This is a genomic window from Streptomyces sp. NPDC001848, assembly GCF_042891915.1.
Taxonomy (GTDB): Bacteria; Actinomycetota; Actinomycetes; order Streptomycetales; family Streptomycetaceae; genus Streptomyces.
Genome location: NZ_JBIATP010000009.1, coordinates 115,344 through 171,509 on the forward strand (window position 1 = coordinate 115,344; position 56,166 = coordinate 171,509).

The 56,166-nt window shown below is 71.2% G+C and carries 52 protein-coding genes, 3 tRNA genes and 1 pseudogene (2 of these 56 running past the window's edge); 31 read left to right on the forward strand and 25 right to left on the reverse strand.

Going from position 1 to position 56,166, the window contains the following annotated elements:
- The 4 genes from gyrA to ACFYZJ_RS19955 form a co-directional block, all read left to right on the forward strand.
- Nucleotides 1-396, forward strand: the final stretch of a protein-coding gene (gene gyrA / locus ACFYZJ_RS19940) for a DNA gyrase subunit A (protein ID WP_388569742.1). The gene continues 2,199 nt to the left of window position 1, outside the view; 396 of the gene's 2,595 nt are visible here — the last part of the coding sequence; its start codon lies off the left edge, out of view; it ends in the stop codon at nt 394-396.
- 18 nt (nt 397-414) lie between these two features.
- Nucleotides 415-1,128 (forward strand): DUF3566 domain-containing protein, encoded by a 714-nt coding sequence (locus tag ACFYZJ_RS19945; protein WP_388569744.1) that lies wholly within the window; start codon nt 415-417, stop codon nt 1,126-1,128.
- Nucleotides 1,129-1,251: 123 nt separating this feature from the next.
- A tRNA-Ile gene (locus tag ACFYZJ_RS19950) sits at nt 1,252-1,328 on the forward strand.
- Nucleotides 1,329-1,752: 424 nt separating this feature from the next.
- Nucleotides 1,753-2,427, forward strand: coding sequence for an LAETG motif-containing sortase-dependent surface protein (locus tag ACFYZJ_RS19955; protein WP_388569746.1), 675 nt, complete (start codon nt 1,753-1,755; stop codon nt 2,425-2,427).
- 132 nt (nt 2,428-2,559) lie between these two features.
- Here the strand turns inward: ACFYZJ_RS19955 and ACFYZJ_RS19960 are convergent, their stop codons facing one another.
- Nucleotides 2,560-2,994: a hypothetical protein gene (locus ACFYZJ_RS19960; protein ID WP_388569748.1), complete on the reverse strand. Its 435-nt coding sequence runs from the start codon at nt 2,992-2,994 to the stop codon at nt 2,560-2,562.
- A gap of 352 nt (nt 2,995-3,346) precedes the next feature.
- Entirely contained in the window at nt 3,347-7,357 is a 4,011-nt protein-coding gene (locus ACFYZJ_RS19965) for an AAA family ATPase (RefSeq protein ID WP_388569750.1), read from the reverse strand.
- A 507-nt stretch (nt 7,358-7,864) separates the two neighbouring features.
- On the opposite strand from ACFYZJ_RS19965, the gene ACFYZJ_RS19970 reads away from it, so the two are divergent.
- On the forward strand, nt 7,865-8,290 hold the full coding sequence (locus tag ACFYZJ_RS19970) for a hypothetical protein (RefSeq protein WP_388569752.1): 426 nt from the start codon (nt 7,865-7,867) through the stop codon (nt 8,288-8,290).
- Between the two features lie 177 nt (nt 8,291-8,467).
- Complete coding sequence (locus ACFYZJ_RS19975) at nt 8,468-9,400, forward strand: FkbM family methyltransferase (protein WP_388569755.1); 933 nt, start codon at nt 8,468-8,470, stop codon at nt 9,398-9,400.
- Nucleotides 9,401-9,510: 110 nt separating this feature from the next.
- Here the strand turns inward: ACFYZJ_RS19975 and ACFYZJ_RS19980 are convergent, their stop codons facing one another.
- The 3 genes from ACFYZJ_RS19980 to ACFYZJ_RS19990 all read right to left on the reverse strand — a co-directional run bounded on the left by ACFYZJ_RS19980 (nt 9,511) and on the right by ACFYZJ_RS19990 (nt 11,732).
- On the reverse strand, nt 9,511-10,278 hold the full coding sequence (locus ACFYZJ_RS19980; RefSeq protein WP_388569758.1) for a glycosyltransferase family 2 protein: 768 nt from the start codon (nt 10,276-10,278) through the stop codon (nt 9,511-9,513).
- Between the two features lie 8 nt (nt 10,279-10,286).
- The gene (locus ACFYZJ_RS19985; RefSeq protein WP_388569760.1) at nt 10,287-10,958 is read right to left on the reverse strand and encodes a GntR family transcriptional regulator; all 672 of its coding nucleotides are present in this window, start codon (nt 10,956-10,958) and stop codon (nt 10,287-10,289) included.
- Nucleotides 10,959-11,354: 396 nt separating this feature from the next.
- Nucleotides 11,355-11,732: a DUF6344 domain-containing protein gene (locus ACFYZJ_RS19990; protein WP_388569762.1), complete on the reverse strand. Its 378-nt coding sequence runs from the start codon at nt 11,730-11,732 to the stop codon at nt 11,355-11,357.
- A gap of 347 nt (nt 11,733-12,079) precedes the next feature.
- Here ACFYZJ_RS19990 and ACFYZJ_RS19995 point away from each other — a divergent pair, with 347 nt between their 5' ends.
- Nucleotides 12,080-12,208 (forward strand): DLW-39 family protein, encoded by a 129-nt coding sequence (locus ACFYZJ_RS19995; protein ID WP_003999697.1) that lies wholly within the window; start codon nt 12,080-12,082, stop codon nt 12,206-12,208.
- Nucleotides 12,209-12,381: 173 nt separating this feature from the next.
- Nucleotides 12,382-13,821 (forward strand): hypothetical protein, encoded by a 1,440-nt coding sequence (locus ACFYZJ_RS20000; protein WP_388569764.1) that lies wholly within the window; start codon nt 12,382-12,384, stop codon nt 13,819-13,821.
- Nucleotides 13,822-13,828: 7 nt separating this feature from the next.
- On the opposite strand, the gene ACFYZJ_RS20005 is transcribed toward ACFYZJ_RS20000, so the two are convergent.
- Together ACFYZJ_RS20005 and ACFYZJ_RS20010 are read right to left on the reverse strand one after the other, a co-directional pair.
- Entirely contained in the window at nt 13,829-15,529 is a 1,701-nt protein-coding gene (locus ACFYZJ_RS20005; protein WP_388569767.1) for a protein kinase, read from the reverse strand.
- A gap of 87 nt (nt 15,530-15,616) precedes the next feature.
- Nucleotides 15,617-16,165: a helix-turn-helix domain-containing protein gene (locus ACFYZJ_RS20010; RefSeq protein ID WP_388569771.1), complete on the reverse strand. Its 549-nt coding sequence runs from the start codon at nt 16,163-16,165 to the stop codon at nt 15,617-15,619.
- Nucleotides 16,166-16,345: 180 nt separating this feature from the next.
- On the opposite strand from ACFYZJ_RS20010, the gene ACFYZJ_RS20015 reads away from it, so the two are divergent.
- A tRNA-Ala gene (locus tag ACFYZJ_RS20015) sits at nt 16,346-16,418 on the forward strand.
- 686 nt (nt 16,419-17,104) lie between these two features.
- On the opposite strand, the gene ACFYZJ_RS20020 is transcribed toward ACFYZJ_RS20015, so the two are convergent.
- Nucleotides 17,105-17,794: a DUF5324 family protein gene (locus tag ACFYZJ_RS20020; protein ID WP_388569774.1), complete on the reverse strand. Its 690-nt coding sequence runs from the start codon at nt 17,792-17,794 to the stop codon at nt 17,105-17,107.
- Nucleotides 17,795-18,246: 452 nt separating this feature from the next.
- Here ACFYZJ_RS20020 and ACFYZJ_RS20025 point away from each other — a divergent pair, with 452 nt between their 5' ends.
- Together ACFYZJ_RS20025 and ACFYZJ_RS20030 are read left to right on the forward strand one after the other, a co-directional pair.
- Nucleotides 18,247-18,780, forward strand: coding sequence for a peptidylprolyl isomerase (locus tag ACFYZJ_RS20025; protein WP_388569776.1), 534 nt, complete (start codon nt 18,247-18,249; stop codon nt 18,778-18,780).
- 97 nt (nt 18,781-18,877) lie between these two features.
- A complete protein-coding gene (locus ACFYZJ_RS20030) occupies nt 18,878-19,789 on the forward strand; it encodes a rhomboid family intramembrane serine protease (RefSeq protein ID WP_388569778.1) in 912 nt (303 codons plus the stop codon).
- 327 nt (nt 19,790-20,116) lie between these two features.
- On the opposite strand, the gene crgA is transcribed toward ACFYZJ_RS20030, so the two are convergent.
- The gene (gene crgA, locus ACFYZJ_RS20035; protein WP_388569780.1) at nt 20,117-20,371 is read right to left on the reverse strand and encodes a cell division protein CrgA; all 255 of its coding nucleotides are present in this window, start codon (nt 20,369-20,371) and stop codon (nt 20,117-20,119) included.
- A gap of 140 nt (nt 20,372-20,511) precedes the next feature.
- Here crgA and ACFYZJ_RS20040 point away from each other — a divergent pair, with 140 nt between their 5' ends.
- The 6 genes from ACFYZJ_RS20040 to ACFYZJ_RS20065 are packed head-to-tail and all read left to right on the forward strand — an operon-like array spanning nt 20,512 to nt 24,842.
- A complete protein-coding gene (locus ACFYZJ_RS20040) occupies nt 20,512-21,315 on the forward strand; it encodes a DUF881 domain-containing protein (RefSeq protein ID WP_388569782.1) in 804 nt (267 codons plus the stop codon).
- Nucleotides 21,316-21,346: 31 nt separating this feature from the next.
- Entirely contained in the window at nt 21,347-22,033 is a 687-nt protein-coding gene (locus ACFYZJ_RS20045) for a class E sortase (RefSeq protein WP_388569785.1), read from the forward strand.
- A 52-nt stretch (nt 22,034-22,085) separates the two neighbouring features.
- The gene (locus ACFYZJ_RS20050) at nt 22,086-22,247 is read left to right on the forward strand and encodes a hypothetical protein (protein WP_388569788.1); all 162 of its coding nucleotides are present in this window, start codon (nt 22,086-22,088) and stop codon (nt 22,245-22,247) included.
- Nucleotides 22,244-22,882, forward strand: coding sequence for an aminodeoxychorismate/anthranilate synthase component II (locus ACFYZJ_RS20055; RefSeq protein ID WP_388569791.1), 639 nt, complete (start codon nt 22,244-22,246; stop codon nt 22,880-22,882). Before ACFYZJ_RS20050 ends, ACFYZJ_RS20055 begins: the two co-directional genes overlap by 4 nt.
- Complete coding sequence (locus ACFYZJ_RS20060; RefSeq protein WP_388569793.1) at nt 22,879-24,048, forward strand: class E sortase; 1,170 nt, start codon at nt 22,879-22,881, stop codon at nt 24,046-24,048. Before ACFYZJ_RS20055 ends, ACFYZJ_RS20060 begins: the two co-directional genes overlap by 4 nt.
- A gap of 50 nt (nt 24,049-24,098) precedes the next feature.
- Nucleotides 24,099-24,842, forward strand: a complete 744-nt coding sequence (locus tag ACFYZJ_RS20065) for a class E sortase (RefSeq protein WP_388569795.1) — start codon at nt 24,099-24,101, stop codon at nt 24,840-24,842.
- A gap of 111 nt (nt 24,843-24,953) precedes the next feature.
- Here the strand turns inward: ACFYZJ_RS20065 and pknB are convergent, their stop codons facing one another.
- The 6 genes from pknB to ACFYZJ_RS20095 form a co-directional block, all read right to left on the reverse strand.
- Complete coding sequence (pknB, locus tag ACFYZJ_RS20070; protein ID WP_388569798.1) at nt 24,954-26,930, reverse strand: Stk1 family PASTA domain-containing Ser/Thr kinase; 1,977 nt, start codon at nt 26,928-26,930, stop codon at nt 24,954-24,956.
- Between the two features lie 170 nt (nt 26,931-27,100).
- Nucleotides 27,101-28,588, reverse strand: a complete 1,488-nt coding sequence (locus tag ACFYZJ_RS20075) for a peptidoglycan D,D-transpeptidase FtsI family protein (RefSeq protein WP_388569801.1) — start codon at nt 28,586-28,588, stop codon at nt 27,101-27,103.
- A complete protein-coding gene (locus ACFYZJ_RS20080) occupies nt 28,585-30,021 on the reverse strand; it encodes an FtsW/RodA/SpoVE family cell cycle protein (RefSeq protein WP_388569804.1) in 1,437 nt (478 codons plus the stop codon). Before ACFYZJ_RS20080 ends, ACFYZJ_RS20075 begins: the two co-directional genes overlap by 4 nt.
- A 26-nt stretch (nt 30,022-30,047) precedes the next feature.
- Nucleotides 30,048-31,559: a Stp1/IreP family PP2C-type Ser/Thr phosphatase gene (locus tag ACFYZJ_RS20085; RefSeq protein WP_388569807.1), complete on the reverse strand. Its 1,512-nt coding sequence runs from the start codon at nt 31,557-31,559 to the stop codon at nt 30,048-30,050.
- 120 nt (nt 31,560-31,679) lie between these two features.
- Nucleotides 31,680-32,192: an FHA domain-containing protein gene (locus ACFYZJ_RS20090; protein WP_388569809.1), complete on the reverse strand. Its 513-nt coding sequence runs from the start codon at nt 32,190-32,192 to the stop codon at nt 31,680-31,682.
- Between the two features lie 10 nt (nt 32,193-32,202).
- Nucleotides 32,203-33,048: an FhaA domain-containing protein gene (locus ACFYZJ_RS20095; RefSeq protein ID WP_388569812.1), complete on the reverse strand. Its 846-nt coding sequence runs from the start codon at nt 33,046-33,048 to the stop codon at nt 32,203-32,205.
- Nucleotides 33,049-33,738: 690 nt separating this feature from the next.
- On the opposite strand from ACFYZJ_RS20095, the gene ACFYZJ_RS20100 reads away from it, so the two are divergent.
- Nucleotides 33,739-33,822, forward strand: a tRNA-Leu gene (locus ACFYZJ_RS20100).
- 414 nt (nt 33,823-34,236) lie between these two features.
- Here the strand turns inward: ACFYZJ_RS20100 and ACFYZJ_RS20105 are convergent.
- A pseudogene (locus ACFYZJ_RS20105) lies at nt 34,237-34,988 on the reverse strand (alpha/beta fold hydrolase); the annotation flags it as partial.
- Between the two features lie 42 nt (nt 34,989-35,030).
- Between ACFYZJ_RS20105 and ACFYZJ_RS20110 the strand changes: the two are divergent.
- Nucleotides 35,031-35,333 (forward strand): hypothetical protein, encoded by a 303-nt coding sequence (locus ACFYZJ_RS20110; protein WP_388569815.1) that lies wholly within the window; start codon nt 35,031-35,033, stop codon nt 35,331-35,333.
- A gap of 6 nt (nt 35,334-35,339) precedes the next feature.
- Here ACFYZJ_RS20110 and ACFYZJ_RS20115 read toward each other — a convergent pair whose 3' ends face one another.
- Nucleotides 35,340-36,329: a Dyp-type peroxidase gene (locus ACFYZJ_RS20115; RefSeq protein WP_388569818.1), complete on the reverse strand. Its 990-nt coding sequence runs from the start codon at nt 36,327-36,329 to the stop codon at nt 35,340-35,342.
- A 211-nt stretch (nt 36,330-36,540) separates the two neighbouring features.
- On the opposite strand from ACFYZJ_RS20115, the gene ACFYZJ_RS20120 reads away from it, so the two are divergent.
- The 3 genes from ACFYZJ_RS20120 (at nt 36,541) to ACFYZJ_RS20130 (ending at nt 39,377) form a co-directional block, all read left to right on the forward strand.
- Complete coding sequence (locus ACFYZJ_RS20120) at nt 36,541-37,971, forward strand: DUF2252 domain-containing protein (protein ID WP_388569820.1); 1,431 nt, start codon at nt 36,541-36,543, stop codon at nt 37,969-37,971.
- Nucleotides 37,972-38,083: 112 nt separating this feature from the next.
- Nucleotides 38,084-38,968 carry a hypothetical protein gene (locus ACFYZJ_RS20125; RefSeq protein WP_388569823.1) on the forward strand — a complete coding sequence of 295 codons (885 nt, stop codon included), beginning with the start codon at nt 38,084-38,086 and terminating at the stop codon, nt 38,966-38,968.
- 79 nt (nt 38,969-39,047) lie between these two features.
- Nucleotides 39,048-39,377 carry a rhodanese-like domain-containing protein gene (locus ACFYZJ_RS20130; protein ID WP_388570314.1) on the forward strand — a complete coding sequence of 110 codons (330 nt, stop codon included), beginning with the start codon at nt 39,048-39,050 and terminating at the stop codon, nt 39,375-39,377.
- 115 nt (nt 39,378-39,492) lie between these two features.
- Here the strand turns inward: ACFYZJ_RS20130 and ACFYZJ_RS20135 are convergent, their stop codons facing one another.
- From ACFYZJ_RS20135 to paaA, 6 genes are all read right to left on the reverse strand, one after another.
- Nucleotides 39,493-40,629, reverse strand: a complete 1,137-nt coding sequence (locus ACFYZJ_RS20135; protein WP_388569826.1) for an acyl-CoA dehydrogenase family protein — start codon at nt 40,627-40,629, stop codon at nt 39,493-39,495.
- 127 nt (nt 40,630-40,756) lie between these two features.
- Entirely contained in the window at nt 40,757-41,821 is a 1,065-nt protein-coding gene (locus ACFYZJ_RS20140) for a 2Fe-2S iron-sulfur cluster-binding protein (RefSeq protein WP_388569829.1), read from the reverse strand.
- Nucleotides 41,821-42,363, reverse strand: coding sequence for a 1,2-phenylacetyl-CoA epoxidase subunit PaaD (gene paaD / locus ACFYZJ_RS20145; protein WP_388569832.1), 543 nt, complete (start codon nt 42,361-42,363; stop codon nt 41,821-41,823). Before paaD ends, ACFYZJ_RS20140 begins: the two co-directional genes overlap by 1 nt.
- Nucleotides 42,357-43,076, reverse strand: coding sequence for a 1,2-phenylacetyl-CoA epoxidase subunit PaaC (gene paaC, locus ACFYZJ_RS20150; RefSeq protein WP_388569835.1), 720 nt, complete (start codon nt 43,074-43,076; stop codon nt 42,357-42,359). The genes paaD and paaC overlap by 7 nt, the downstream gene beginning before the upstream one ends.
- Nucleotides 43,073-43,360, reverse strand: a complete 288-nt coding sequence (gene paaB / locus ACFYZJ_RS20155) for a 1,2-phenylacetyl-CoA epoxidase subunit PaaB (RefSeq protein ID WP_037614825.1) — start codon at nt 43,358-43,360, stop codon at nt 43,073-43,075. The genes paaC and paaB overlap by 4 nt, the downstream gene beginning before the upstream one ends.
- On the reverse strand, nt 43,357-44,352 hold the full coding sequence (gene paaA / locus ACFYZJ_RS20160; protein ID WP_388569838.1) for a 1,2-phenylacetyl-CoA epoxidase subunit PaaA: 996 nt from the start codon (nt 44,350-44,352) through the stop codon (nt 43,357-43,359). Before paaA ends, paaB begins: the two co-directional genes overlap by 4 nt.
- A 298-nt stretch (nt 44,353-44,650) precedes the next feature.
- On the opposite strand from paaA, the gene ACFYZJ_RS20165 reads away from it, so the two are divergent.
- From ACFYZJ_RS20165 to ACFYZJ_RS20175, 3 genes are read left to right on the forward strand one after another with little or no spacing between them, the layout of a single operon-like run.
- Nucleotides 44,651-45,598 (forward strand): DUF5819 family protein, encoded by a 948-nt coding sequence (locus ACFYZJ_RS20165; RefSeq protein ID WP_388569840.1) that lies wholly within the window; start codon nt 44,651-44,653, stop codon nt 45,596-45,598.
- Nucleotides 45,598-46,821, forward strand: a complete 1,224-nt coding sequence (locus tag ACFYZJ_RS20170; RefSeq protein WP_388569843.1) for an HTTM domain-containing protein — start codon at nt 45,598-45,600, stop codon at nt 46,819-46,821. The genes ACFYZJ_RS20165 and ACFYZJ_RS20170 overlap by 1 nt, the downstream gene beginning before the upstream one ends.
- Before the next feature lie 21 nt (nt 46,822-46,842).
- The gene (locus ACFYZJ_RS20175; RefSeq protein ID WP_388569846.1) at nt 46,843-47,616 is read left to right on the forward strand and encodes a TrmH family RNA methyltransferase; all 774 of its coding nucleotides are present in this window, start codon (nt 46,843-46,845) and stop codon (nt 47,614-47,616) included.
- A gap of 7 nt (nt 47,617-47,623) precedes the next feature.
- Here the strand turns inward: ACFYZJ_RS20175 and paaN are convergent, their stop codons facing one another.
- A complete protein-coding gene (gene paaN, locus ACFYZJ_RS20180) occupies nt 47,624-49,315 on the reverse strand; it encodes a phenylacetic acid degradation protein PaaN (RefSeq protein ID WP_388569849.1) in 1,692 nt (563 codons plus the stop codon).
- Nucleotides 49,316-49,488: 173 nt separating this feature from the next.
- On the opposite strand from paaN, the gene ACFYZJ_RS20185 reads away from it, so the two are divergent.
- Together ACFYZJ_RS20185 and ACFYZJ_RS20190 are read left to right on the forward strand one after the other, a co-directional pair.
- Nucleotides 49,489-51,003, forward strand: coding sequence for a 3-hydroxyacyl-CoA dehydrogenase (locus ACFYZJ_RS20185; protein ID WP_388569853.1), 1,515 nt, complete (start codon nt 49,489-49,491; stop codon nt 51,001-51,003).
- Complete coding sequence (locus ACFYZJ_RS20190; protein ID WP_388569855.1) at nt 51,000-51,590, forward strand: TetR/AcrR family transcriptional regulator; 591 nt, start codon at nt 51,000-51,002, stop codon at nt 51,588-51,590. The genes ACFYZJ_RS20185 and ACFYZJ_RS20190 overlap by 4 nt, the downstream gene beginning before the upstream one ends.
- A gap of 31 nt (nt 51,591-51,621) precedes the next feature.
- On the opposite strand, the gene ACFYZJ_RS20195 is transcribed toward ACFYZJ_RS20190, so the two are convergent.
- A complete protein-coding gene (locus tag ACFYZJ_RS20195; RefSeq protein WP_388570316.1) occupies nt 51,622-52,107 on the reverse strand; it encodes an Lrp/AsnC family transcriptional regulator in 486 nt (161 codons plus the stop codon).
- A 189-nt stretch (nt 52,108-52,296) separates the two neighbouring features.
- Between ACFYZJ_RS20195 and pdhA the strand changes: the two genes are divergently transcribed.
- The 4 genes from pdhA to ACFYZJ_RS20215 all read left to right on the forward strand — a co-directional run.
- Complete coding sequence (pdhA, locus tag ACFYZJ_RS20200) at nt 52,297-53,442, forward strand: pyruvate dehydrogenase (acetyl-transferring) E1 component subunit alpha (protein ID WP_388569857.1); 1,146 nt, start codon at nt 52,297-52,299, stop codon at nt 53,440-53,442.
- Nucleotides 53,439-54,443 (forward strand): alpha-ketoacid dehydrogenase subunit beta, encoded by a 1,005-nt coding sequence (locus ACFYZJ_RS20205; RefSeq protein WP_388569860.1) that lies wholly within the window; start codon nt 53,439-53,441, stop codon nt 54,441-54,443. Before pdhA ends, ACFYZJ_RS20205 begins: the two co-directional genes overlap by 4 nt.
- Nucleotides 54,443-55,837, forward strand: coding sequence for a dihydrolipoamide acetyltransferase family protein (locus tag ACFYZJ_RS20210; protein WP_388569863.1), 1,395 nt, complete (start codon nt 54,443-54,445; stop codon nt 55,835-55,837). Before ACFYZJ_RS20205 ends, ACFYZJ_RS20210 begins: the two co-directional genes overlap by 1 nt.
- A gap of 128 nt (nt 55,838-55,965) precedes the next feature.
- Nucleotides 55,966-56,166 carry the start of an NTP transferase domain-containing protein gene (locus ACFYZJ_RS20215; RefSeq protein ID WP_388569865.1) on the forward strand. The gene runs 687 nt beyond the window's last position, so the window shows 201 of its 888 coding nt (coding positions 1-201); its start codon is at nt 55,966-55,968; its stop codon lies beyond the right edge, outside the window.

A 56,166-nucleotide genomic window follows, 5' to 3' on the forward strand; every position in this document is an offset into this window, starting at 1 on the left:
ACTGCCACCGACGGTGGGTACGCGAAGCGGACCGCCGTCGACGAGTACCGCGTCCAGGGCCGTGGCGGCCTCGGTATCAAGGCCGCCAAGATCGTCGAGGACCGTGGTGAGCTCGTCGGCGCGCTGGTGGTCGAGGAGACCGACGAGATCCTCGCCATCACGCTGTCAGGCGGTGTGATTCGTACGCGAGTCAATGAGATCAGGGAGACGGGCCGTGACACCATGGGCGTCCAACTGATCAACCTGGGCAAGCGCGATGCCGTGGTCGGTATCGCACGTAACGCCGAGGCGGGACGCGAGGCGGAGGAAGTCGACGGCGACGTGGCCGTGGACGAGACCGCGGAGGGTGCCGCGACCACCGGCACGGACGAGGGTGAGGCGCCCTCGGCCGAGTAGCACGAGGAGTGAGTCAGCGTGAGCGGAGCCACGGGCGCCGGATCGACCGGTACGGACACGGACGGCGGCGGCCGTGGCTCCGCCGCGGAAGCGACAGATCCGCACACGACGAATCTGAAGGCGATCAAGCCGCCCGCGACCGACTCGCCCTCGTCCGACCCGCAGCAGCAGAAGGCCGGCGCCGCCCCGGCCGCCCCCAGCGGGGCGCAGCCCGCGCCGGGCGCACAGCCGCCGTCCCCCCTGCCCTCGGAGCGCCGGCCGCAGCAGCCCGCGGGCCCGTACCACCCGCCGCAGGCCTACGAGCCGGGGGTCCCGTCCGGCGCCGTACGTCGCCCCCGCACCGGGGCGCGCACCATGCCCCGCACCCGCAAGGCACGTCTGCGCGTGGCCAAGGCCGACCCGTGGTCGGTGATGAAGGTCAGCTTCCTGCTCTCCATCGCGCTCGGCATCTGCACGATCGTCGCCGCGGCGGTGCTGTGGATGGTCATGGACGCGATGGGCGTCTTCTCCACGGTCGGCGGCACGATCTCGGAGGCCACCGGCTCGAACGAGTCGAACGGCTTCGACCTGCAGTCCTTCCTGTCCCTGCCGAACGTCCTGATGTTCACCGCGATCATCGCGGTCATCGACGTCATCCTGGCGACGGCCCTCGCGACGCTCGGCGCCTTCATCTACAACCTGTCGGCCGGCTTCGTGGGCGGCATCGAACTGACGCTGGCCGAGGACGAGTAGACACCACCGTTCGCGCCCTCGCGGAGGCTCGGCAGCGGGTCCCGGGTATCGATTTTGGGACTTCCCACCTGGTGCGCTAATCTTCAGGGGTCAGCGCGACGGAGAAACACCGCAGAGCGCGGCGGGGCTATAGCTCAGTTGGTTAGAGCGCATCCCTGATAAGGATGAGGCCACAGGTTCAAATCCTGTTAGCCCCACCAGCGAGAAGACCCCCGGTCCACCAGGGCCGGGGGTCTTTTGACATCACCGGCTGACACCAACGGCCCGGAGCCGCGTCAGAGTCGAGCAGACACGGCCCCTGCCCGCTCCACGGTGTGTGGGGCGACGGCGTACGGGACCGACCGGCCCACGGCGTCCCCAGGAATCCGCCGGCACCCGTCCACCCCACCTCGTCCCGTCCACCGCCGGCGCAGGCAAAACCCCAGCACCGAGTGAGCCGGGCGGTGGCGCCGACCGCACGTCTCTCACGGCCGGGGCAGGTGTGTTGAGAGATCGCCAGGGTGCGATGATGAGCCGCTCCGATCGGGCTTGCGGCCCCTCGGAGCCGTCCGCGGGTGTGCGCCCGCGGCAAACGGGTGCGCGGATCCGGGCACCCTTCGTGGAACGTTCCCTGGGGAGGGTCCCGTGACATTCAAGCGTGCCGTCACCGTTGCCGCCGCGACCGCAACAGCTGCCGTACTCCTGGCCTCCGGAAGCGCCTACGCGTGCAGCATCAGCGACTTCACCGCGAAGGCGACATGCGACACCAGCACGGGCGAGGCCCGGGCCGCCATCACGGTCACGGACAAGGATGCCTCCGGCACGCCCGCGGACATCTCCGTGCGGATGCGGATGGCGGTTGGTTTCGACGGCCAGACCGTCGGCACCGGGCACATCGAGCACCCCACCGCGGCAGGGGTGAGCACGACGATCCTGGTGCCGTGGATGCAGGGCTACCAGTGGAACATCTGGGTGACGGCGGGCAACATCCACGAAGAGCTGTTGACGAACCTGCCGATCTCCCCGGACGCCCCCTGCGTGGCCACCTCCTCCCACCCCTCCAGCACCCCGACCGGCCCGGCCCCCTCGGCATCGCCGACCGCCACCGCGACGCCGACCTCTTCGGCCGCCGCGCCCGCGACCTCGACGTCCCCGGTCCCCTCGACGTCAGCGTCCTCGCCGGCTGCGGGCACCGGACTCGCCGAGACCGGAGGCGGCAGTGGCACCACTCTCGTCGGCGGATCGGCCGCCGTGGTGATCACGGCCGGCGCAGGCGTGCTGTTCGCGGTGCGACGCCGTAAGGCAGCCGCACGGCACTGACAGCCGATGGCCGGCGGCCCCGCACCGCACGGAGGACCCGGAGTCCTCGGCCTTCTCTTCCGTAGCGGCGGTGGTACGAGGCCACACGTTCACATACTGTTGGCCCAACCAGCGAGAAGACCCCCGGTCCCCCTAGGACCGGGGGTCTTCCGACACCCGCGGTCGGGGGCGCCGGCTCCGTGCGAAGAGCGGTACCGACAGCAGGAGCAGGGCTCCTTCGACGGCCAGGCTGAGCAGCCCCAGCGGTTCGGTCCAGTTGCCGATGTCGTCGCCGTAGTCGGGCAGTCCCGGACCCCTGGACAGGATGTAGCCCACCAGGGGGCCGAGGGCGACAGCGGCTGCCAGCAGCCATCCCGGCCGGACGAAGCCGATGAGGAGCAGCGCGGCGGCGACCACGGCCGCGATCTCCAGGACGTGGTAGGCGACGCCGATGTAGTACGGGTCCCTCGTCACCGTGATGCCGCCCTGATCCACGACATGGATGCCGGCCACCGCGAGGCACAGCAGAGCCCCCGCCCACCTGGCCACCCAGGCGGCCCCCGGCACCGGCGAAGTGTGGTGTGACATCCGAGGCGCCTCCCATCTGCCGGTTCGGCCCTGAACAGGGGCACGCCGGACCTGTCTCAGGTCCCAGCCTCGGCGGACGGCTGCTCGCCGTCGCCCCCGACGGTGCAGACGAGTGACAGGGAAGAGGTACCGCCGCGGGCGCCGCTCCTGCGGCCGGCATCGCTGATCGCCTCGGCCCGCTCATCCTTTCGAGGGCGGCGCCTCCGGTCCGCACGAGCGGCGTCGGGGCATGGAAGGGCCCGACCGCCGGCGACGGGGGATGCACCGGCGATCGGGCTATGGCCAAGGGTAACAAGGTCACTTGCGTGGCGGGGGCCGACTGCTCGACCCCGGGCAGGTGTTGTGATCCGGATCACTGCCGACCGCATGGAGGGTCGTAGGAGAGGCGGGGCAGGTACTCGTGCCACTTCTGCGGTGTCAGCACCCCCCGTGTGCTCCCGCAGATGCGGCGGATGGCCTCGTCGACGTCCAGGTTCCACAGCCGGACGGTGTCCGCGCCGCTCGACACCCCGAGCAGGTGGCTGCCGGGGCTGAAGGTGAGGAAGTTGCCGGTCTTGGCGTTGGGGCTCATCGACTGGCCGATGGGCGATGCCTTGGCCGGGTCGGTGACGTTCCACAGCCGTACGGTGTTGTCGTTGCCGCCGCTGGCCAGTGTGTGGCCGTCCGGGCTCAGGGTGAGCGACACGACCGCCTCCGTGTGGCCGGTGAGGGCGGCGCCCAGCCGGGTGGCGTGGAGCGGGTCGGTGACGTTCCACAGCCGGACCGTGTCGTCGTCGCTGCCGCTGGCGAGGGTGCGGCCGTCCGGGCTGTAGGCCAGCGTGTTGACGGGGCCCAGATGCCCGGTGAGCGGCGCGCCGAGGGACCTCGGGTGTCGGGGGTCGGTGACGTTCCACAGCCGCACGGTGCCGTCGGCGCTGCCGCTGGCGAGGGTGCGGCCGTCCGGGCTGTAGGCGAGGGCGTTGACGTAGCCGGTGTGGCCGGTGAGGGGCGCGCCCAGGCGGTGGGGGTGGGCCGGGTCGGTGATGTCCAGCAGCTGTATGGTCCGGTCGTCGTGATCGACGGCCAGTGTGTGCCCGTCAGGACTGAGTGCCAGCGCGTCGGCGCCCGCATACCGGGTCAGGAGCGGCACGGGCGGGCCGTAGGCGACGGGGTGGGCGGGATCGGCGACGTTCCACAGCTGGACGGTGTTGCGGGTTCCCGTCAGGATGACGAGGGTGCGGCCGTCGGGCGAGAACACCATCGACCGCAGGTCCCGCTCCCCGGTGGTGAAGGGCTCGCCCAGCGATAGGGGCCGCACCGGGTCCGTCACCTTCCACAGCCTGATCCGGCTGTCGCCGGCGGCCGTCGCGAGGACCTTCCCGTCCGGGCTGAACGCCCCGATCCGGCCGATCATGTCCGACCCCGGTATCGACCACAGCCGGACCTTGCTGTCGCCGCTGCCGGTGGCGAGGGTGTGCCCGTCGGGGCGGAAGCCGACGGCGTACATCTCGCCGCTGCTGCCCGCGAGGGGCTCGCCGACCTGCGAGGGATAGGCCGGGTTGCTGACGTTCCACAGGCTCGCCGTGCTGTCCGCGCTGCCCGCGGCGAGCAGGGACCCGTCCGGGCTGAAGGCGACGGACCACACCGGGCCGGTGTGGCCGATCAGCGGTTCGCCGAGGGAGCTCGGGTGTCGGGGGTCGGTGACGTTCCACAGCCGGACGGTGTCGTCAGAGCTGCCGCTGGCGAGGGTGCGGCCGTCCGGGCTGAAGGCCACGGAGTGCACGGTGTGGGTGTGTCCCCTCAGGGGCTCACCCAGGGAGTGCGGGCTGCGTGGGTCGGCGACGTTCCACAGCCGCACCGTGGCGTCGTCGCCGCCGGACGCCAGCGTCTTCCCGTCGGGGCTGAACGCGACGCACCGTACGGAATTGGTGTGGCCGGTCAGCGTGGTGAGCGAGACCGGGTGTCGGGGGTCGGTGACGTTCCACAGCCGTACGGTGTGATCCTCGTCGGCGGTGGCCAGGGTCCGCCCGTCCGGGCTGAAGGCGACCAGGAAGATCGTGCCGTCGTGGCCGGTCACGGGGGTGCCGAGGGAGCGTGGATGCCGCGGATCGGCCACGTCCCACAGCCGTACGGTGCCGTCGTCCCCGGCGGTGGCGAGCGTGTGCCCGTCCGGGCTGAAGACCGCACTGCTCACCCAGCTGGTGTGGCCGGTGAGGGGCTTGCCCAGGGGGCGGGGGTGCGTCGGGTCCGTGACGTTCCACAGCCGGACGGTCCGGTCGTAGCTGGCGGTGGCGAGGGTCCGCCCGTCCGGGCTGAACGAGGTGAGGTAGACGGCGCCGGTGTGGCCGAGCAGCGGCGTGGCCAGCGGCGCGTTCACGATGGAGATCAGCCGGCTGTTGGTGCCCGCGTCGTCCGGTCGCAGGCGGTGGGCGACCAGGTCGATCTGGGCGGACAGCGACGGATCCGTGTACTGCACGCGACCCGCCTCGGCGACCACCTGCTCGAACACCGCGTCGTCCCGCTGCTGCCACGCGATCACCGAGGAACCGACCGCCAGCAGGGCGAGGGCGAGCAGAGCCGCCACCGCACCCCTGCGGAGCCGGACGGTGCGCTTGCGCAGCCTGACCGAGGCGGCCAGGAACTCCACCGCACTGCGGGTCAGGAAGGTGTCACCGGCGGATTGCGCCCAGCTGTGGGCCTGTTCCAGACGGGAGCCCCGGTACAGCAGCGCGGCGTCGCGGTGCGAGTCCTCCCAGGCCCGGCCGTCCTCCTCCAGCCGCTGGCGCAGCAGGTTGCCGTTCCTGTCGTCGTCGATCCAGTCGCGCAGCCGTGGCCAGGCGTGGAGCAGCGCTTCATGGGTGATCTCCACCGTCTCCGCGTCGAGCGTCACCAGCCGGGCGCGGACGAGCGCTTCGAGCGATTCCTCCGTCTTGTCGGGGTCCGTCGACTCCTCCGCCAGTTGCCGTCGGGTCCCCCGCCTGCGGGTGGCCTGGGTGTCCTCGCCCAGCCGCACCAGCCTGAGCAGGAGCAGGCGCGCGGCCGTGCGGGCCGCCGGGTCGAGCCCCGACCAGGCCCGCTCGGCGGTCGCCGCCACGGCCCCCTGGATGCCGCCCGACGCGCGGTAGCCGGCCAGCGTCAGCCGGCCCGCCTTCCGCCGTTGCCAGGTGGCGAGCAGGGCGTGCGACAGCAGGGGCAGCACGCCCGCGTCGTGCGCCCCGCGCGGGCCGTCGACGCTCACCTCCCGCACGATGAGCTCCGCGAGCCCCGGTTCGAGTTCGAGCCCCACGGCCTTGGCCGGGCCGGACACCGCTTCCCGCAGCTCCGCGGTGGTCAGCGGTCCGAGCACCATGTGCCGGTGCTGCAGCGCGTCGGCCAGTTCCGGGTACCCGAGGCACTGCTCGTAGAAGTCGGCGCGTATGCCGAGAACCACGAGCACCGGGCCGAGGTCACCGGGAGCGGCGGGCGAGCACGCCGCGTGCAGGAGCCGGACGAACATGCGCCGATCCGCCTCGTCGGAGCAGAGAGTGAACGTCTCCTCGAACTGGTCCACGATGACGACCGGGCGGGCGGCGCAGGACGTCTCGCGCCGCACCCAGGCCGCGACGGCCTCCCGCACCGCCTGCTCGAAGCGCGCGGTGCCGGGCTCGTACGCCTCCGCTTCCCTCGCGGCGGACAGGACGGGGGCGAGGTCGGGGATCCGGTGGGTCAGCTCAGCGAGGGGGTCGCCGCCCGGAACGAGCTGCACCACGGCCCGTTCCTGGCCGCCGCGCAGCGCGGGCACCAGGCCGGCGTTCAGCAGGGACGACTTCCCCGCTCCCGAGGCGCCCACGAGCATGACCAGGCCGCCGGTCCGCTCGGCCGCCCCGAGCTGGTCGACGAGGGCGGCCGTGCACCGCTCGCGGCCGAAGAACCACCGGGCGTCCTCCTGGCGGTAGGGAGCCAGCCCCCGGTACGGGCAGACGCCGGCGGGGACGGCCGGGGCGTCGGCGGGCGAACGCTCCTCCTCTTCCGATTCCTCATCGGACGCCGGGGGGCGGTCGCCGACCGGGTCGGCGACCGCGCGCTCCCACAGAAGCTGCCACTGGGCCAGGTCGTACAGCCCGGGGGACACCGGCGCGGGCCGCGCGCGCCGCGCTTCGGGGATCAGCACGTGCAGCACCGCCGCGAGGGCGGTGAACTGGGCGGGCACGTTCCTGGCCCGCCGCCAGTCGCTGATCCGCTGCGCGGACACCCGCACGGGGCGCCCCCGCTCGTCGACCCGCTGGAGCCGGACGACCGCCTCGGCCACCCGTTTGAGGGGAGGGTTTCCGGCCTCCTTGTACAGCAGGGCGAGACGTTCCGCGAAGGCCGTGCGTGCTCCTGAGTCGGAACTCAAGGTCCCCACCCCTTACTTCCCCCGCACCTGACGTCCGGACCGGAAAACTCACCTTATACGGCTGACCTGCGGTTAAGTCCCCCGGACGGCAACGGAATCTCCTCGCCGGAGGCATCAAATGGCAGGATCGCGACGCGGGAACGAACCGGCCGCGCGGTGCCCGGACAGGCCACCGGGTCGGCGCTCGGCGAGACGACGTGCGAGACCGCATCGTCCCCGATGCGCCCAGCCTTTCCCCGACCGCGCGGGTACGGCTCGGCTCGACGCCACCACCCGGTTCGGCACCGGTCTCCACGAGGGGAGGGACCGGTGCCGAACGGTGGGGCGCGGAGAAGGCGGACCGGACCCGCTCCCACCCGAGGGTCACCCGCCGCCCGCCAGCGCCGTCGCACACCCCTGGATAGCTGACGGATCGTCAGTTATGGTCTGCTCTGCCGTGCCGTTTCCGAAAGGGTGGGTGCAGTGCAGACACGTCCCCAGAGTCCTCGGCCGCCGGGCACCCCACGGTGGGTCGCGATGTACCACCAGCCGTCCACGGGCTCCTGGCGGGTGGCGGCGGAGTCGCCCCACCGCTCTGCCGTGCTGTACGCGCTCGGTGAGATGACCCAGACCGTACGGGCGCGCGGGGACGACGTGACGGTCGCGCTGTGGGGCCCGAAGGACGGCGCCTGGCAGGTGTTCGACGCACCGCAGGGCAAGGCCGCCACGGCCTCGCTCCCGGGGCCTTCCGAGCCCCCGAACGAGCCGAGCAGGCTTGCCGAACGCATGGCCGACCGCCGCCACCAGGTCCTGATGGCCGGCCTGAGCAAGGCGGGTCTGTACGACCTCACACGGGAGGACACCGCGGCCCTCCAGGAACTTGTCGAGCGGCTCGACGAGCCCACGGTGCGCCGCGTCGCCCACTGGCTCGCCGCGTCCGGCGAAGAAGGGGCGTCCGTCTGACGGTTCTCGGCCGGCGCGCGCTGCCGGGCGATGCCGGGCGATGCCGGGCGCGTGACGCCGGGCGCAGCGGCCCGGACGCCCCAGGCCTCCTCGGCCCGCCCCCCCCGGGACCGTCGTCGCACGCGCGCGGAACGCTACGGTTGCCTCGACGCGGACGAGGAAAGAGAGGCGGACCGGATGAGCAGTGCCAGCAGTACCGTCGCGGAGGCCCTGGTCACCCTGGGCCGCCGGTACGTACGGGACGCTCCGGGCTCGCTCGGCAAGGCGCTTCTTTCCGCCCGCTTCCTCAACCCGCACCTGCGGGACCACCCGCGCCGACGGGTCGTCGAGACCCGCTTCGGTGCGCGGTTCGCGGTCGACACCCAGGATCTGATCCAGCGGTACCTGTACCTCTTCGGGGTGTGGGAGCCGCACATGACCCACTGGATCCAGCGCCGGCTGAAGCCGGGCGACGGCTTCATCGACGTCGGGGCCAACATCGGTGTCTTCAGCGTGCTGGCCTCACACCTCGTCGGCGACCAGGGACAGGTCGTCGCCATCGAGGCCTCCCCGGCGTTCCACCAGCGCTTGCTGCAGCAGGCCCGGCTGAACGGGTGCCGGAACGTCCGGGCCGTGAACGCCGCCGTCGCCGACGTCCCCACCACACTGACCTTCGTGCTCGCCAGCTCGCGCAACATGGGCGCGAACAGCATCGTCCCGTACGACGGGCCGGCCGAGTCCACCTTCGACATCGACGCCCTGCCGCTGCCGGAGCTGCTCGCTCCGCACGAGCTGGCGAACGCCCGTGTGATCAAGATAGATGTCGAGGGTGCGGAGGGCGGTGTCATCCGCGGACTGGCGCCCGTGCTGGACAAGCTCCGGCCGGACGCGGAGATCACCGTGGAGGTGACTCCCGAGCGCATGGCGCGACTCGGCGACCGTGCCGATGACCTGATGAGCACCATGGCCGCTGCCGGCTTCCACGCCTACCGGCTGCCCAACGACTACCGGGCCGAGAGCTACCCGCGAGCGCTGAGCGGGACGCCCGGCGTGGCGGTGCGCCTGCGGGGCCCGGTGGTCGAAGAGAGCGACCTGGTCTTCTCCCGGGTGGACGCGGCGACCCTGCCCTGACGCGACGCGGCCCGGCGCACGGGCCGGCGCGGCGCACGCGGCGTGGAGCACGGGCCGGTGCGGCGCACGCGGCATGGAGCACGGGTCGGCCCGGCAGACCGGGCCCGCGGTCAGGCGGTGCTCACGGCGCTCGGGTACCGCCAGCCGCAGGACGCCAACGCCCTGGCCCGCGCCTCCACGACCGCAACACGCCGCTCACGCTCGGCGGGATCGACATGCGAGGCCTGGCCGGTGGCCTGCCCCTGCCACTTCCGGTACAGCAGCCCCACCTCCCGGGAGAACCACCCCCGGCTCACGGCGTTCAGCGCGAGCAGCAGGCCGGTGTCCTCGGACGCCGGCAGTGCCATCCAGCCGCCCAGCGCCATCAGGAGATCGCGCCGGACACAGAGCGTCGCCGGGTGGACCTGGGCGCGGAAGTCGTTCGCCTTCCAGAAGTCGAGGACCGCGCCGCGTTCGACCGGCCCGTCCGCCGGATCGCCGGGGAAACCGGTCGTCGAGCCGTCGGGCAGGAGGTCCAGCGCACGGGACGTGGCCCAGCCGAGGGTGGGGTCCGCCTCGAGCGCGGCCAGGTCGCGGGCCAGGGTGCCCGGTGTGAGCTGGTCGTCGGCGTCCAGCACCTTCACGTACGCGCCGTCGGTGTGCGCCAGGGCGATCGTACGGGCGACTCCGGGTCCGCCGGGCCGGCCCTGACGGAAGGTCACGCGCTCGTCGTCCGGGACGTACGGGCGGACGTCGTCCGTCTCCCCGTCCTCCTGGATCACCCAGTGCCACTCCCAGCCCTCCGGAAGCCACTGTTCGCGCAGGGACTTGTACGCCTCCGGCAGGAACCGGGCCGACGGGGCGTGGACAGCGGTGACGACGATGACGCGCCGGCTCACGGCAGCGCTCACCACCTTTCCAGGGGAGTGACGAAGACCAGCTCCGTGCGGTCGCCGGGCAGTGTGACATCGGTGATGTCCACGACGCGGTCGTCGGTGTCGTACGAGGTCTTGTGGAGCAGGATCACCGGCGTGCCGGCCGGCAGCTGCAGCTCCTGCGCCTCCGCGGGCGTCGGCGCACGGGCGGTGAAACGCTCCTCGATGCGGTCCACCTCGATGCCTACCGTGTGGAGCTGGTGGTGCGTGCCGCCGGGCCAGGGCTCGTTGGAGGCGTCCAGCAGGTCGGGATTCCCCGCGACCAGGTCACGTACGAGGTAGGAGGTCACCAGGCTGAACGGGGCGGTCTCGGCCGCGCAGCGCGTCCGGTAGGTGCGCTGCAGCAGGACCGTGCCTTCCGGGACGCCGAATGCGTCCGCGAGGTCCTTGGGCGCCCTCGTCTCGCGGTATTTCGCGTCGAACACGAGCTGCCGGGATGCGAGCCCGGTGTCGTGCTCCGTGGCCCCGGTCCGCGCCCGCGTGGCCAGCGGCTGCCGGGCACGGTTCTTCTCCCACTGGTGCCGCCTGTTGTCACGCACCACGGGCGTCCGCGGACGCCGTACGAGGGTGCCGCGTCCGTGCTGCCTGTCGATCAGCTGGTCGTCCGCGATCAGCTCGTACGCCTTCGACACTGGTGCTCTCACCGATCCGTCGGGGGCCCTCCAGCCCAGCCTAGGACTCCGCACGAGGTCCTGACGACTCGGGACGGGCAGGGCTGGGTCAGCCCGAAGGCACCGAAGCCGGAACCCGAAGGCACCGAAGCCGCAAGACGAGTGCACGGCAGACGGCCCGGCACCTGGGAGCAGGTGCCGGGCCGTCTGCCGTCGGCGTGTACGCAAGTCGCCTTGTGCTGTGTGAGTCCTGCGGGGTCCCGGAGGGGGCCCGTGTGTGTCCCGGCTGGTCCTGCGGTGTTGGGGCCCGTGTGTGTCCCGGCTGGTCCTGCGGTGTCCCGCTGGGTGTCCGGGGGGTCCCGGCTGGTGTCTGTGGGGTGTCCCGGCTGTGGGGCGTCCCGGCTGTGTCTGGGGGTGCCCGCGGATCCGTCAGCTGCGCAGTCGCTCGGTCTCCTCGTGGAAGGGGCGTGGTGCCTCGTGGGGGTGGAGGGCGCGGTGGGCGAGGGGTGTGGTCGCTGCGGTGGCCATGGACGGGCGGTGGCGGCAGGAGGGGGAGGAGCCGTGGGCCTCGGCCCTGATGCGTTGTTTCATCGTGGGGGGCAGGGACTGTCCGCGGGCCCAGTGCCCGTACGCCGCCGGTACCGGCAGCGTCACCTGCGTGCCGGAGGTGCGCGCCGACTGCGGCTGTGGTACCGGCGCGGCGGCGGCCGTGGCGGCGGTCGTGGTGGCGAATCCCAGGGCGGCGCACAGTGCCAGGAAGGCGGAGACGACGGCGGTCCACAGCTTCATGACCTTGTTCCGGGCCATGACCCCTCACTTTCGGGTTGGGCGATTTGCGTACTTTCCTCATGATGTGTATGGGGGCTGTGAAGTGGTGGACCGACGCCCGTGCCGCGTCGATCTTCGGATGAACACCACCCGGATGGGCGCACGGGGTCGCACGGGGCCGAAAAGGACGGAAAGCGGTGGTGGAGGCCGTGAAGATCACACACCGTGAGGTCCGGTCACCCGCGGATCGTCAGCGGTGAACCCCGGTCGTACTGCGCTGCGCCGGGCCGGAGTTGAGCATCGGCTCAGGTCACCGATCGATATCGATCGGTGTGTATAGTCGGGCGCCAGAGGTCCCCTACGTCAAGGAAAGACGAGGTCGCGCGGTGAAGAAGCTTCTCCTGGTCGCACTGGCCGCCATCGGCGGGCTCCTCGTGTACCGCCAGATCCAGGCGGATCGCGCCGAGCAGGATCTGTGGACGGAGGCGACTGACTCCGTGCCCACGGGTTCGTGAGTTCCGACAGACGACAGTTCAGAGCAGACCCCGACCGCCGACGCGGTCGGGGTTTTGTGTTGCGGGGTGAGCATTTCGGCCGCTCTGTGTGATGCGTGGGTATTTCTGTGACCGTCGGGGCAGGATGGGCGACGGTCCGGTCCGGGGCGGCATATGGCCAGAGGGGGCACGGGATGGGGTGGCGGCGCACTCAAGCGCGGCGCGGAGTGCGGGGGCGCGGGCCTACGCAGGCGCACGCGGTGCTGGCCCTGTGCACGACGGCCACGCTCGCCGTCACCCTCGCGCTCCCCGCGCCAGCTGCCGAAGCCGCCGCAGATGCCTCAGCCGCCGCGGCCGCCCGGGCCGCCGACGGTACGCCCACTCCGTACGCCTTCGCGCCGGATGCCGTAACGGTCCAGGGCGCCCCCGGCACCACCGGCGCCGCACGCCTTGACGCCGGACGCACGTACCGCAGCACCCTGCCCGCGGCCGGCAAGCTCTACTACCGCCTGGATCTCGACGCCACCACCAGCGCCTACGTCTCCGCGACCGCTGTGCCCGGGGCCGGCGCCCAGGTCTCCGCCGCCGACGGTCTCCGGATCTCCGTCCAGGACGCCGACGGCACCATCTGCTCCTCCGATACCGCACACTTCGGCCCCACCCAGAGCCCGCACCCCGTCGCCGCGTGGGCCGCCCGCGAGACCGGGCCCGGCAGTTACGGATGCAAGGGCGCCGGTGTGTACTACGCGGTCGTGGAACGGCGCGACCTGTCCGGCTCCGCGACCGGCGCCTGGGACCTGGAGCTGGACTACGTCTCCGAACCCGCCCTGCGGCGGCCGGACGCCGCGACCACCACCCCGCCGGGCGCCTGGAACTCCGCGACCCCCGACCCCCTGCTGGGTGATCCGACCCGGCGCGCGGGCGGGGCCGGCTTCGCCACGGCGACCGCCCTCGGCCAGGGCGTCTGGCAGGACGCGATCAGGCCGGGGCAGACCCTCTTCTACAAGGTGCCCGTCGACTGGGGCCGGCAGCTCTCCGCCACCGCGGAGATGGGCAGTTCCCCCGACGTTTCCCCTGGCGGCTCGCCCGGCGGCGGCTACGTCGGCACCGCCCTGGCGATGGCGCTGTACAACCCCGTCCGCGCCCACGTCGACGACGCCACCACCGGGTACAACGGCGCACAGGCCTCCGCTGCCCTCACCCCGTTGCCGCCCGTCGCCTACGCCAACCGCCATGCCGCCGGCGACCGCACGAGCGGAATGCGGTTCGCGGGCTGGTACTACCTCGCCGTGCACCTCGCCGCACCCGTGGCGCAGCGCTTCGGGAACGGTCCCTTCGGGCTGACGCTGCGCGTGCGGGTGAGCGGGACGGCGATGGCACCTCCGGCGTACGCGGGGTGGTCCGCGCCACGCGATGCGTTCCGGGTGACGGCGGCCGACCGGCAGGAAGCCGCGGTGGGGACGCCCGGAGGCGGCAGGGGAGAAGGAACGGCAGCGGCCGGCCAGGACGGGGACTCGCGCACGATGACGCTGGTCGCGGTGGGCGGGATCGGCACCGGGACCGCCCTGGTCCTGGCGCTCGTGGTGTGGACGGTGGCCGCCCGGCGGCGGGCGCGGAGCCGATGGGCAGGGTGACCGCCGCTCAGATCCGCATCAGCGCCCAGAACCCGACGGCGTAGCACAGCAGCGCGACGAGCAGGACCGGCACGGCGACCTTCGCCGGCGGGCCGGGGCGCCGGGTGGACGCCGGCCCGTCGTCCGGAGCGGCCCGCTGCGGCTGCGTGGGGGCGTGCGGGGAGAGTACGGCGTGGGCCTGGAGGGGGTGCCGGCCGGCGACGGCCGGGGTCGCTGCGGGCGCCGTGGCGGCGGGTACGAGGGTGGGGTCGTGGTCCGGGGCAGGGCCTGGGGCCACGGCCACCGCGGGTGGTGACGGCGGCCGGGCGGGCGGGCGCGGCACCACGGGGACCGCCTCGCGCGGCAGCGGCGGCGGCAGATGGAAACTCCCGGTGTCCGACATGGCGCACGGTCCCGGAGGCGGCACCTGATCGGCCGTCGGCGCGGGGCCGGACGCCGGAGTGGGCCCTGTCGTCGGCGCGGGGCCGGACGTCGGAGTGGGCCCGGCGGTCGGCGCGGGGCCGGACGTCGGCTCCGGGGTGGTCGACGTGGCAGGACGTGGCGACGGCGTGGGATCCACCGTGGGTCTGGGCGGTACGACGACGGGGGCGGCCATCGGTCGTACGGCAGGAGGAGGCGGCCCGGGCGTCGCGATCCCCGAAACTCCGGCCCCGGCACCGGTTCTACCCGCACCGGTCGTCGGGGGTGCGGTGGTCGGCCGCGGTGGTATCGAACCGGTCGTCGGCCACGACGCCGACACCCCGCCCACCGACACCCCGCCCATCGACACCCCGCCCGTCGACACCCCGCCCCCCGGCCCCCGGACGGTCGCGGCATTCGCCCCCGCACGCACCGGTCCCTCGGGTCCGAACCCGGCCGGAAGCGGCCCGAGTTGGTCGAAGATCTCCACCTGCTCCTCGTCCGGCCCCGGCTCCGGCAGCAGCTCCACGGCCGCGGCAAGCGCCTTGCGCGCCCCGGTCGCCGTACGGAACCGCGCGGCCGGATCCGGCTGCACCAGGGACGCGACGACCTCCCAGAGCGGCCCCGGTACGCCCTGCGGCGCCCCCGGCGTCCCGTTGGCCGCGAAGTACTCGACCAGCGCCCTGGCGTCAGGCTTGGCACCCTGCAGCAGATACAGGGCGACCAGGCCCACCGCGAACAGGTCCGCAGGGAAGTCCGGCTCCGCACCCAGCAGTTGCTCCGGCGCCAGATAACCGGGCGTGCCCACCACGTAGTCGGTCTCCGTCAGCCGCGGCTCACCCAGCCGCATGGCGATGCCGAAATCCGACAGCCGCAGCCGGGGCCGGGCCGTCCCGGTGGCCTCCAGAAGGATGTTGGCGGGCTTGATGTCCCGGTGCACCACCCCCTCCGCGTGCACCGCCGCGAGCCCGGACAGCAACTGGTCCAGCAGGGTGCAGACGAACAGGGGCGGCAGCGGCCCGTAGTCCCCGACGAGGTGGACCAGCGAGCCACCGGCCACCAGGTCCATGGTGAACAGCACTTTGTCGTCGTCCGCCGCCCAGCTCGCGGGCGCCAGCACATGGGGGTGGTCGATACGCAGCGCCTGCTCGCGGACGAACCGGAGCAAAGAGTGGGCGTCCCTCTGCTGCAGCACCTTCGCGGCCACGTAACGGCGCCGTCGGTGGTCCCAGGCGCGCCAGACCGCACCGACTCCCCCGCGCCCAATGGGGTCGGCCAACTCGTACCGCCCGGCGAAGACCTCACCCATGGTCGTACGTCGCTCCCCCTCCCGAACGGCGACGAGGACCCCCGCGCACCCCCCGGCGCGAGAGTCCCCGGCGGCAAAGGCGTCGGCTCAGCTCTGGTGGGACTGGTAGTGGGCGACCGCGTCGGAGGTGCGGCCGGCGCCGTACACCCGGAGGAACTCTGCCAGTTCCGGGTGGGTCGGGGCGAGGGTGTCCGCCGCCTCGATGATGTCCCCGGCCGCCGCCACCGAGCGCAGCAGCGACTGGATCTCGCGGACCACCCGCTTGACCGTCGGCGCGCCCGAACTGCTCGTCGTCTGTGTGGTGTTGCTCAGCACCGAGCCCCCCTGGGACTTCTTGATCTCCTCCATGCGCTCGGTCGCCTCGGCCGCACTGACACTGCCGTCCGCCACCTGCGCCGCCAGCTCCTGCAGCAGCTGCACCCGCTGGACCACCGCCGGGTTGCCGATCTTGGCGCGCTGACCGCTCATCAGCTGCGACAGCATCGGAGCGGACAGTCCGAGAACCCCCGCGAGACGGGCCTGGTTGAGCCCGAGGTCCTCGATGAGCCTACGGAAGAGCGCCCCCAACGGCTCCCCGTACCAGTTCCGCTGCAGCTCCCGCGCTCTTGCGGTGGCTTCCTGCTGTGCGGCGTCCATTGCGTCTCCCCATCGCTTCCCCAAAAACCGCGGTTCGCTGTAGCGAACCACGACGAGCATCTTACGGAGAGTGGTCGTCCACGGGGACCCCCCATCTTTTTGTGAGATACCGGCCAGGACCCGGTACGCTGGTCCGCAGCGCCCGGCGGTCCGTGTTCCACCGGCCGGACGCCTCTTCTCGGGGCCTTAGCTCAGTTGGTAGAGCGCTGTCTTTGCATGGCAGATGTCAGGGGTTCGACTCCCCTAGGCTCCACACTCGAAACCGGTCGGACGCCGCCTCGCGGCGATCGGCCGGTTTTTTCGTGTGCCGTGAATCCGGTCACACACGAAATTTGCAGTAGTTGCAATCCATAGGGCGAACGATCGGTGGAGGACGGGCCTCTCGACCTCTCCACCCGAGGACCTGGCGGCCTGCGGCGCTCCGCCGGACCGAGCCGGCGGTCCCTCTACGACCTGGCAGGTCCCGACAGGCGTAACCGTGAGTGTGCTCAGAGTGAGCGAAGTCTCCACGGAACGTGCACACCAGAAGCGTTGCAAACGTCATCACGGAGGGAAGAGGCGAACGCCCGCCGTCTTCCTGGCGCCCGCCCGTCGTCTCGGCCCCGTCGTTCGCCCACCGGCTCGTCGTTCGCCAACCGGCTCGCCGGTCGCCCGGGGCCTGCCGTCGCCCCGGCGCCCGCCCGTCGTTCCGGCCTCCGTCCGTCGTCCCGGCCCCGCTGGTCGCCCCCGGCCTCCGCCCCCGCCGTCGCCCCGGCGCCCGCCCGTCGTTCCGGCCTCCGTCCGTCGTCCCGGCCCCGCTGGTCGCCCCCGGCCTCCGCCCCCGCCGTCGCCCGCGACGCCCGCCCGTCGTTCCACGTGAAACAACGCCGTGGGGCAGGGGAACCCTCACCTTCCCCTGCCCCACGGCGTGATGGCGGCCCCACAGCCGACCCGGCGGACTCAGCGGCGGTCGTCGCCGTCCGTGGAGTCCTCCTCGGCCTGCTTCGCCTCCACCTCCGGGTCCAGTGCGCTCGGACCGCTGCCGTCCACCGACGACAGCCGCTCGCTCTGCGGGACCTCGGTCGCGGCAGGCGGCTCGACCAGCCAGTCGGGGTTCGCCTGCTTGTCCCACCACTTCCAGGCGGCGAAGACGCCGCCCGCGGCGACTCCCAGCAGGGCCAGCCCCTTCACCAGACGGCCGGCCCTGGCCCGCCGCCGCTGCCGGCGCACCAGTTTCTCGATCTGCCGCGGCGAGATCTGACCGCGCAGCGCGGCCAGCGCCGCCGCACCGCGGGCCGCCGCCTCCTCCCGCACCGGACCGGCGGCGGCGACCGCCTGCTCGATCCTCGGACGGGAGTACTCGGCCGCCTGCCGGGCCGCCTTGCGCGTGCGGGCCGCCGCCTGGTCCACCGCCGGCGGCACATGCGCGCGGGCCTGCTCCAGCCGCGGGGCGAGATGGGCGTCGTACTGGACGCGGGCCTGCTCGGCGGCCTGCGACACCTTGGGCGCGAGTCGCACACGCGCCTCATGTGCGTAGTGCGCTGCCTTGTCCTTGGCCGTGTCGGCGTAGGGCGCCACCACTTCCGCGGCATGCAGCACGCTGTCCTTCGCCGAACCGGTCGCGGCGCGCACGCTGTCGATGCGGGTCACGGGGTTCCTCCTCCTCGGTGGCGTACGGTAATTCGACTTTCCAGCCTTTTACGGATCATGCCTGCCGAACAACACCCGGGCATGCGAGAAAGGGCATCCGGGTCATGCGGCCCCCAGCAGGCCACCCCGGTCCGCACCCGGGCGGACGACGAGAGACGATCACGCGCATCGGCCGATCACGTGCAAGAGCGGATGAATACGAAGTAACAGGAGCTTGTCCCCGACAATGCCACGGATCGTCCCGCCGCGCCCCCGAGACAGGGCGACTCGACCGGTTTTCCACACGCCCGCAGTCGCCGCCGGCCCCACGAGCCGCCCGTCCTCCGGGCACCCCGTCCCGGCCGCATCCCAGAAACCGGCGAACCGTGTTCGCCCGGACGTGGTCGCGGGACGACGCTGAGGCCGTAGCGTGCGAGGATCGGGGAGTCACAAAGGACAACGGAAGGCAGATCGTGGCTGAGCAGCTCTACGCCACCCTGAAGACCAACCACGGCGACATCCATGTCCGGCTCTTCCCGGACCACGCCCCCAAGACGGTCAAGAACTTCGTCGAACTCGCCAAGGGCGAGCGTGAGTGGACCCACCCCGCCACCGGCGAGAAGTCCACCAAGAAGCTCTACGACGGCACGGTCTTCCACCGGGTGATCAGCGGCTTCATGATCCAGGGCGGTGACCCCCTGGGCAACGGCACCGGCGGTCCCGGCTACCAGTTCGAGGACGAGTTCCACCCGGACCTCCGCTTCGACAAGCCCTACCTTCTGGCCATGGCCAACGCCGGCCCGGGCACCAACGGCTCGCAGTTCTTCATCACGGTCGCCCCGACGGCCTGGCTGAACCGCAAGCACACGATCTTCGGCGAGGTCACGGACGCGGCCAGCCAGAAGGTCGTGGACTCCATCGCCACCACCCAGACCAACCCGCGCACCGACCGCCCGGTCAACGACGCCGTCATCGAGTCGGTCGTCGTCGAGACCCGCGAGGGCTGACCCCACAGGGCACCCCGCACGAGGGAACAAATGCGCCCCGCCCATCCGTAGAAGGAGGGGCGGGGCACCCCCGTCGTACGGAGAAGTGAGGGACCCCATGGACCAGGCGCCAGGCAGCCCGCGCGGCCCGCAGAACCAGGGGCCGTCCGAGGCCCGGCAGCTGCCGGTCTGCTACCGGCACCCGGACCGCGAGACCGGCATCCGCTGCACCCGCTGCGAACGCCCCATCTGCCCGGAGTGCATGGTCAACGCCTCGGTGGGATTCCAGTGCCCCGAGTGCATCCGCACCGGTTCCGGCACGGGCCACGCCGCGGCCGCCTCCCGGCCGCGCACCATCGCCGGCGGCAGCGTCACCGCCGACCCGCGCCTCCTCACCAAGATCCTCATCGCGATCAACGTCGCGGTGTTCATCGCGGTGCACGTACGCCCGTCACTGCTGAACGACCTGGTCCTCCTCGGCGCCTGGCCGTCCAAGCCCCTCACACCCACCGAAGGCGTCGCGGGCGGCGAGTGGTATCGCCTTGTGACCTCGATGTTCACCCACCAGGAGATCTGGCACATCGCCTTCAACATGCTCAGCCTCTGGTGGCTCGGCGGACCTCTGGAGGCAGCCCTCGGCCGCCTCCGCTACCTCACGGTCTACTTCGTCTCCGGGCTGTCGGGCAGCGCCCTGGCCTATCTGCTGGCCTCCCCGACCACGGCCACGCTCGGTGCCTCCGGCGCCATCTTCGGCCTCTTCGGCGCCACCGCCGTCCTGATGCGCCGCCTCAACTACGACCTGCGGCCGATCATCGCCCTGCTGGTGATCAACCTGATCTTCACCTTCAACCCGGGGATGAACATCTCCTGGCAGGCCCATATCGGGGGCCTGGTCGCCGGCGTGATCAGCGGCTACGCCATGGTCCACGCCCCGCGCCGGCGGCGCGCCCTGGTGCAGTACGGGGTGTGCGCGCTGGTGCTGGCCGCCGTGGCCGTCATGACACTGCTGAGAACGGCTCAGCTCACCTGAGTGGCAGATGCGCACAGGCCGTAGCCCGGGGTTGTACCCAGCGTTGTCCACAGTCGATCAGGGATCTTGTGCATGCCGCCGGGAACGTATGTGCCCCCTGTCACCGACCGGAGTTTTCCCAGGTGAGACAGGGGGCGAACAGGTTTGCGGAGGCCGGTGATTCCGTCATACCGGCGTCAATGCCCGACGGGTTATCCACAGATCGTCGTTCTTTTTCCACTGACCAGCAAGGTTTGTGGACAGGGCTGTGGATAACTCGGTGTGTACCTGTGGGCAGAGCCGGTCGTGGACGGACGTGACGCCCTTACTTCCACTGGCGTGAGGACCCTACTTCCACTGCGTGGAGACGCCGAACCCGCCCGCGATGAACCCGAAGCCCACCACGATGTTCCAGTTGCGCAGCGCGTGGATCGGCAGCGATCCGTCGGTCACGTAGAAGACGACGATCCAGGCCAGCCCGATGAGGAACAGGGCCAGCATGACCGGTGCGACCCAGCCGCGGTTCTCCAGCCGGATGGCCTGGGCCTGCTTGGACGGCGGTGGCGTGTAGTCGGCCTTCTTGCGGATACGTGACTTCGGCACGAGGGTCTCTCCTGTCGATGCGCTGCGTCGCCGCGCAGGGAACTGGGGCTGGTTCCGGGGCAGCGTACAAGGGGACATGAGCGCTCCCCCGGGCGTCCGTTAGCGTAGTGCTTCCGTGGCGCCGAAGGAGATAAGGGTACGTGAGCGATACGGCCGACTCCCCCGTGACGGGTTCCGGTCCCCCGGATGTGGGGTCCCCGTCCGTCCGTACGCGCCGATTCCGGCCCGTACGGGTGCTCACCGTGGGCGTCTTCGCTCTCGCCGGTCTTCTGTTCATGACGAGCTTCAACACGGCCAAGGGCACCAACATCCGCACGGACACCTCGCTGCTGAAGCTCTCCGACCTCATCCACGAGCGCAGCCACAAGAACGCCCGGCTCGACGAGTCCGACGCCGCGCTGCGGGCCGCCGTGGAGGCCCTGGCCAAGCGCACCGGCGGCACCACGAGCAAGGCCGAGCAGGACCGGCTCGCGGCGCTGGAGAAGAGTGCCGGCACCCAGAAGCTCACCGGCAAGGGGGTCACGGTCACCCTCAACGACGCTCCGCCGAACGCCACCGCCAAGCTGCCCGGCTACCCGGAGCCGCAGCCCGACTACCTGGTGATCCACCAGCAGGACCTCCAGGCCGTGGTGAACGCGCTGTGGCAGGGCGGCGCCCAGGGCATCAGGGTCATGGACCAGCGTCTGATCTCGACCAGTGCCGTGCGCTGCGTCGGCAACACCCTGATCCTCCAGGGCCGCGTCTACTCGCCCCCCTACAAGATCACCGCGGTGGGGAACCCGGACAAGCTGCAGAAGGCGCTCGCCGCCTCGCCCGCGATCCAGAACTACATGGTGTATGTCAACGTCTACGGCCTCGGCTGGAAAGTCACCGAGGACGGGACGGTGACTCTTCCCGGCTACTCGGGCACAGTGGACCTGCACTACGCCAAGCCCGTGCAGTAGAGGCCCGCTGCCGCTGGGGGGATCCGTGCCGGTGCGCGTGATCGTCAGGACCGTCAGCGAACTGTGCGTCACCGTGGGTGCGCTCATCGTGCTGTTCGTGGTCTACGTGCTGTTCTGGACCGGGGTGCAGGCGGACGGCGCGATGGACGACCAGGTCGGCCAGTTGCAGAGACAGTGGGCGAAGCAGACGGTGCGCACGACCGCCGCGCCGACGAGCGCCGCGATCCCCGGCGGCCCGGGCCCGTACGTCGCGGGCCGGCCGTTCGCCGTCATGTACATCCCGCGGTTCGGTTTCACGTGGAACAAGCCCGTGCTCGAGGACACCGCCGTGGGCACGCTGAAGAAGGGCCTGGGCCACTACACGGGCACTGCTCAGCTGGGCCAGGTGGGCAATTTCGCGGTCGCCGGCCACCGGCGTACGTACGGCGATCCGTTCAAGGACTTCCCCAGGCTGCGGCCCGGTGACGCGGTGGTTCTCACCGACGGGGCCACCTGGTTCACGTATCGGATCGACAAAGGCCCTTACAAAACGGTGCCTTCCGACGTTGAAGTGATCGACCCTGTGCCCCGTACGTCGGGGTACACGCGTCCGGGTCGCTTTCTGACGCTGACGACGTGCGATCCCGAGTGGGGGCACAGTCACCGGCTGATCGTCTGGGCGCACCTGGATTCCACACAGCCTGTGGAGGCAGGGAAACCGGCGGCTCTGCGCCAGTAGTCTGGTGGCGTACGGCGTGAGTCTGGTGCCGTGGTGAGACGGAAGGGACGGCATGTACGGCTGGATCTGGCGGCATCTGCCGGGGAGCGTGTGGGTCAAGGCACTGATTTCCGTCGTGCTGGTCCTGGCCGTGGTGTACGTCCTGTTCCAGTACGTCTTCCCGTGGGCCGAACCGCTGCTGCCCTTCAACGATGTGACGGTGGACAACCAGTGAGTGCGCGCATTCTCGTCGTGGACAACTACGACAGCTTCGTCTTCAACCTGGTGCAGTACCTGTACCAGCTGGGCGCCGAGTGCGAGGTGCTGCGCAACGACGAGGTGTCGACGGCGCACGCTCAGGACGGTTTCGACGGCGTCCTGCTGTCCCCCGGACCGGGCACCCCCGAGGAGGCGGGCGTCTGCGTCGACATGGTCCGCCACTGCGCCGCGACCGGTGTCCCGGTCTTCGGGGTCTGCCTGGGCATGCAGTCGATGCAGGTGGCGTACGGCGGTGTCGTCGACCGGGCGCCGGAGCTGTTGCATGGCAAGACCTCGCTGGTGGAGCACGAGGGCAAGGGCGTCTTCGCGGGACTGCCGTCCCCCTTCACGGCGACCCGCTACCACTCCCTGGCCGCCGAACCGGCCACCGTCCCGGCCGAGCTGGAGGTCACGGCGCGTACCCACGACGGCATCATCATGGGCCTCAGGCACCGGGAGCTGCCGGTGGAGGGTGTGCAGTTCCACCCCGAGTCGGTGCTGACCGAGCACGGGCACCGCATGCTGGCCAACTGGCTGGTGGAGTGCGGTGACGAGGGGGCCGTGGCGAGGTCGGCGGGGCTCGCCCCGGTGGTGGGCAGGGCCACGGCGTGACCGCGCTGCGCCCCGAGCGCGAGACCGGCGCCAGCTATGGGGGCGCCGCGGAGCAAGGGTCCTCGTACGGGCAGCAGCCGTACGGGGACTTCGGCGTGTGGCAGGGGCAGGATCCGGGCCCTCAGTGGCAGGGCGCCGGGGAGTACGGGCAGCAGGTGCCGCAGCAGACGTACGAGTCCCAGCAGGGGTACGACGCGACGGCGGTGCTGCCGTCGTACGAGGAGGCGCGGCCGGCGCCGGCGTACGAGCAGCCCCTGCCGGTGGATGAGGAGACCGTCGCGCTGCGCGCCGTGGACGTGTCGCGGACGCGGCGGGTTGCGGAGCGCGCGGCCGAGGCCGCACCGGCGCCCGGTGGCCGTGCCGCGCGGCGCAAGGCGGCCCGGAGGCACGGGCGGCACGGTGGAGGCCCGCCGACGGCCGAGAAGCCCGCTGAGGGAGCTCCGGAAGCGCCGCGCTCCCGGGTGGAGGCGCGGCGGGCGGCGCGGGCGCAGAAGCCGGGTGCGGCGGTCGTGGTGAGCCGGGTCGTGGGCGAGCTGTTCATCACCACGGGTGTGGTGATGCTGCTGTTCGTGACGTACCAGCTGTGGTGGTCGAACGTGCGGGCGCACCAGGAGGCGGGCAGCGCCGCGCAGCACCTCCAGCAGGACTGGGCGAGCGGCAAGCGGGAGCCAGGGGTGTTCGCGCCGGGGCAGGGCTTCGCGATCCTGCACATCCCGAAGCTGGACGTGGTGGCGCCGATCGCGGAGGGCACCAGCAAGACGCAGGTGCTCGACAAGGGCATGGTCGGGCACTACGGGGAGGGCAGCCTGAAGACGGCGATGCCCAGCGACAAGACCGGAAACTTCGGGCTCGCGGGGCACCGGAACACGCATGGCGAGCCGTTCCGGTACATCAACCGTCTTCAGCCGGGTGACGCGATCGTGGTGGAGACGCAGGACGAGTACTACGTCTACAAGATGACGTCGATGCTGCCGGTGACGTCTCCGGCGAACACCAGTGTCCTGGACCCGATCCCGAAGGGCTCGGGCTTCACCGCGCCGGGCCGCTACATCACGCTGACCACGTGCACGCCGGAGTTCACCAGCAAGTACCGGCTGATCGTGTGGGGCAAGATGGTCGAGGAACGGCCGCGCAGCAAGGGCAAGCCGGACGCGCTCATTTCGTAGGCGCAGGGCACGTGGACGCACCTCCACGTAGAACAGACAGGGCAGATGCAGTGGGAGTGACCACCGACCAGGACGAGCGGACCGCCGCCTCCCCGTCGGCTCGGCGCGGTGGGCGTGGCCGGATCGCGCTGGCCGTGAGCGTCTTCGGCGAACTGCTGATCACGGCGGGCCTGGTGCTGGGTCTGTTCGTCGTCTACTCCCTGTGGTGGACGAACGTGATAGCGGACCGCAAGGCCGACCAGCGGGGCGACAAGGTGCGCGACCACTGGGCGGCCGAGAAGCACAGTGGTCCGGGCGCCCTGGACACGAAGGACGGCATCGGGTTCCTGCACGTGCCGGCGATGAAGAACGGCGAGGTGCTGGTCGAGAAGGGCACGTCGACGGACGTCCTGAACGATGGTGTGGCCGGCTACTACACGGACCCGGTGAAGGCGACGCTGCCGATGACGGGCAAGGCGGGCAACTTCGCGCTGGCCGCGCACCGGGACGGGCACGGGGCGAAGTTCCACAACATCGACAAGCTGAAGAAGGGCGACCCGATCGTCTTCGAGACGAAGGACGACTGGTACGTCTACAAGGTGTTCGCGATCCTGCCCGAGACGTCGAAGTACAACGTGAAGGTGCTGTCGGCGGTCCCGAAGGAGGCGGGCGTCAAGAAGCCGGGCCACTACATCACCCTGACGACGTGCACGCCTGTTTACACGTCGGAGTACCGGTACATCGTGTGGGGCGAACTGGTGCGGGTGGACAAGGTGGACAGTGAACGGACTCCGCCGAAGGAGCTGAAGGGCTGACCGAGGTCCTCTCAAGAGAGGATGTTGCGAAGAGAGGTTCCACGCGAGAGCCCCGGCACCTGCAGGTGCCGGGGCTCGGTCGTCGTGGTGGCCGGTGCGGGCCGGTCGGGCTCAGCCGCCGGTCAGTCCGCTGAAGAAGCCGCCGTTGTTGCCTCCGGCCGGCACCGTGGTCAGGGTGATCGTCTGGCTGTTCGGGTCGGCCGGGGTGTTGGGCTGTGGGTCCTGGGCGGTGACCCGGGCGTTGCCGTCTCGCGCGCCGTTGACCTGGATGCGGGTGAAGCCGTTCTGCTGCAGGATCTTCACCGCGTCGCTCAGCTTCTGGCCGAAGACGTTCGGGACCGGCTTCTGCTGGTTGGCCAGCTTGCCTATCTGGATGTCGACCTTCGTGCCCGCCTTTGCCTGGGTCAGCACCCCCGGGTTGGTCTGTATGACCTTGCCGACCTGGTTCGGGTCGGTGGTGTCGGTGTCGATGCAGTCGCCCGGCGTCAGGTTGCTCGCCTGCAGTTGCTTCTTGGCGTCGTCACAGGTCTGGTTCCGCACGTCCGGCACGGTCACGGTCTGCGGGGCCGCGGCAACCGTGAGGGTTATCTTCGTGCCCTTCTCCTGATCGGTGCCGCCCGCAGGGCTCTGGTCGGTGACGACGCCCGGAGTCTGGTCGGACTCCACCGTCTTCTGCTCGACCACGAATCCCTTGTCCTCGAGCTGGGACTTCGCCTTGTCGAACTGCAGTCCCCGCACATCCGGCACCGCCACCTTCGGCGCCCCGGTCGACACGACCAGCTTGACCGTGAAGCCCTTCTTGACCTCGGTGTTCGGGCTCGGGTCCTGGGAGCAGACGTTGCCCTTCTTCTGGTCCTCGCACGGCTTGTTCGAGATGGACAGCTTCAGGTCCGAGTTGTCGGCGAGTGTCTGCGCGTCCTTCTGGGACTGGCCGACGAAGTTCGGAGTCGGCACCGTGTCGTTGCCGACTCCGCCGTGGTTGCTGAAGATCCACTTGCCGATGAGGATCGCACCGACCAGGACCAGGATGCCGGCGACGACCAGAAGGATCGTGGAGGTGTTGGACTTCTTGGGCTGTCGGCGGCGGTCCGGGCGGTCGTCGTAGCCGTAGCCCCCCTCGTCCGGGTTCATCGGCGGCATCATCGTCGTCGCGCCGGCACCGTGGTCCGGGCGCAGGGCCGTCGTCGGCTGGTCGTCGGGGTAGCCGCCGTAGCCGACCGAGCCCATCGCCGCCGTCGCCGCGACCGGCTGACCGTCGAGGCACGCCTCGATGTCGGCGCGCATCTCGTCGGCGCTCTGGTAACGGTAGTCGGGGTCCTTGACCAGTGCCTTCAGGACGATCGCGTCCATCTCGGGCGTGATCTCGGGGTCGAAGACGCTCGGCGGCTGGGGCTCCTCGCGGACGTGCTGGTAGGCGACCGCGACCGGGGAGTCCCCGACGAAGGGCGGGCGGACCGTCAGCAGCTCGTAGAGCAGGCAGCCCGTCGAGTACAGGTCCGAACGCGAGTCGACCTGCTCGCCCTTCGCCTGCTCCGGTGAGAGGTACTGGGCGGTGCCGATGACCGCCGCGGTCTGCGTCATCGTCATGCCGGCGTCGCCCATGGCGCGGGCGATGCCGAAGTCCATCACCTTGACCTGGCCGTTGCGCGTCAGCATGACGTTCGCGGGCTTGATGTCGCGGTGGACGATGCCGTTGCGGTGGGCGTACTCCAGGCCCTGGAGGATGCCGATGGTCATCTCCATGGCGCGCTCCGGCAGCAGCTTGCGGCCGCTGTGAAGAAGCTCACGGAGTGTGGAGCCGTCGACGTACTCCATGACGATGTACGGGATCGAGACCCCGTCGATGTAGTCCTCGCCCGTGTCGTACACCGCGACGATCGCGGGATGGTTGAGCGAGGCGGCCGACTGGGCCTCCCGGCGGAACCGGGCCTGGAAGGAAGGGTCGCGCGCCAGGTCGGCGCGCAGCGTCTTCACCGCCACGGTGCGGCCGAGGCGGGTGTCGTGCGCGAGGTAGACCTCGGCCATGCCACCACGGCCGAGCACCTGGCCCAGCTCGTACCGGCCGCCGAGGCGACGCGGCTCTTCCATAGCTTCCTACCAGCCCTCTCCGTCGGTCCCGACCACACCCACGTGTGGTCCGGCGGTGTGCTGTCCGGGCATACGGTACCCGGCTCGCTCTGTGTGACCTGGCCACATCCGCCACCCGATACAGGACCGGTATCGCAACGTGCACCGATGTGAAGGCGACGTGACCGGGGTCACTTCTTGCTGTTGATGACCGCCTCCATGACGTCCTTCGCGATGGGGGCGGCGAGGCCGCCACCGGAGATGTCGTCACGGTTGGCCTTGTCGTCCTCGACCACCACGGCAACGGCGACGGGTGAGCTGCCGTCCTTGAGCTTGGCGAACGAGATGAACCAGGCGTACGGCTTCTCGCTGTTGTTCAGGCCGTGCTGGGCGGTACCGGTCTTGCCGCCCACGGTCACGTTCGGGATCTGCGCGTTGGTTCCGGTGCCCTTCTCGACCACGGTCTCCATCATCGACTGCAGGATCTGGGCGTTCTTCGACGTCAGCGGCTGGCTCAGTTCCTGCGGCTGGGTCTGGGTGATCACGTCCAGGCTGGGCGCCTGCAGCTTGTCCACCATGTACGGCTTCATCAGCTTGCCGTCGTTGGCGACGGCGGAGGCGACCATGGCCATCTGCAGCGGCGTCGCGGCGGTCTCGAACTGGCCGATGGAGCTGAGCGCGGTCTGCGGCCGGTCCATCTTCTCCGGGAAGGTGGAGGCGACCGAGCGCACCGGCGTGTACTGCTCGGAGTCGAAGCCGAACTTCTTCGCCTCCTCGAGCATCTTGTCCCGGCCGAGGTCGGCGCCGATCTTGCCGAAGACGGTGTTGCAGGAGTACTGCAGCGCGGCCCGCATGGTCGCGTTCTCGCAGGGGATGTTCCCCTCGTTCTTCAGCTCCGTCCTCGTGTCGGGGAGGGTGTAGGGCAGCGGGGACTTGGTCGGGTCGTCCGCGCTCGTGTACAGCCCGTTCTCCAGGGCCGCCGCCGCGGTGACCACCTTGAAGGTGGAGCCCGGCGGGTAGGTCTCGCGCAGCGCCCGGTTGAGCATCGGGTCGCTGGGGTCGTTCTTCTTCTGCAGCTGCTGCCAGGCATTGGAGTCCGTGGACAGCGAGTTGCCCGCGAACGTCGACGGGTCGTACGACGGGTAGGAGGCCAGCGCCAGGATCGCGCCGGTCTGCGGGTCGAGCGCCACGGCCGCGCCCTTGCCGCCGACCTTCTTCAGGCCGTCGTAGGCGGCCTTCTGCGCGGCCGCGTTGAGCGTGGTGACGACGTTGCCGCCCTGCTGCTGCTTGCCCGTCAACATGTTGAGGGTGTTGCGGAAGAACAGCCGGTCGTCGGTGCCGGTGAGGATGCCGTCCTCGATGGACTCCAGCTGCGTGGCACCGAAGGCCTGGGAGGCGTAGCCGGTGACCGGCGCCCACATGGCGCCGTCCTTGTAGGTGCGCTTGTACTTGAAGTCGTTGAGGCTGTTGGTGGGCGTTTCCTTGGACCCGGTGATGGGGTTGCCGTCGACGATGATGTCGCCGCGCGGCGTGGAGTACCGGGCGATCAGCACACGGCGGTTGTTGGGGTCGGTACGCAGGCTGTCGGCCTGGAGGTACTGGAGCCAGTTGTCGCGGACGAGCAGTGCGAGGACGAGGAGCCCGCAGAAGATCGCGATCCGGCGCAGGGGCTTGTTCACGGTCGGACCACCTGGGTCATCTCGGCGTCGGGGTTCGGAGCGGGGGTGGGGGCCGGGCGGCGCGCGGTGTCGCTGATGCGCAGCAGGATGCCGATCAGGGCCCAGTTGGCGATGACGGAGGAACCTCCGTAGGCCAGGAAGGGCATGGTCATACCGGTCAGCGGGATGAGCCCCATCACACCGCCGGCGACCACGAACACCTGCAGCGCGAACGCGCCGGACAGGCCGACGGCGAGCAGCTTGCCGAACGGGTCGCGGGCGGCGAGGGCGGTGCGCACGCCGCGCTCCACGATCAGGCCGTAGATCAGCAGGAGCGCCATGATGCCGGCCAGGCCCAGTTCCTCGCCGAAGGTGGCGAGGATGAAGTCGGAGTTGGCGGCGAACCGGATCAGGTCGGAGTGGCCCTGGCCGAGGCCGGTGCCGAGGGTGCCGCCGGAGCCGAACGCCCACAGAGCCTGCTGCAGCTGCTCGGAGTGGCCGATGACGCCCTGGCGGCTGAGCGTGTACTCCTTCATCGGGTCGAGCCAGGCCTGGACACGCGACTTCACGTGCGGCTCGATGCTCGCCACGCCGACGGCGCCGGCCGCGGACATCAGCAGACCGAAGACGATCCAGCTGGTCCGCTCGGTGGCGACGTACAGCATGACGACGAACATTCCGAAGAACAGCAGCGACGTACCGAGGTCGGTCTCGAAGACCAGGATGAGGATCGAGATCGCCCAGACGACGAGGATCGGTCCGAGGTCGCGGCCGCGCGGCAGGTACAGGCCCATGAAGCGGCGGCTTGCCAGGGCGAGCGCGTCGCGCTTCACCATCAGGTAGCCGGCGAAGAAGATCGCCAGGACGATCTTCGCGAACTCACCGGGCTGGATGGAGAAGCTGCCGACGTGGATCCAGATCTTCGCGCCGTAGATGTTGGCGCCCAGGCCGGGGACGAGCGGCAGGAGCAGCAGGACCAGCGCGGTGACCATGGAGATGTAGGTGTAGCGCTGCAGGACGCGGTGGTCCTTGAGGAAGATCAGCACGGCGACGAACAGTGCGATCCCCAGCGCCGTGTACATCAGCTGGCGGGGCGCCGCGTTGCCGGCCTGCTTGATGGACTGCAGCAGCTTGGACTGGTCGAGCCGCCAGATGACCACCAGGCCGAGGCCGTTGAGCAGGGTCGCCAACGGCAGCAGCAACGGGTCCGCGTACGGGGCGAACTTCCGTACGACGAGATGGCCGACGCCGGCCAGCAGACCGAGGCCGACGCCGTAGCTCAGCAGGCCGGGCGGCACCTTGTTGTTGATGGCGAGGCCCACGTTGGCGTAGGCGAACACCGGGATGACGACGGCGAACACCAGCAGCGCCACCTCGGTGTTGCGGCGGCTCGGTGTGCCGATCGCGCCGATCGTGGACGTGTGGTGCGTCGACGTGTTCGTACTGCTGCTCATGGTGTGACAGGGCCCCTCACGGCTGCTTACTGCTTACCGCACAGTGAGACGACCTTCTGCTCTTCCTCCGAGAGGCTGGGGCCGGGTGTGGGAGTGGGTGCGGTCTGGTTCTTGGACGCCGACGCCGAGGGGTTCGGTGTCGGCGTGGCCTTGGACGTCGGGGAGTTGCTCGCGGTTCCCTTGGTGCTGCCGGGCTTGGTGGGGTTCTTGGACTCCGTGGTGCTGCGTTCGGCTTCCTTCCGGCACGCCGACGCCTGCACGGCCAGCTCGGAGATCTTCGACCGGGCCGCCTGGAGACCGCCCTCGGCGATGGTCGCCTTGACCTGCTTCTGCTGGTAGGGCGGCAGGTACTTGAGTTCGATCTCCGGGTGGTCCTGCTCCACCTTGGACAGCGACACCCAGGCCAGGTCCTGGCTGATGCCGCGGTACAGCGCGACGTGCTCGCCGTTGGCGCCGACGTAGTACTGCGTCTGCGTCCACCGGTAGGCGCCGTAGCAGCCGCCGCCGACGACGGCGAGCGCGAGGGCCGTGTAGAGGGATCTCTTCAGCCACCTGCGGCCCTTCTTCGGCTTGACGAAGTCCTCGTCGGTGTAGTCGCCGAAGCTGCCCGCCGGGATGTACCCGGTGGTGTCGCCGCTGCCGGGCGGGCCGAACTCGCCCCCGCCGCCCTGCCCGGACCTGTGGCGCCCGAGGCCGGCGGCGCGGCCCGCGGGGGTCTGCATGATGCCGTTGTCGTGCAGGTGGTGCTGGTTCTCGGCGACCGCGCCCACCACGACCGGGGTGTCCGACAGGTGCCCGGCGAGGGTGTCCCCGGTGTCCAGGTCCAGCACGTCGGCCACGATGACGGTGATGTTGTCGGGGCCGCCGCCGCGCAGCGCCAGCTCGATCAGCGCCTGCACCGTCTCCTCGGGACCGTGGTAGCTGGCGAGGGTCTCCTCCAGCGTCTGGTGGGAGACCACCCCGGACAGCCCGTCGGAACAGATCAGGTACCGGTCGCCGGCGCGCACCTCGCGGATGGACAGGTCGGGCTCGACGTGGTCGCCGCTGCCCAGCGCCCGCATCAGCAGGGACCGCTGCGGGTGGGTGGTGGCCTCCTCCTCGGTGATGCGGCCCTCGTCGACGAGCCGCTGCACCCAGGTGTGGTCCTGGGTGATCTGTGTGAGGACGCCGTCCCGCAGCAGGTATGCCCGGGAGTCGCCGACGTGGACGAGACCGAGTCGCTGACCGGTCCACAGCAGCGCGGTGAGCGTGGTCCCCATGCCCTCGAGCTGGGGGTCCTCCTCGACCATGGCGCGCAGCTGGTCGTTGGCGCGCTGCACCGCGGTGCCGAGCGAGGTGAGGATGTCGGAGCCGGGGATGTCGTCGTCGAGCGCGACGATGGTGGAGATCACCTCGGAGGAGGCGACCTCGCCGGCGGCCTGGCCGCCCATCCCGTCGGCGATCGCGAGCAGGCGCGGACCGGCGTAACCGGAGTCCTCGTTGCCCTCGCGGATCATGCCTTTGTGCGATCCGGCGGCGAAGCGCAGTGACAGACTCATGCGCACCTCGCCCGTCGGCTCCGGGTACATCCGCACGGTGCCCACCCTCCGGTCGGGAGCGCGCCGGGGCCCTGGGTGGGGGCCGCCGCTGCGTGCTCGCTCCGCTCGCTCATTTTCGTACTACTTCCGCAGCTCGATGACGGTCTTGCCGATGCGGATCGGCGCGCCCAGCGGAATCGGTGTGGGGGACGTCAGCCGGGTCCGGTCGAGGTACGTGCCGTTGGTGGACCCGAGGTCCTCGACGATCCACTGGCCGTCGCGGTCGGGGTAGATCCTGGCGTGCCGGCTGGAGGCGTAGTCGTCGTCCAGCACGATGGTGCTGTCATGGGCGCGGCCGAGCGTGATGGTCTGGCCCTGGAGCGCGACCGTGGTCCCGGTCAGCGAGCCCTCGGAGACGACCAGCTTGGTGGGGGCCCCGCGGCGCTGGCGGCCGGCACCCGGCTGCTGGCGCTGCGGCGGCGGCGCGGCCTGGCGGGCGGTGGGCTGCGGCCGTCCGGCGTCCCGGCGCGCGCTGCGCTGGGTGACCCGTGTGCCGAACAGGTCGCTCCGGATGACCTGCACGGCCACGATCACGAACAGCCACAGTACGGCCAGGAAACCCAGCCGCATGACCGTGAGGGTCAGCTCTGACATTGCCCCCGCTTCACCCTTCGGCTTGCCTATAGATAACGGTGGTGCTGCCCACGACGATCCGCGAGCCGTCGCGGAGCGTAGCGCGGGTGGTGTGCTGCCCGTCCACCACGATGCCGTTGGTGGAGCCGAGATCCTGGATCGTCGAGGGCGTTCCGGTCCGGATCTCACAGTGCCGGCGGGAGACGCCGGGGTCGTCGATCCGCACGTCGGCGTCGGTGCTGCGCCCCAGTACCAGCGTCGGGCGGGAGATCTGATGGCGGGTGCCGTTGATCTCGATCCAGTAGCGGGTCCGCCCGCCGGACGCCGGGGCGCCACCGGGACGCTGGCCGGCGGGCTGCGGGTAGCCGTATCCGCCGGGGCGCGCGCCGGGCGGCGGCGCGGACGGCATGGGCGGAGCGCCCGCGGGCGCGGCGGAGGGCGGGTAGCCGTAACCGCCGGGGCGCGAGGAGGAGCCGCCCTGCGCGGGGGCCTGCTGGTCGGTGGAGGAGGCGAGCGTACGGCTGCGCACCCGGTACAGGCCGGTGTCGAGGTCGTCGGCCTTCTCCAGGTGGACCTTGATGGGGCCCATGAAGGTGTAGCGCTGCTGCTTGGCGTAGTCGCGCACCATGCCGGCGAGCTCGTCGCCGAGCTGGCCGGAGTAGGGGCTGAGGCGCTCGTAGTCCGGCGCGCTCAGCTCCACGATGAAGTCGTTGGGGACGACCGTACGGTCGCGGTTCCAGATGGTCGCGTTGTTGTCGCACTCACGCTGGAGCGCGCCGGCGATCTCCACAGGCTGGACCTCGGACTTGAAGACCTTGGCGAAGGTGCCGTTGACCAGACCTTCGAGCCGTTGCTCGAACTTCTTCAGGACTCCCATGGGGCACCTCCTCCGTCGTTGCCGTCCTGTGTACTGCTTACCTGGTACTGCTTACTGATCGTATCCACGCGCCGGAAAATCGGCTGGTTCCCCCCATCGGCCCTGTCGACGGGTGTCGACGCCTCCGGATTTCCCTCCGGACGGCCCCTTCGAACACCTCCCGGGCGTACTCCTTGACGTACTCCTCGGAGCGCTCCGCGGTGGTACTCCCGGCATGGATCGTAGAGGCGGCCGCAGACCAGTGTCCCGCACCCGGCTGTGGACCCCGTCAGTCTCCTGGGGAGAGGGGCTGGACCGGTACGAGGTTGATACGTGAACAGACTCACCTTGAGACGTTTTCGGGGCGGAGGGGCGGTAGGGGCGGCGGGGGGCTCGGCGATCGGAGGGTGTGGGGCGCCATGGCTGGAGAAGGGCGGAGGTGCCGTACGGGGGGCCGGGCTTTGGGGCTGGGCTGTGGGCGTGGGTGGCGCGTGTCGGGGTGCACGGTGGTGGGTGGCGGATGGTGGGTGGGGGCGTGGGGATGGGTCCGGGGGCGAGGCTCGGGGTAGTCGCTGGTCGGAAGGGGGTTCACGAGGCGGGGCCGGTGGCCCCGGGGGAAAGGGATGTGAACCCACCCTCTCCAGCGTGCTAGTGTTCTGGGTGTCGGAAGGCGCCGGGCCGAGAGGGCCGGAGCCGGAGGACACACCCAATGCGCGGGTGGCGGAATAGGCAGACGCGCTGGATTCAGGTTCCAGTGCCCGCAAGGGCGTGGGGGTTCAACTCCCCCCTCGCGCACAGAGAGATACCGACGAAACGGGTCTCTGCCGGTGACGGAAGTCACGGCAGGGGCCCGTTTCTCGTTGTGTTGGCGGTTGTGAGACATCGCACAACTTGGTCAGGACATACGGCGGAGCCCCGGCGCGTGAGCTATCTCACGTGTCGGGGCCTGTCTTTGGTGTGCTGGGGTGCCGGCGCCGTGGTCGTTCGCCTGCGAGAGCCAGGGCCCGATGGCGGACGTGCGGAACTTGATCAGGTCGTGATCACCGAGCCGATCACGACCTTGCACCCGTCCCCCCGGGCCCGCTCCGACGGGTTCGGACGCCTGTGACTGTCCCTCGGTGAGGGAGCAGCGACCTGTTCGCATCCGTGTTCGCATCCGCAGGACACGCGAGGCGGCGTATCGGCGTACGGTCGCGGTTGCCCCCTGTTCACCAGCTTGCTGACGGCCTCGGGCCGGTACACGCTGACGGCATGTGAAGCGTCGACCTCGACGCTGTGTGCTCCGGCGCGCTTGGCCATGAAGCGCTGGGCGGCGGGCGGGATGGCCTTGTCCTGGGTGGTGATGACATCCCACGAGGGGATCGTCTTCCAGGCCTCCTCGGTCGCCTTGTCATCCAGTGTGGAGGCGGCCACAGGCCGTTGGGTGACAGCCATGAGATCGGTTTGCGCCCGTGGCACGTCCGCCGCGAACTGGGCACGGAACTTGTCGGGCTTGATGTACAGGTCGGTTCCGGTGCCCCCGTTGTCGAGGGGGAAGGGAACCTTGATCAGAGCGGATGCGAGGGCGCTCCCGGGGAACGTGCCGGTGAGCTCACCCGCGCTTTCTCCCTTGGTTGGGATGAAGGCGGCGATGCAGACGAGTGCCTTGACGTTCGGGTCCTCGGCCGCGGCCTGGCTGATCACGGCGCCGGCGTAGGAGTGGCCGACCAGAACCACTGGACCGCTGATGGTCTTCAGGAGGGCGGCCAGGTAGGCGGAGTCGCTGTTCAGGCCGCGCAGCGGGTCCGCGGGAGCGAGCGAGCACCGGATAGCCGTCGCGCTGAAGGCGCTTGGTCACGCCGTTCCAACTGGACGCGTCGGCGAATGCGCCGTGCACGAGCACCACGGTCGGCTTCCCGTACGCGGGAAGGACTCGCCGGTCCCGCGGAGGGAACTGCACCGGCGGTGGCCGCCAAGGTCATCGTCGCCAGGCCGACGACGGAGGACGAGGACTTCTGCCGCTGGTGGGCCACACACGACGTGCAGCGCCGCACCCATGGGGCCAAGCACTCCACGGGGCCAAGCACTTCCACCACCCCCTGGTGGGCGACCTGCATCTCGGCTACGAGGCCCCGGCCGTCACCGGCGCCCGGAATCAGGTGCTCGGCATCTACACCGCGGAGCCCGGATCACCGTCCGCCGAGGCACTGAGGCTGCCGGCCGGCTGGACCGTCGAGCCCACCACACCAGCTCGGCGAGCTCGCCGCCCTGGTCGGCAGCAGCGGCGTCAGTGGCGGCACGCCGGGCGGGGGCGTTCGGGCGCGTGAGGTACCTCACGGCGCGCCCGCGCCGGGGCCCCTCGTGTCCGTCGCCCCGGGCGGGTCGGGCAGGTTGTCCAGGAAGTCGCCGGTGGGCACGTGGAACAGCGATCCGGTGACCGGTGTGGAGAAGTCCAGGATCCGGTCGTGGGCCGCCGGTGGTGCGCCCAGGAACATGCGCTCCAACATGGTCTCCAACACCGTCGGGGTGCGGGCGTACCCGATGAAGTAGGTCCCGAACTCGCCCTTGCCGACGCTGCCGAAGGGCATGTTGTCGCGCAGGATCTCGTGCTTTCTGCCGTCACGGTCGACGATCGTCGTCAGGGCGACATGCGAGTCGGCCGGTTTGACCTCGTCGTCGAGTTCGACATCGGACAGCTTCCGACGCCCGATCACCCTTTCCTGTGCCTCCACCGCAAGGGCGTTCCAGGCCCGCAGATCGTGGAGGTACTTCTGCACCATCACATAGCTTCCGCCGGCGAAGCAGGGGTCCTCGTCGCCGACCAGCACGGCCTCGCTCGCCGCCGGGCCCACCGGGTTCTCCGTCCCGTCGACGAAGCCGAGCAGGTCCCGCACGTCGAAGTACTTGAACCCATGCACCTCGTCGCACACCGTCACGGCACCACGCAGACGCTCCATGATTTCGCCGGCCAGCGCGAAGCACAGGTCCACGCGGGCGGCCCTGATGTGGAAGAGCAGATCACCCGGCGTCGACACCGCGCGGTGCACGGGCCCGGCCAGCTCACGGAAGGGATGCAGCTGCGCCGGACGCGGCCCGGAGAACAGACGGTCCCACACGTCGGATCCGACGCCCGTGACGCAGCTGAGCTTCCCGCTGGGCGAGGCACGGAAGCCGACGGCCCGCTGCAGCCCGTTCAGGTCGGACAGCAACCCGCGGACGACCGGTTCGCCTCCCGGGTCGACGGCCACCACCAGGAAGATCGCGGCCTCCGTCAACGGGGACAGCACCGACTGGGGAACGGGCTCCGGAGAGGACTGGGTCACGGGCCACACCCCCTTCCCAGGTCACGGGCGGGTTTTCACTCTAGGGCGGCCCCAAGGGGGGTGCCACCGGGCAGCGGACGGACGCCGGCGCCGGAGGTTTTCCACAGCCGCGCAGTTGTCCACAACCTCTGACACACCTCAGCAGCCGACCTGTACGGTCTCCGCAGTCGATGTTCACACAGCTGCATGGACAGCGGGGGAGGCGATCGATGTGACCGAGGTCGAGACCGGGACGGGGGCGGCGGAGCCGAGGCAGGCGGCCAGGATTTCGGCCGTGCGGGGCTTCGCACGATGGCCGGTCGAGGGCTCACCGAAGGAGGAGGGCAAGGCACTGCGTACACGGGTGCGCCGCCGCGCCCACGCCGAACTGGTGCTGGACGTCGACCGCCCGGACGCGGTCACCGCCGTGAAGGAGTCCAACCGCGGCCGCCTCCCCGAGCTCACGCCGATACGCGTCGGCCGGATGGCGGCCACACCGTTCGCGTTCCTGCGCGGCTCGGCGGGCCTCATGGCCCATGACCTCGCACGCACCCCGATGACCGGCATCCGTGCCCAGATCTGCGGCGACGCCCACGCGGCGAACTTCGGCCTGTACGGGGACGCCCGCGGCGGCCTGATCATCGACCTGAACGACTTCGACGAGACGGTGCTCGGGCCCTGGGAGTGGGACCTCAAGCGGCTCGCCGCCTCCCTCGTGCTCGCCGGCCGCGAGGCGGGGGCCGACGAGGACCGGTGCCGTCAGGCGGCGCAGGACGCGGTCGGCGCCTATCGGCGCACGATGCGCCTGCTGGCCAGACTCCCGGTCCTCGACGCCTGGAACGCGATCACGGACGAGGAACTGGTCTCCCACACGGACGCCCACGACCTGCTCGGCACGCTGGAACGGGTCTCCGAGAAGGCGCGGGCCAACACGAGCGGCCGGTTCGCGGCGAAGGCGACGGAGCAGGTCGAGGGCGGCGGCCGGCGCTTCGTGGACGCACCACCGGTGCTGCGCCGCATACCGGACGCGGAGGCCGAGTCGGTCGCGGCGTCGCTCGAGGAGTATCTGACGACGCTGCCCGAGGACCGGCACCCGCTCCTCGCCCGGTACGCGGTGCACGACGTGGCGTTCCGCCTCGTCGGCACGGGCAGCGTGGGCACCCGCTCCTATGTGGTGCTGCTCCTCGACCACCGGGGCGAACCGCTGATCCTCCAGGTCAAGGAGGCCCGCCCGTCGGCCCTGTTGCCCCACCTGGCCACGGCCGGCCATCCGGTGACGGAGGTGGAGCACGAGGGACGCCGGGTCGTCCAGGGGCAGAAGCGCATGCAGGTCGTCAGCGACATCCTGCTGGGCTGGACGACGGTCGACCAACGCCCTTACCAGGTACGGCAGTTCCGCAACCGCAAGGGCAGCGTCGACCCGGCGGCCCTGGCCGCCGACCAGATAGACGACTACGCCCGCATGACCGGGGCGCTGCTGGCCCGCGCCCACAGCCACAGCGCCGACCCGCGCCTGATAGCGGGCTACTGCGGCAAGAACGAGGAACTGGACGAGGCGATGGCCGCGTTCGCCGTGCAGTACGCGGACCGCACGGAGGCGGACCACGCGGAGCTGGTGGCGGCGGTGCGGAGCGGGCGGATCGCGGAGGAGGCTGGGGTTTGAGGGGGCGGGGAGGGAGGGGGAGGGGGAGGCCCCCAGAGGTGTCGGTCTGCCGCGCATCCCAACCTCACCGCACCAAGGCAGAGCTCCCCCGACCGTGTCTTACGCTGGTGCGGTGACGACGCCGGATGCCGAGCAGAGCGAGCCCCTGTCCGCTGCCGAGGAGCCGGTCGCCGAGGGCGGCGGCTCCGGTGAGGGGGCGGGTGCCGGGGCCGGGGGCGCCGGGGCGCGGCCCGAGGAGCGGCTGGAGCGGGCCGTGCGGGCCGCCGAGCAGGCGTTGATCGAGTACGAGATCGCCGTGGAGACCTTCCGCGTGGAGGTGGAGAACTTCTCCCGGTTGCACCACCAGAGGCTCGGCCCCATGTACGCGCGCCTGGAGGAGCTGGACGCGGAGATCGCGGAGGCGCGGGCCGCCCGCACCCGGGATCCGGAGGACATACGCCGCGCCCACGAGGCACGTGCCCGGGTCCTGCCGATGCCCGGTGTGGAGGAGCTGTTCCACGGCTGGATGGACTCGGAGGGACTGTACCCCGAGGCGCAGGCCATGCTGACGGACCAGCCCGTGCGGCCTCCGCAGCGTGTGCGCCCCAGCGAGGAGGCCCGCAAGCTGTACCGCGAGCTGGCCCGCAAGGCGCATCCCGACCTCGCCCAGGACGAGGACGAGCGCAAGCGGCGGGACGAGTTCATCGCCCGGGTCAACGTCGCCTACGCCCGTGGCGACGAGGCCCTGCTGCGGGAGCTGTCGGAGGAGTGGGCCGCGGGCCCCGTCCCCGAGGAGCGCCGGCCGAGCCGCAGTGAGGAGCTGTACGCCCGTCTGGAGTGGCTCTCCCAGCGCAAGGAACTGCTCACGCTGATGGCCCGGGAGCTGGAGGAGGGTGCGATCGGCTCGATGCTTCGGCTCGCCCCCGATGACCCCGACGGCCTCCTCGAGGAGATCGCGGAGCAGCTGCTGGCTCAGGTAGCGCAGAAGGAGGCCGAGCTGGAGGTGCTGCGCGGCTGAGCCGCCCGTGGACGTCCGTGGTGGCAGGCACGTCCGCTTCGGCGTCGGGTAGCGTCGGGGTATGCATTTCGGAGCTGGTGTGCCCACGGTCGGGGTCGCGGACCTCAAGGACGGTGACTTCCTGCTGGACGTCCGCGAGGACGACGAGTGGCAGGCGGGTCATGCCGAGGGGGCGCTGCACATCCCCCTCAGTGAGTTCGTCGCACGCTACGGAGAGTTCACGGAGGCGGCGCCGCAGGACGGCCGGGTCCATGTGATCTGCCGCTCGGGGGGTCGTTCGGCTCAGGTGGCGATGTATCTGGTCCAACAGGGCATCGACGCGGTGAACGTCGACGGCGGCATGCAGGTATGGGCCGCTGAGGGCCGCCCGGTAGTGGACGCCGAGGGTGAGCCCGGCGTCGTGCTCTAGTCCGGCCCAGGGGGTCGTGCTGTGGTGCGGACCGGAGGCGTCGTGTTCTGGTTGAGCCGGACATGTCGTGCCTCTGTCTGGTCCGGCCGGACGCTTTTCGAGCGGGGCGTTCGGCTCAGCCCAGTGGGTGCGTCGCCAGCAGGTCGCCGAGTGCTTCCTCGTGCGCGGCCGCCGGGCCGAGTGACAGCTCCAGGTGCTTTGCCCAGGCGTGGTAGCGGTGCAGGGGGTAGTCGGTGTCGGCGCCGAAGCCGCCGTGCAGATGCTGCGCGGTCTGCACCACCCGCCGTACGCCCTGCGAGGCCCAGATCTTCGCCACCGCGACGTCCCCGGCCGTCGGCAGCGCTCCCGCCGTGCCGGATGTGATCCGCCATGCGGCCTGCCAGAGTGTGGCCTCCATGGCGCGCAGGTCCATGTACCGGTCGGCGGCCTGCATGGCGACCGCCTGGAACGTGGCGATGGGGTGGCCGAACTGTTCCCGTTTGCCGGTGTACTCGCTGGTCATCCTCAGCGCAGCCTCGGCGAGGCCGAGCGCGAGCGCGCACGTGCCGGTGGTGAGCAGCAGGCGCAGCCGCTCCCAGGCACCCTCGACGTCGAGCAGGTACCGCCCGGCGATCCGTGCCGACTCCAGCCGCAGCTCGGCGAGCCGCTCCCCCGTCGTCGAGAGCTGTTCGGCCAGAACGACACCTTTGTGCGTGCGCGGCACCAGGGCGAGGACGGCGTGGCTGGAATCGTCGGTGTGGGCCGGTACGAGGACGGCGTCGGCGTTGTACGCCCACGGCACCGCCGTCTGTGTCCCGTCCAGGACCCAGTTGCCGCCGTCTTGCCGTGCCACCACCGCGAGTTCGGCCGGGTCGTGCCCGGTCCGGCCGTGTGCGGCGATGGTGAGGACCGTCTCTCCGCCCCCGGTTCCTGGCAGCAGTTCCTCCTTCAACTCGGTGCTGCCGTAGGTTTGTACGGCGACCGCCGCGATGGTGTTCTCCAGCAGTGGCACCCGTGCGAGCACCTTGGTCGACTCGCGCAGCACCAGGCAGAGGGCGATCGGGTCGAGACCGGCGCCGCCGTACTCCTCGTCCAGGAGCAGGCTGAGCAGGTCCGCGTCGGCGAGCCGCGCCCACAGTGCCCGGTCGAAGTCGTCGGCGACGGCGCCGGCGGTCAGCGCTGGGCTGGGTACTGCGTCCGGTGCGACTCCGGCGAACACGGCCCTCGCCGCCTCGGCCGCCGCCTGCTGCTCCTCGCTGAAGGTGAAGTCCACGGCCTGTCCTCCTGGCGGTTCCGCTGACCTGACGGTCCGTCAGGATAGGACAGGTTCTAGAAGAGGGGAACGGTTGGCGGTCAGGTCCTCCCCGGGAATGCTCAGCGAGCGGTTCGGCAGGGGACGCTCATCGGTCGAAGTCCAGTTCCACCGTCTCCGTGACCGGATGCGACTGGCACGCGAGCACATATCCGGCTTCCGTCTCCTCCGGCTCGAGCGCGAAGTTGCGGTCCATCCGTACCTCGCCCGAGACCAGGAAGGCCCGGCAGGTCCCGCACACCCCGCCCTTGCAGGCGTAGGGCGCGTCGGGCCGGTTGCGCAGCACCGTCTCCAGCAGCGACTCGCCGTCGTGGACCGGCCAGGTGCCGCCGCGTCCGTCGAGCCGCGCGGTCACCCTGCTGTGCGCGGGAGCCACGGTGGCCGGTGTGGTCACGGTCACGTCGTCCACGTGGAAGATCTCCTCGTGGATCCGCGTCCGGGGCACTCCCAGTCCGCGCAGTGCTCGCTCCGCCGACTGCACCAGCCCGAACGGACCGCACAGGAACCAGCCGGCGACCTCCTCGACCGGCAGCAGCGCCGGCAACAGCTGGTCGAGCCGCTCCCGGTCGAGCCGGCCGGACGGCAGCCCCGCCTGCTGTTCCTCCCGGGAGAGCACCGTGACCAGCTGGAACCGCTCGGGGTAGCGGTCCTTGAGGTCGGCGACCTCCTCCAGGAACATCGTCGAGGCCGTCGTGCGGTCGCTGCGTATGAGGCAGAAGCGCGCACCGGGTTCCCGCTTCAGGAGCGTCGTCACGATCGACAGCACGGGGGTGATGCCGCTGCCGCCCACCACCGCCGCGTACAGCCCGGGTGCCGGCTCCAGCGTGAACCGTCCCGCCGGTGTCATCACCTCCAGTTCGTCCCCGGCGGCGATCTCCTTGAGGGCGTAGGTGGAGAAGGCCCCGCCCTCGACCAGCCGCACCCCGACCCGCAGCGTGCGCGGGCCCTGTTCGTCCGGTGCCGGAGCGGGGGAGCAGATCGAGTACGTGCGCCGTATCTCCCTGCCGTCGACGGTGCGGCGCAGCGCGAGGTGCTGGCCGGGCGTGTGCCGGTACTCCTCGCGCAGTGCGGGCGGCACGGTGAAGGTCAGGGCCACGGAGTCGTCGGTGAGCCGCTCCACCGAGGCCACCGGGAGCAGGTGGAACCGGGCCATCACAACTCCTTGAAGTGGTCGAACGGCTCACGGCAGGCGAGGCAGCGGCGCAGTGCCTTGCACGCGGTGGACGAGAAACGGCTGAGCAGCTCGGTCTCGGCGGATCCGCAGAACGGGCAGCGTACGGGGGTGTCCGGCTCGGCGGAGCCGGTGACGGTGCGGGTCGGGCCCAGCTCGACGGGCACCGGACCCGACGGGTGCCGTCCGCGGACGCGCGGGGGCGCTATCCCGAACTCCCTCAGCTTTCGGCGGCCCTCCTCGGAGATGTCGTCCGTGGACCAGGCGGGGGTGAGGACCGTGCGTACGACGACCTCCCGCACGCCGTGCTCGCGCAGCACCCGCTCTATGTCCACGGACATGGCTTCGAGCGCGGGGCATCCCGTGTACGTCGGGGTGAGTTCGACCTCCACCGCGTCCGTGCCGCGTACATGGACGGACCGTAGAACGCCCAGCTCCTCCAGGGTGAGCACGGGCAGCTCGGGGTCGGGGACGGAGCCGGCGAGCCGGCGCAGTTCCTCTTCGAGGGCCGTGGCCGTCACCATGACGCCCCCGGGTGGCTGCGGTGCAGGTGCTGCATCTCGGCGAGCATCCGTCCGAACGGTTCGGTGTGCAGGCCCTGGCGTCCCGCGCCCGCCGTCCACGCCCCGGAACACGGTCCCTGAGGGACTTCGAGGGTGGCCCGGCGAAGGACGTCGCCGACCGAGTCCAGCCAGGCCTGTTCCATGCCGGTCCAGTCGACGTCCACCCCCTCCACCGGCTGGAACATCTCTCCCGTGTACCGCCACAGCGCCTCGCACGCGTGGCGCATCCGCTGATGGCTGACGTCCGTGCCGTCGCCGAGCCGCAGCGTCCACTGCTCGGCGTGGTCCTGGTGGTAGGCGACCTCCTTGACCGCCTTGGCCGCGAGTCCGGCGAACTGGCCGGTCCCGGAGGCGAGTTCGGTGTACAGCAGTCGCTGGTAGGTCGAGAAGTACAGCTGGCGGGCGATGGTGTGCGCGAAGTCGCCGTTGGGCTGCTCCACCAGCTGCAGGTTGCGGAAGGCGCGCTCCTCCCGCAGGTACGCCAGCTCGTCCTCGTCGCCCACCATGGACAGCAGCACCCGGGCCTGGCCCAGCAGGTCGAGGGCGATGTTGGCGAGGGCGACCTCCTCCTCCAGTACCGGTGCGTGGCCCGCCCACTCCCCCAGGCGGTGCGAGAGCACCAGGGCGTCGTCGCCGAGGGCCAGGGCGGCCGCGGTGTGCACGGTGACGGTCACAGGTGCTTCACCCCTTCCGGGATCTCGTAGAACGTCGGGTGCCGGTACGGCTTGTCGGCGGCCGGTTCGAAGAACGGGTCCTTCTCGTCCGGCGAGGACGCGGTGATCGCGGCGGAGGGCACCACCCAGATCGAGACGCCCTCGCCGCGCCGGGTGTACAGGTCGCGCGCGTTGCGCAGGGCGAGCTCGGCGTCCGGGGCGTGCAGGCTGCCGGCGTGGGTGTGCGAGAGCCCGCGGCGTGAGCGGACGAAGACCTCCCACAGGGGCCAGTCGGTGTTCGTCATGCGTGCTGCGCTCCCGTCCCGCCGTTGTGCTTCGCCGCGTACGCCGCGGCTGCCTCCCGTACCCAGGCCCCTTCCTCGTGGGCCTGCCTGCGCTGGGCCAGCCGCTGCTCGTTGCAGGGGCCGTTGCCCTTGAGGACCTCCCAGAACTCCGTCCAGTCGATGGGGCCGAAGTCGTGGTGCCCCCGCTCCTCGTTCCACCGCAGGTCCGGGTCGGGGAGGGTGAGGCCGAGGGCCTCGGCCTGAGGGACGCAGATGTCCACGAAGCGCTGGCGCAGCTCGTCGTTCGAGTGCCGCTTGATCCTCCACGCCATCGACTGCGCGGAGTGCGCCGACTCGTCGTCGGGCGGGCCGAACATCATCAGGGACGGCCACCACCAGCGGTTCACCGCGTCCTGCGCCATCGCGTGCTGTTCGGGTGTGCCTCGGCTGAGGGTCAGCAGCAGCTCGTAGCCCTGGCGCTGGTGGAAGGACTCCTCCTTGCAGATGCGGACCATCGCTCGGGCGTACGGCCCGTAGGAGCAGCGGCACAGGGGCACCTGGTTGGTGATCGCTGCGCCGTCCACCAGCCAGCCGATCGCGCCGACGTCCGCCCAGGTCAGCGTCGGGTAGTTGAAGATCGATGAATACTTCTGGCGGCCCGTGTGCAGCTTGTCGAGCAGTTCGTCGCGGCTGGTGCCGAGCGTTTCCGCCGCGCCGTACAGATACAGTCCGTGGCCCGCCTCGTCCTGCACCTTGGCCATCAGGATCGCCTTGCGGCGCAGTGAGGGAGCGCGCGTGATCCAGTTGGCCTCCGGCTGCATGCCGATGATCTCGGAGTGCGCGTGCTGGGCGATCTGCCGGACGAGGGTGGCGCGGTAGGCGTCCGGCATCCAGTCGCGTGGCTCGATGCGCTCGTCGCCGGCGACGGCTGCGTCGAACACGGCCTCGTACGCCGTCGCGTCCGTCTCTGTGCCGTCCGCGCGGGCCGTCCGGTGCGCTGCTGCTGTCGCCATGCGGTCCCCCTGACCACTCGCCGTCTCCCGACCGATCGTTCGGTCCGGTCGATTCAATGGTGAGGCGGAGCGCCGTAGGGTGTCAACCGCTGTGGACAACCCGCGGCGCCGGTCCGGCCGCTGTGCCCATCGGGCTGTGCGGGGCGGGCGGGGCTGAGTACCGTTCCGGGTGCGCATGCCGAGCGTGCTGCGAACGGGTGAGCCCGAGCCGCGCGGTCCGCCGCGGACACGGCAGGCGGTGGCCCGGCCTGCGGCAAGGGACGGCGGCACGGCAGGAAAGCTCGGGAGACGGGGCGGGATGGACGCGTACGACAAGGGGCCCGACGCCCGGCCGGATCGGCCGGGCGACTGCGCCGACCCGGTGTCCGCCCTGCCCGAGGGCGTCAGGACGGACATCGCCGGGGAGCCGGGGGAGCAGGGGGAACAGAGGGACGCGGGGGGTGCCCCTTCCGCAGAGACCGCCGCCTCGCCGGAATCAACCCGGCCGGAATCAACCTCGTCGGAATCCGCCTGGCCGAAGTCCGCCTCCCCGGAATCCCCCTCGCCGAAGTCCGCCTCCCCGGAATCCGCTTCCGAATCCACTGCGGCCCGCGCGCCCCGCACCGGCATAGCCGCCCTCTCGCTCCGCTACCAGGTCGCCGCCGCGCTCGCGCTCGCGGTCGTCGCCGTCGCTGCCTGTGTGCATCTCGGCATGGTGTTCCTGCACGTCGCGCCCCCGAACACGCTCACGAAGAAGCACGGCAAGGTGATCGACGACTGGATCTACCCGGAGTTCGAACAGAACTGGAAACTGTTCGCACCCAACCCGCTGCAGCAGAACATCGACGTCCAGGTCCGCGCCCAGGTCCGCACCGGGAACGGCGGGGAGCGGACGACCGGCTGGTACGACCTGTCCGCGCTCGACGGTGCCGCCATCCACGGCAATCTGCTGCCGAGCCACACCCAGCAGAACGAACTGCGTCGCGCCTGGGACTTCTACGCCGCCTCGCACGACGGCCAGAACCGCCCCGCGGGTCTGCGCGGTGCCCTGTCCGAGGACTATCTGCGCCGCGTGGTCGTGGTGCGCCTCGACCGGGAGCACGCGGCAGGCCGCGGCGAGACCCTCGAAAGCGTCCAGGTCCGCTCCCGCATCAGCGACGTGCCGCCGCCCAAGTGGAGCGACGAACAGGTGTCCGGCGCACCCGTATACCGACAGCTGCCCTGGTGGCCGCTTCCGGACGCTGAGCGGACGGGGGCGAGCGCCTGATGAACCGTGTCGCCCTGTCCGTCTCGCGCGGCATCGCCCGAGTCACCGACGCCGCCCTCGGCCCGTACCAGACCGCGGTCGTGCGCATCGGCTTCGCCGCCACCTGGCTGCTGTTCCTCCTGCGGGAGTTCCCCCACCGTCAGGAGATGTACGGACCCGACGGTCCGTGGAGCTGGGACCTGGCCCGGCAGCTCATCGCGGACAACCACGCCTTCACGATTCTCATGTGGTCCGGCAGCCGGGTCTGGTTCGAGGCCGTGTACGCCCTCGCGGTGCTGTCCAGCGCCCTGTTCCTGGTCGGCTGGCGCACCCGCGCGGTGTCCGTGCTGTTCATGGTGGGCGTGCTGTCGCTGGAGAACCGCAGCGTGTTCATGGGCGACGGCGGTGACAACGTCATTCATCTGATGGCGATCTACCTGGTCTTCACCCGCTGCGGGCAGGTGTGGTCGCTGGACGAGCGGCGCGAACGGCGCGCCCGTGCGGCCCGCGCGCGTGGGGAGCGGCCCCGGCCAGACCGGGCGGGGCCCGTGCTGTGGGGGGTGCTCGGCCTCGCGCTGGCCCTGGCGACGGGCGCGGGCCGGCTCGGCGCCGGCTGGCTTGCCGTGTACTGGGGGCTGTGGGCCGTACAGGGCCTTTGGTGGTACGTCGGACGGCGCGCCCCGGACGGCGAGCCCCGCGTCCTGCTGGACATCGTCGCCAACCTCGTGCACAACGCCGCTCTGCTCGTGATCATGGCCGAGGCGTGTCTGATCTACTCGACCGCCGGCTGGTACAAGATCCAGGGCTCGCGCTGGCAGGACGGCACCGCCGTCTACTATCCGCTGCACCTCGAGTCCTTCTCGCCCTGGCCCGCCCTGTCCGACCTGCTGACCTCGCACGGCACGGTGGTGCTGCTGGTGACGTACGGGACGGTCGCCGCGCAGGTCGCGTTCCCGTTCACCCTTCTGAACCGGCGCGTGAAGAACGTCCTGCTGGCGTTCATGATCACCGAGCACGCGGTGATCGCCGTGGTCCTGGGGCTGCCGTTCTTCTCCCTCGCGATGATCGCCGCGGACTCCGTGTTCCTGCCGACGTCCTTCCTGCGCCGACTGGGCGGGTGGGCGTCACGTGCGCGTGGACGCCTGGCCACGGGCCATGTCGCCCGGGCGCTGCCTCGCCCGCGCTCGCACCGGCCGCCCACGCAGGAGCCGACCGAGCCCGCACAGGCAGGCTTGCCGACGTGAGCCGCACGTAGGCTGCACAACATGACCGACCCGTCCCGCGGCGGCGCCGCCGACCCGCTGACCACCTGGCGCAGGCTCGCCGACTGCTGTGTGCTGCTCGACGGTTTCCACGCGCTCAAGCACGCGGTCCGCTTCCAGGCGCGGGTGCCGGTCGCCGTCACCATCGACCGGGGTGCGGCCCTCGCCCTGGCCGACGACCTCGCTCCCGATGTACGGGACACCTTGGACGCACTGCTGACGGAGGTCCCCGAGGCCGCCTACCAGTCCCTGGTCTCGCGCCCACACCCCACCGGGGTCGCCGCCCTCGCCGTGCGCCCTTCGCGCGAGGCCAACCTCGAGACGCTCCGGCGCACGCCCCGCACCGCCCCCGTCGTCGTCCTCGACAACCCGCGCAACCTGGGCAACGCGGGCGCCGTGATCCGGCTCGCGGCGGGCTTCGGCGCGACCGGGGTGGTCACGACGGGCACGCTCGACCCCTGGCATCCCACGGTGGTCCGCGGCGGGGCCGGACTGCACTTCGCGACCGCCGTGGAGCGGCTGACCGCGGCCGAACTGCCGCCCGGCCCGGTCTTCGCCCTGGACCCGGAGGGCGACGACATCCGCGGGCTGAAACTCCCCGACGACGCCGTGCTCGCGTTCGGCTCCGAGCGCACCGGGCTCTCGGCCGAGTTGCGCGACCGCGCCGACCACCTGGTGTCCCTGCCGATGCGCCCCCAGGTCTCCAGCTACAACCTCGCGACCAGCGTGGCCATGACGCTGTACCACTGGAGCGCGACCGGAGGCGCACCCGCCTGAGCCGCCGCTACGCCTCCCGGCGCACCTCCACCACCCGGAAGCGGTTCGCCACGAACGCCCCGTCGCACAGAGCCGCGTTGGCCGCCGGGTTGCCGCCCGAGCCGTGGAAGTCGGAGAAGGCTGCCGTCTGGTTGACGTACACCCCGCCGGTCAGGTTGAGCGAGAGCTGGGCGGACTCCTCCAGGCAGACCTCCACGACGGCCTGCTCGAACTCCTCGGAGGTGGTGTATGCGCCCACGGTCATCGCGCCCTTGTCCCTGATCGTGCGCCGCAGCAGCCCCACCGCGTCCCTCGCCGAGTCCACCGCGACGGCGAAGGCGACCGGTCCGAAGCACTCGCTCATGTAGGCGGCCTCCGCGTCCGGCTTGGCGCCGTCGAGCTTGACGATGACCGGTGTGCGGACGACCGCCTGAGGGAACTCCGGGTTGGAGATCTCCCGGGAGGCCAGGGCGACCTCGCCGAGCCCGGCCGCCGCCTCCAGGCGGGCCTTGACGTCCGGGTTCACGATCGCGCCGAGCAGCGCGTTCGCCCGCGCGTCATCGCCCAGCAGGCCGTCCACGGCCTTCGCCAGGTCGGCGACCACCTCGTCGTACGTCTTCGGGCCGTCGTCGGTGGTGATGCCGTCCCGCGGGATCAGCAGGTTCTGCGGGGTGGTGCACATCTGGCCGCTGTACAGCGACAGGGAGAACGCCAGGTTGGACAGCATCCCCTTGTAGTTGTCGGTCGACTCCACGATCACCGTGTTGACGCCGGCCTTCTCCGTGTAGACCTGGGCCTGGCGGGCGTTGGCCTCCAGCCACTCGCCGAATGCCGTCGAGCCCGTGTAGTCGATGATCCGGATCTCCGGGCGGACGGCCAGCGTCTTGGCGATACCTTCCCCGGGCCGCTCGGCGGCCAGCGCCACCAGGTTCGGGTCGAAGCCGGCCTCCGCGAGCACCTGGCGGGCCACCCGCACCGTGAGCGCGAGCGGCAGCACCGCGCGCGGGTGCGGCTTGACCAGCACCCCGTTGCCGGTGGCGAGGGAGGCGAACAGGCCCGGGTAGCCGTTCCACGTCGGGAAGGTGTTGCAGCCGATGACCAGGGCGATGCCGCGCGGGACGGCCTTGAAGGTCTTGGTGAGCGCCAGCGGGTCGCGCTTGCCCTGGGGCTTGGTCCACTCGGCGGTGTCCGGTGTGCGGGCCTGCTCCGCGTACGCGTACGCCACCGCCTCCAGGCCGCGGTCCTGTGCGTGCGGGCCGCCCGCCTGGAACGCCATCATGAACGCCTGGCCACTGGTGTGCATGACCGCGTGCGCGAACTCGTGCGTCCGGTCGCTGATGCGCTTGAGGATCTCCAGACACACCATGGCGCGCATCTCCGCGCCCGCGTCGCGCCAGGCCTTCTGGCCCGCGCGCATGGCGGGCAGCAGTACGTCGATGTCGGCGTGCGGATAGGTGATCCCCAGCTCGATGCCGTACGGGGAGACCTCGCCGCCCGTGAAGTCGTCCGTGCCGGGCTGGCCGAGGTCGAGGCGGGAGCCGAGGAGCGCCTCGAAGGCGGCCTTGCCCGCCGCCGCGTCCAGGCTGCCGTTCTCCCCGTAGGCCTTGGGGTGTTCGGGGTGGGGGGACCAGTACGCGCGCGTGCGGATCGCTTCCAGCGCCTGGTCGAGGGTGGGCCGGTGCTGGGCGATCAGCTGGTGCGCGGTGAGTTCGGCGGCCATGCGGGACCAACTCCTCGTCTTGAGAGCTCTTCCTTGAGCTCGTGACCTGGGCAGGAACAGCCGGACAGGGTTAGAGTAACCGAACGATCGGTCGGGACAAGGGTGTCCGCCGTATCTGTGGACAAGGGGGTCCGCCGCACCTGTGGACAACCCCGTGCGGGAGGATCGCGCACATGACAGCACTCGACCTCAGCAGCCCCGTGGCCGTCGTGGGCACCGGCACCATGGGCCAGGGCATAGCCCAGGTCGCGCTGGTCGCGGGCCATCCGGTGCGGCTGTATGACGCCGTCCCCGGCCGCGCCCACGAGGCGGCCGCGGCGATCGGCGCGCGCCTCGACCGGCTCGTCGAGAAGGACCGGCTCACCGGCGCCGAGCGGGACGCGGCCCGCGCCCGCCTGCTGCCCGCCGAGAGCCTGGACGCTCTCGCGGACTGCGCACTCGTCGTGGAGGCGGTCCTGGAGCGCCTCGATGTGAAACAGCAGCTGTTTCGTGAGCTGGAGGACATCGTCGGGGACGACTGCCTGCTCGCCACCAACACCTCCTCCCTTTCCGTGACCGCGATCGGCGGTGCCCTCAGGGCCCCGGGCCGCTTCGTCGGACTGCACTTCTTCAACCCCGCGCCGCTGATGCCGCTGGTCGAGGTCGTCTCCGGGTTCGCCACCGACGTCACGTCCGCCACGCGCGCGTACGAGACGGCCCGAGCCTGGGGCAAGACCCCGGTCGCCTGCGCGGACACCCCCGGCTTCATCGTCAACCGCATCGCGCGGCCCTTCTACGCCGAGGCGTTCGCGGTGTACGAGGCGCAGGCCGCCGACCCGGCCACCATCGACGCCGTGCTGCGCGAGTCGGGCGGCTTCCGGATGGGCGCCTTCGAGCTCACCGACCTGATCGGGCAGGACGTCAACGAGTCCGTCACCCGCTCCGTGTGGGAGTCCTTCTTCCAGGACGTGCGCTTCACGCCCTCGCTCGCGCAGCGGCGGCTGGTCGAGTCGGGCCGGCTCGGCCGCAAGAGCGGACGCGGCTGGTACGACTACACGGACGGCGCCGAGCGGCCCGAGCCGCACACCGCGGAAAAGGCGCAGGCACCCTCGTACGTGGTCGCCGAGGGCGACCTCGGCCCCGCCTCCGAACTGCTCGCGCTGATCCGCGAGGCGGGCATCGGGGTGCGTGAGGAGGACGAGGACAACGGCACCCGCCTGGTGCTGCCGAGCGGCGGCCAGCTCGTCCTCGCCGACGGGCAGACCTCCGTCGAGTTCCGCGACGTCGTCTACTTCGACCTGGCGCTCGACTACCGCACGGCGACCCGCATCGCCCTGTCCGCCTCCCAGGACACCTCCGCGCAGACCCTGGCCGAGGCCACCGGGCTCTTCCAGGCGCTCGGCAAGGACGTCAGCGTCATCGGGGACGTGCCCGGCATGATCGTCGCCCGCACGGTGGCCCGCATCGTCGACCTCGCGCACGACGCCGTCGCCAAGGGGGTGGCCACCGAGGAGGACATCGACACCGCGATGCGCCTCGGCGTCAACTACCCGCTCGGGCCCTTCGAGTGGAGCCGCAGGCTCGGCCGCGGCTGGGCCTACGACGTCCTGGACGACCTGCACCTGCGCGACCCCTCGGGACGGTACGCCCCGTCCCTCGCGCTCTACCGCCACGCGTACGCCTCCGAAAAGCGGGAGGGCACCTCATGACCACCGCCAAGCGCGACACGTACACCCCGGAGAGCCTGCTCTCCGTCGCGGTGCAGGTCTTCAACGAGCGCGGCTACGACGGAACCTCCATGGAGCACCTGTCCAAGGCGGCGGGCATCTCCAAGTCGTCGATCTACCACCACGTCGCCGGCAAGGAGGAGCTGCTGCGCCGCGCCGTCAGCCGGGCGCTGGACGGGTTGTTCGGCATCCTCGACGAGGAGCACGCGCGCGAGGGGCGCCCGGTGGAGCGGCTGGAGTACGTCGTCAGGCGCATGGTCGAGGTGCTCACCGCCGAACTGCCGTATGTGACGCTGCTGCTGCGGGTGCGCGGCAACACCGGCACCGAGCGGTGGGCGCTGGAGCGGCGCCGCGAGTTCGACCATCGGGTCGCCGAGCTGCTCAAGGCGGCGGCCGCCGACGGGGACGTGCGCGGCGACGTGGAGGTGCGGCTCGCCACGCGGCTCGTCTTCGGGATGATCAACTCGATCGTGGAGTGGTACCGGCCCGACGGACGCGGCATGGGCGAGCGGGAGGTGGCCGACGCGGTCGTGCGGCTGGTCTTCGGCGGGCTCCGCAAGGAGTCGTGATCGGGCCTTTGACGGCTCCGAGCATCAGGTCCTAGCTCTCCGGCTCCACGTCCTCCTCCTCGAACACCAGCAGTGTGCGGGTGCTGAGCACTTCGGGGATCGCCTGGAGCCGGGTGAGGACCAGCTCGCGCAGCGCGCGGTTGTCCGGAGTGTGCACCAGCAGCAGGACGTCGAAGTCGCCGCCCACCAGGGCGATGTGGGCGGCCCCGGGAAGTCTGCGCAGCTGTTCGTGGACGGTGCGCCAGGAGTTCTGGACGATTTTCAGGGTGATGTACGCCGATGTGCCCTGACCGGCGCGTTCGTGGTTCACGCGCGCCCCGAAGCCGCGGATGACCCCGTCCTCGATGAGCCGGTTGATCCGCGCGTAGGCGTTGGCCCGCGAGACGTGGACGCGCTCGGCGACCGCCCGTATGGAGGCACGGCCGTCCGCCTGGAGCAACTGCAGGATGTCCCGGTCGACGGCGTCGAGGGGACGCGGGGGCGGCGGAACCGGGCTGTGCTCCGCGGGCTCGGCCATTTGTTCAGATGCCATGTACCCCCGCCTCTCTACCATGGACGTACTGCGTCCATCTCAGGGTGTGGCGAACCGTTTGTCCACAGCCTGGAGGGGCCTGTAGCCAAAATGTGCTGTCGACCGAACAATCGGTAGGTGAGGCGCATCACCACCGTGGCGCGCCTGAAGCCGCTCCCACGAGGAGGTGCCGTCATGACGGTCATGGAGCAGCGGGGCGCCTACCGGCCGACCCCGCCGCCCGCCTGGCAGCCCCGTACCGATCCCGCACCGCTGCTGCCCGACGCGCGGCCGTACCGCGTCCTCGGCACCGAGGCCGCCGCCAAGGCCGACCCGGAGCTGCTGCGCCGGCTGTACGCCGGGCTGGTGCGCGGACGCCGGTACAACGCGCAGGCGACGGCACTGACCAAACAGGGCCGCCTGGCCGTCTACCCCTCCAGCACCGGGCAGGAGGCCTGCCAGGTCGCCGCGGCGCTCGTCCTCGAGGAACGCGACTGGCTCTTCCCCAGCTACCGCGACACGCTGGCCGTCGTCGCCCGCGGCGTCGACCCCGTACAGGCCCTGACCCTGCTGCGCGGCGACTGGCACACCGGCTACGACCCGTACGAGCACCGTGTGGCCCCCCTGTGCACCCCGCTCGCCACCCAACTGCCGCACGCCGTCGGCCTCGCCCATGCCGCGCGCCTGAAGGGCGACGACGTGGTCGCGCTCGCGCTGGTGGGCGACGGGGGCACCAGCGAGGGCGACTTCCACGAGGCCATGAACTTCGCCGCGGTCTGGCAGGCGCCGGTCGTCTTCCTCGTCCAGAACAACGGCTTCGCGATCTCCGTCCCGCTCGCCAAACAGACCGCGGCGCCCTCCCTCGCCCACAAGGCCGTCGGCTACGGCATGCCCGGCCGCCTGGTCGACGGCAACGACGCCGCCGCGGTGCACGAGGTGCTGGCCGACGCCGTGGCACACGCACGCGCGGGCGGCGGCCCGACGCTCGTCGAGGCGGTGACGTACCGCCTCGACGCGCACACGAACGCCGATGACGCGACCCGCTACCGGGCCGACGCCGAGGTCGAGGCCTGGCGCGACCACGACCCGATCGCGCTGCTGGAGCGGGAGTTGACGGACCGCGGACTGCTCGACGAGGACGGGAAGCGGGCCGCGCGCGAGGACGCCGAGGCCATGGCCGCCGACCTGCGCACGCGCATGAACCAGGACCCGGCCCTGGACCCGAGGGACCTCTTCGCGCACGTGTACGCCGAGCCCACCTCCCAACTGATGGAGCAGGAAGCCCAGTTGCGGGCTGAGCTGGACGCGGAGGCCGCGGGGCCGGAAGGAGCCGGGCGATGACGACCGTGGCCCTCAAGCCGGCCACCATGGCCCAGGCCCTGACGCGCGCGCTCCGCGACGCCATGGCGGCCGATGAGTCCGTGCACGTCATGGGGGAGGACGTGGGCACACTCGGCGGTGTCTTCCGCGTCACCGACGGGCTCGCCAAGGAGTTCGGCGACGACCGCTGCACGGACACGCCGCTCGCCGAGGCGGGCATCCTCGGCACGGCCGTCGGCATGGCGATGTACGGCCTCAGGCCGGTCGTCGAGATGCAGTTCGACGCGTTCGCGTACCCCGCGTTGGAGCAACTGGTCAGCCATGTCGCGCGGATGCGCAACCGCACGCGGGGCGCGATGCCGCTGCCGATCACCATCCGCATCCCCTACGGGGGAGGCATCGGCGGTGTGGAGCACCACAGCGACTCCTCCGAGGCGTACTACATGGCGACCCCGGGCCTCCATGTCGTCACACCCGCGACCGTCTCCGATGCCTACGGGTTGCTGCGGGCGGCGATCGCCTCGGACGACCCGGTCGTCTTCCTGGAGCCCAAGCGGCTGTACTGGTCGAAGGCCACCTGGAACCCGGAGGAGCCGGAGGCCGTCGAGCCCATAGGCCGTGCGGTGGTGCGGCGCCCGGGCCGGAGCGCCACGCTGATCACGTACGGTCCGTCGTTGCCGGTGTGCCTGGAGGCGGCCGAGGCGGCGCACTCCGAGGGCTGGGACCTCGAAGTGGTGGACCTGCGGTCCCTGGTCCCCTTCGACGACGAGACGGTGACCGCGTCCGTGCGCCGCACGGGCCGGGCGGTGGTGGTGCACGAGTCGAGCGGGTTCGGCGGCCCGGGCGGGGAGATCGCCGCGCGCGTGACGGAGCGCTGCTTCCACCACCTGGAGGCGCCGGTGCTGCGGGTGGCCGGGTTCGACATCCCCTACCCGCCGCCGATGCTGGAGCGGCACCACCTGCCGGGCGTCGACCGGATCCTGGACGCCGTCGCGCGCCTGCAGTGGGAGGCGGAGAGCTGATGGCCCAGGTGCTGGAGTTCAGGCTGCCGGACCTCGGGGAGGGACTGACCGAGGCGGAGATCGTCCGCTGGCTGGTGCAGGTCGGGGACGTCGTCGCGGTCGACCAGCCGGTCGTCGAGGTGGAGACGGCCAAGGCGATGGTCGAGGTGCCCTGCCCCTACGGCGGTGTGGTCACGGCCCGCTACGGCGAGGAGGGTACGGAACTGCCGGTCGGCGCACCACTGTTGACGGTCGCCGTCGGCGCCCCGGCGGAGCCCGCGCCGGAGTCGTCCGGGAACGTACTGGTCGGATACGGCACGTCGGCGGCTGCGGCGCGCCGCCGCAGGGTTCGGCCGCCGCAGCCCGGCGTACGGTCCACGGACCGCGAACCGTCCGAAGACCGTCGGACGGCTGAGCCGGCCGCCGAGTCCCCCGTGACCGCCGCCCGGTCCCGCGTGTCCGCCTCTGCACCGCGCATCCGGCGCCCCGCCGCCCCGGACCGCCCCGACGGCCCCGTCCCGGTCATCTCCCCGCTGGTCCGCAGGCTCGCCCGACAGCACGGCGTGGACCTGCGGCGGCTCACGGGGTCCGGACCCGACGGGCTGATCCTGCGGGCGGACGTGGAGCGCGCCCTGAGGGCCACCCAGGCCCGCGAGGAGGCGCCGAGGACCACGGTGACCGCTCCGGCAGCCGAGACGGCTCTCACCGGGCGCCCCGAGCCTCGCGCCGGTACCCGTATCCCCCTCAAGGGGGTGCGCGGTGCCGTGGCCGACAAGCTCTCCCGCAGCCGGCGCGAGATCCCCGACGCGACCTGCTGGGTGGACGCCGACGCGACCGAGCTGATGCGCGCGCGGGCGGCGATGAATGCGACCGGCGCCCCGAAGATCTCCCTGCTCGCGCTTCTGGCCCGCATCTGCACGGCAGCGCTCGCCCGGTTCCCGGAGCTCAACGCCACCGTCGACACGGAGGCCCGGGAGATCGTCCGGCTCGATCAGGTGCACCTCGGGTTCGCCGCACAGACCGAGCGGGGGCTCGTCGTCCCCGTCGTGCGGGACGCGCACGTGCGGGACGCCGAGTCGCTGACCGCGGAGTTCGCGCGGCTCACCGAGGCCGCGCGCGCCGGAACCCTCACCCCGGCGGACCTCACCGGAGGGACGTTCACGCTGAACAACTACGGGGTGTTCGGCGTCGACGGCTCGACACCGATCATCAACCACCCCGAGGCGGCCATGCTCGGCGTCGGCCGCATCATCCCCAAGCCCTGGGTGCACGAGGGCGAGCTCGCGGTGCGGCAGGTCGTCCAGCTCTCGCTCACCTTCGACCACCGGGTGTGCGACGGCGGCACGGCAGGCGGCTTCCTGCGGTACGTGGCGGACTGCGTGGAACAGCCCGCCGTGCTGCTGCGCACCCTCTGAGTCGACGGCCGAACCCGGGCGCGGCCCCAGGAAACGGGCGGCGCCCGGCGCCCCTGCCGGCGATACCTCGCGGACCGCGGAGGTACCCGAGGGTGGCATTGATCCACGCGGCGCCCATACTCGGGGGCATGACCGCGTACCAACCCCCGGGCGCCCCCCGCCGTGACGGCTACGACGCCGTCGTGCTCGCGGGCGGTGCCGCCCGGCGGCTCGGGGGCGCCGACAAGCCCGGGGTGCGCGTCGGCGGGCGGGCGCTGCTCGACCGGGTGCTGGCGGCGTGCGCCGACGCGGACACCACCGTGGTCGTCGCCGCTCCCCGGCCCACCACG

Coding starts and splice junctions, on each gene's coding strand:
- paaA (WP_388569838.1), bottom strand. CDS start 44,352: ATGGCGACAGCAGCAGCGCACCGGACGGCCCGCGCGGACGGCACAGAG.
- pdhA (WP_388569857.1), top strand. CDS start 52,297: ATGACGGTCATGGAGCAGCGGGGCGCCTACCGGCCGACCCCGCCGCCC.
- paaD (WP_388569832.1), bottom strand. CDS start 42,363: ATGGTGACGGCCACGGCCCTCGAAGAGGAACTGCGCCGGCTCGCCGGC.
- ACFYZJ_RS20080 (WP_388569804.1), bottom strand. CDS start 30,021: ATGAGCAGCAGTACGAACACGTCGACGCACCACACGTCCACGATCGGC.
- ACFYZJ_RS20085 (WP_388569807.1), bottom strand. CDS start 31,559: ATGAGTCTGTCACTGCGCTTCGCCGCCGGATCGCACAAAGGCATGATC.
- ACFYZJ_RS20140 (WP_388569829.1), bottom strand. CDS start 41,821: ATGGCCCGGTTCCACCTGCTCCCGGTGGCCTCGGTGGAGCGGCTCACC.
- ACFYZJ_RS20185 (WP_388569853.1), top strand. CDS start 49,489: ATGACAGCACTCGACCTCAGCAGCCCCGTGGCCGTCGTGGGCACCGGC.
- ACFYZJ_RS19975 (WP_388569755.1), top strand. CDS start 8,468: ATGAGCAGTGCCAGCAGTACCGTCGCGGAGGCCCTGGTCACCCTGGGC.
- ACFYZJ_RS19960 (WP_388569748.1), bottom strand. CDS start 2,994: ATGTCACACCACACTTCGCCGGTGCCGGGGGCCGCCTGGGTGGCCAGG.
- ACFYZJ_RS20030 (WP_388569778.1), top strand. CDS start 18,878: ATGGACCAGGCGCCAGGCAGCCCGCGCGGCCCGCAGAACCAGGGGCCG.
- ACFYZJ_RS20205 (WP_388569860.1), top strand. CDS start 53,439: ATGACGACCGTGGCCCTCAAGCCGGCCACCATGGCCCAGGCCCTGACG.
- ACFYZJ_RS20090 (WP_388569809.1), bottom strand. CDS start 32,192: ATGTCAGAGCTGACCCTCACGGTCATGCGGCTGGGTTTCCTGGCCGTA.
- ACFYZJ_RS20005 (WP_388569767.1), bottom strand. CDS start 15,529: ATGGGTGAGGTCTTCGCCGGGCGGTACGAGTTGGCCGACCCCATTGGG.
- ACFYZJ_RS20175 (WP_388569846.1), top strand. CDS start 46,843: ATGACCGACCCGTCCCGCGGCGGCGCCGCCGACCCGCTGACCACCTGG.
- ACFYZJ_RS20195 (WP_388570316.1), bottom strand. CDS start 52,107: ATGGCCGAGCCCGCGGAGCACAGCCCGGTTCCGCCGCCCCCGCGTCCC.
- ACFYZJ_RS20095 (WP_388569812.1), bottom strand. CDS start 33,048: ATGGGAGTCCTGAAGAAGTTCGAGCAACGGCTCGAAGGTCTGGTCAAC.
- ACFYZJ_RS20000 (WP_388569764.1), top strand. CDS start 12,382: ATGGGGTGGCGGCGCACTCAAGCGCGGCGCGGAGTGCGGGGGCGCGGG.
- ACFYZJ_RS20190 (WP_388569855.1), top strand. CDS start 51,000: ATGACCACCGCCAAGCGCGACACGTACACCCCGGAGAGCCTGCTCTCC.
- ACFYZJ_RS20170 (WP_388569843.1), top strand. CDS start 45,598: ATGAACCGTGTCGCCCTGTCCGTCTCGCGCGGCATCGCCCGAGTCACC.
- ACFYZJ_RS20050 (WP_388569788.1), top strand. CDS start 22,086: ATGTACGGCTGGATCTGGCGGCATCTGCCGGGGAGCGTGTGGGTCAAG.
- ACFYZJ_RS20165 (WP_388569840.1), top strand. CDS start 44,651: ATGGACGCGTACGACAAGGGGCCCGACGCCCGGCCGGATCGGCCGGGC.
- ACFYZJ_RS20010 (WP_388569771.1), bottom strand. CDS start 16,165: ATGGACGCCGCACAGCAGGAAGCCACCGCAAGAGCGCGGGAGCTGCAG.
- ACFYZJ_RS20210 (WP_388569863.1), top strand. CDS start 54,443: ATGGCCCAGGTGCTGGAGTTCAGGCTGCCGGACCTCGGGGAGGGACTG.
- pknB (WP_388569798.1), bottom strand. CDS start 26,930: ATGGAAGAGCCGCGTCGCCTCGGCGGCCGGTACGAGCTGGGCCAGGTG.
- paaB (WP_037614825.1), bottom strand. CDS start 43,360: ATGACGAACACCGACTGGCCCCTGTGGGAGGTCTTCGTCCGCTCACGC.
- paaN (WP_388569849.1), bottom strand. CDS start 49,315: ATGGCCGCCGAACTCACCGCGCACCAGCTGATCGCCCAGCACCGGCCC.
- ACFYZJ_RS19970 (WP_388569752.1), top strand. CDS start 7,865: ATGTACCACCAGCCGTCCACGGGCTCCTGGCGGGTGGCGGCGGAGTCG.
- ACFYZJ_RS19990 (WP_388569762.1), bottom strand. CDS start 11,732: ATGGCCCGGAACAAGGTCATGAAGCTGTGGACCGCCGTCGTCTCCGCC.